Annotated in this window: 52 protein-coding genes (2 of these 52 running past the window's edge); 30 read left to right on the forward strand and 22 right to left on the reverse strand. The window is 53.0% G+C overall.

From position 1 onward, the window contains the following. Nucleotides 1–747: the 5' portion of a tyrosine--tRNA ligase gene (gene tyrS / locus ACJJIC_RS00605; protein ID WP_444887943.1), read on the reverse strand. Its footprint begins 558 nt before the window's first position; the window shows 747 of its 1,305 coding nt (coding positions 1–747); its start codon is at nt 745–747; its stop codon lies off the left edge, out of view. Nucleotides 748–1,022: 275 nt separating this feature from the next. On the opposite strand from tyrS, the gene ACJJIC_RS00610 reads away from it, so the two are divergent. Both ACJJIC_RS00610 and ACJJIC_RS00615 read left to right on the forward strand, forming a co-directional pair. Beyond that, the gene (locus ACJJIC_RS00610; protein WP_252084395.1) at nt 1,023–2,405 is read left to right on the forward strand and encodes a peptidoglycan DD-metalloendopeptidase family protein; all 1,383 of its coding nucleotides are present in this window, start codon (nt 1,023–1,025) and stop codon (nt 2,403–2,405) included. A 15-nt stretch (nt 2,406–2,420) separates the two neighbouring features. Beyond that, on the forward strand, nt 2,421–3,530 hold the full coding sequence (locus ACJJIC_RS00615; protein ID WP_445357803.1) for an anhydro-N-acetylmuramic acid kinase: 1,110 nt from the start codon (nt 2,421–2,423) through the stop codon (nt 3,528–3,530). Between the two features lie 20 nt (nt 3,531–3,550). On the opposite strand, the gene erpA is transcribed toward ACJJIC_RS00615, so the two are convergent. The 4 genes from erpA to argC form a co-directional block, all read right to left on the reverse strand. Beyond that, the gene (gene erpA / locus ACJJIC_RS00620; RefSeq protein ID WP_020411471.1) at nt 3,551–3,904 is read right to left on the reverse strand and encodes an iron-sulfur cluster insertion protein ErpA; all 354 of its coding nucleotides are present in this window, start codon (nt 3,902–3,904) and stop codon (nt 3,551–3,553) included. A 161-nt stretch (nt 3,905–4,065) separates the two neighbouring features. Continuing rightward, complete coding sequence (locus ACJJIC_RS00625) at nt 4,066–4,509, reverse strand: bactofilin family protein (RefSeq protein WP_252084393.1); 444 nt, start codon at nt 4,507–4,509, stop codon at nt 4,066–4,068. Between the two features lie 33 nt (nt 4,510–4,542). Further along, on the reverse strand, nt 4,543–5,274 hold the full coding sequence (locus ACJJIC_RS00630) for a DUF6776 family protein (protein WP_444908636.1): 732 nt from the start codon (nt 5,272–5,274) through the stop codon (nt 4,543–4,545). Between the two features lie 63 nt (nt 5,275–5,337). Next, nucleotides 5,338–6,390: an N-acetyl-gamma-glutamyl-phosphate reductase gene (argC, locus tag ACJJIC_RS00635; RefSeq protein ID WP_444908635.1), complete on the reverse strand. Its 1,053-nt coding sequence runs from the start codon at nt 6,388–6,390 to the stop codon at nt 5,338–5,340. A gap of 96 nt (nt 6,391–6,486) precedes the next feature. Here argC and ACJJIC_RS00640 point away from each other — a divergent pair, with 96 nt between their 5' ends. From ACJJIC_RS00640 to hemB, 7 genes are all read left to right on the forward strand, one after another. After that, nucleotides 6,487–8,307: a chloride channel protein gene (locus tag ACJJIC_RS00640; protein WP_444908634.1), complete on the forward strand. Its 1,821-nt coding sequence runs from the start codon at nt 6,487–6,489 to the stop codon at nt 8,305–8,307. A gap of 33 nt (nt 8,308–8,340) precedes the next feature. Beyond that, nucleotides 8,341–8,763, forward strand: a complete 423-nt coding sequence (gene hemJ / locus ACJJIC_RS00645; protein WP_252084389.1) for a protoporphyrinogen oxidase HemJ — start codon at nt 8,341–8,343, stop codon at nt 8,761–8,763. A gap of 82 nt (nt 8,764–8,845) precedes the next feature. Beyond that, complete coding sequence (gene thiD, locus ACJJIC_RS00650) at nt 8,846–9,631, forward strand: bifunctional hydroxymethylpyrimidine kinase/phosphomethylpyrimidine kinase (protein WP_252084388.1); 786 nt, start codon at nt 8,846–8,848, stop codon at nt 9,629–9,631. A gap of 172 nt (nt 9,632–9,803) precedes the next feature. Beyond that, complete coding sequence (gene hemL / locus ACJJIC_RS00655; protein ID WP_444908633.1) at nt 9,804–11,087, forward strand: glutamate-1-semialdehyde 2,1-aminomutase; 1,284 nt, start codon at nt 9,804–9,806, stop codon at nt 11,085–11,087. 164 nt (nt 11,088–11,251) lie between these two features. Beyond that, entirely contained in the window at nt 11,252–12,442 is a 1,191-nt protein-coding gene (locus tag ACJJIC_RS00660; RefSeq protein ID WP_444908632.1) for a benzoate/H(+) symporter BenE family transporter, read from the forward strand. Nucleotides 12,443–12,449: 7 nt separating this feature from the next. Beyond that, nucleotides 12,450–13,082: a GntR family transcriptional regulator gene (locus tag ACJJIC_RS00665; protein ID WP_444908631.1), complete on the forward strand. Its 633-nt coding sequence runs from the start codon at nt 12,450–12,452 to the stop codon at nt 13,080–13,082. Between the two features lie 102 nt (nt 13,083–13,184). Beyond that, on the forward strand, nt 13,185–14,195 hold the full coding sequence (hemB, locus tag ACJJIC_RS00670) for a porphobilinogen synthase (RefSeq protein ID WP_444908630.1): 1,011 nt from the start codon (nt 13,185–13,187) through the stop codon (nt 14,193–14,195). Nucleotides 14,196–14,235: 40 nt separating this feature from the next. Here hemB and mrcB read toward each other — a convergent pair whose 3' ends face one another. After that, the gene (gene mrcB, locus ACJJIC_RS00675) at nt 14,236–16,800 is read right to left on the reverse strand and encodes a penicillin-binding protein 1B (RefSeq protein ID WP_444903746.1); all 2,565 of its coding nucleotides are present in this window, start codon (nt 16,798–16,800) and stop codon (nt 14,236–14,238) included. A gap of 372 nt (nt 16,801–17,172) precedes the next feature. On the opposite strand from mrcB, the gene ACJJIC_RS00680 reads away from it, so the two are divergent. Then, nucleotides 17,173–18,171: an adenosine kinase gene (locus tag ACJJIC_RS00680; RefSeq protein ID WP_444908629.1), complete on the forward strand. Its 999-nt coding sequence runs from the start codon at nt 17,173–17,175 to the stop codon at nt 18,169–18,171. Between the two features lie 52 nt (nt 18,172–18,223). On the opposite strand, the gene ACJJIC_RS00685 is transcribed toward ACJJIC_RS00680, so the two are convergent. From ACJJIC_RS00685 to ACJJIC_RS00700, 4 genes are all read right to left on the reverse strand, one after another. After that, the gene (locus ACJJIC_RS00685) at nt 18,224–19,978 is read right to left on the reverse strand and encodes an EAL domain-containing protein (protein ID WP_444908628.1); all 1,755 of its coding nucleotides are present in this window, start codon (nt 19,976–19,978) and stop codon (nt 18,224–18,226) included. Nucleotides 19,979–20,156: 178 nt separating this feature from the next. After that, complete coding sequence (locus ACJJIC_RS00690) at nt 20,157–20,726, reverse strand: YajG family lipoprotein (protein ID WP_444903744.1); 570 nt, start codon at nt 20,724–20,726, stop codon at nt 20,157–20,159. Between the two features lie 30 nt (nt 20,727–20,756). Then, nucleotides 20,757–21,239: a copper chaperone PCu(A)C gene (locus ACJJIC_RS00695; protein WP_444908627.1), complete on the reverse strand. Its 483-nt coding sequence runs from the start codon at nt 21,237–21,239 to the stop codon at nt 20,757–20,759. Further along, entirely contained in the window at nt 21,236–21,961 is a 726-nt protein-coding gene (locus ACJJIC_RS00700) for an N-acetylglucosaminyltransferase (protein WP_444908626.1), read from the reverse strand. Before ACJJIC_RS00700 ends, ACJJIC_RS00695 begins: the two co-directional genes overlap by 4 nt. Before the next feature lie 120 nt (nt 21,962–22,081). Between ACJJIC_RS00700 and ACJJIC_RS00705 the strand changes: the two genes are divergently transcribed. The 11 genes from ACJJIC_RS00705 (at nt 22,082) to coq7 (ending at nt 34,280) form a co-directional block, all read left to right on the forward strand. After that, nucleotides 22,082–23,893 carry a protein-disulfide reductase DsbD family protein gene (locus tag ACJJIC_RS00705; RefSeq protein ID WP_445357804.1) on the forward strand — a complete coding sequence of 604 codons (1,812 nt, stop codon included), beginning with the start codon at nt 22,082–22,084 and terminating at the stop codon, nt 23,891–23,893. A gap of 259 nt (nt 23,894–24,152) precedes the next feature. Next, entirely contained in the window at nt 24,153–24,608 is a 456-nt protein-coding gene (aroQ, locus tag ACJJIC_RS00710) for a type II 3-dehydroquinate dehydratase (RefSeq protein WP_444908624.1), read from the forward strand. A 24-nt stretch (nt 24,609–24,632) separates the two neighbouring features. Then, entirely contained in the window at nt 24,633–25,103 is a 471-nt protein-coding gene (accB, locus tag ACJJIC_RS00715; RefSeq protein WP_444908623.1) for an acetyl-CoA carboxylase biotin carboxyl carrier protein, read from the forward strand. 15 nt (nt 25,104–25,118) lie between these two features. Further along, on the forward strand, nt 25,119–26,459 hold the full coding sequence (gene accC, locus ACJJIC_RS00720) for an acetyl-CoA carboxylase biotin carboxylase subunit (protein WP_444883654.1): 1,341 nt from the start codon (nt 25,119–25,121) through the stop codon (nt 26,457–26,459). Between the two features lie 135 nt (nt 26,460–26,594). Continuing rightward, on the forward strand, nt 26,595–27,476 hold the full coding sequence (prmA, locus tag ACJJIC_RS00725; RefSeq protein WP_444883653.1) for a 50S ribosomal protein L11 methyltransferase: 882 nt from the start codon (nt 26,595–26,597) through the stop codon (nt 27,474–27,476). Between the two features lie 75 nt (nt 27,477–27,551). Next, nucleotides 27,552–28,856: a DUF3426 domain-containing protein gene (locus ACJJIC_RS00730; RefSeq protein ID WP_444908622.1), complete on the forward strand. Its 1,305-nt coding sequence runs from the start codon at nt 27,552–27,554 to the stop codon at nt 28,854–28,856. 248 nt (nt 28,857–29,104) lie between these two features. Then, entirely contained in the window at nt 29,105–30,043 is a 939-nt protein-coding gene (gene dusB / locus ACJJIC_RS00735; protein ID WP_444905284.1) for a tRNA dihydrouridine synthase DusB, read from the forward strand. Beyond that, nucleotides 30,040–30,348 carry a DNA-binding transcriptional regulator Fis gene (gene fis / locus ACJJIC_RS00740; protein ID WP_152451046.1) on the forward strand — a complete coding sequence of 103 codons (309 nt, stop codon included), beginning with the start codon at nt 30,040–30,042 and terminating at the stop codon, nt 30,346–30,348. Before dusB ends, fis begins: the two co-directional genes overlap by 4 nt. A 148-nt stretch (nt 30,349–30,496) precedes the next feature. Continuing rightward, nucleotides 30,497–32,068: a bifunctional phosphoribosylaminoimidazolecarboxamide formyltransferase/IMP cyclohydrolase gene (purH, locus tag ACJJIC_RS00745; RefSeq protein ID WP_444908621.1), complete on the forward strand. Its 1,572-nt coding sequence runs from the start codon at nt 30,497–30,499 to the stop codon at nt 32,066–32,068. A gap of 213 nt (nt 32,069–32,281) precedes the next feature. Continuing rightward, nucleotides 32,282–33,580, forward strand: coding sequence for a phosphoribosylamine--glycine ligase (purD, locus tag ACJJIC_RS00750; protein WP_444908620.1), 1,299 nt, complete (start codon nt 32,282–32,284; stop codon nt 33,578–33,580). Nucleotides 33,581–33,635: 55 nt separating this feature from the next. Continuing rightward, complete coding sequence (coq7, locus tag ACJJIC_RS00755; protein ID WP_444883649.1) at nt 33,636–34,280, forward strand: 2-polyprenyl-3-methyl-6-methoxy-1,4-benzoquinone monooxygenase; 645 nt, start codon at nt 33,636–33,638, stop codon at nt 34,278–34,280. Between the two features lie 85 nt (nt 34,281–34,365). Here coq7 and ACJJIC_RS00760 read toward each other — a convergent pair whose 3' ends face one another. Beyond that, entirely contained in the window at nt 34,366–34,773 is a 408-nt protein-coding gene (locus ACJJIC_RS00760; RefSeq protein ID WP_252084368.1) for an OsmC family protein, read from the reverse strand. A gap of 301 nt (nt 34,774–35,074) precedes the next feature. Between ACJJIC_RS00760 and crp the strand changes: the two genes are divergently transcribed. Continuing rightward, nucleotides 35,075–35,725, forward strand: a complete 651-nt coding sequence (crp, locus tag ACJJIC_RS00765; RefSeq protein WP_051089460.1) for a cAMP-activated global transcriptional regulator CRP — start codon at nt 35,075–35,077, stop codon at nt 35,723–35,725. Nucleotides 35,726–35,836: 111 nt separating this feature from the next. Here crp and trpC read toward each other — a convergent pair whose 3' ends face one another. From trpC to ACJJIC_RS00805, 8 genes are all read right to left on the reverse strand, one after another. Continuing rightward, nucleotides 35,837–36,634, reverse strand: coding sequence for an indole-3-glycerol phosphate synthase TrpC (gene trpC, locus ACJJIC_RS00770; RefSeq protein ID WP_444910994.1), 798 nt, complete (start codon nt 36,632–36,634; stop codon nt 35,837–35,839). Continuing rightward, entirely contained in the window at nt 36,628–37,677 is a 1,050-nt protein-coding gene (gene trpD / locus ACJJIC_RS00775; RefSeq protein ID WP_444903736.1) for an anthranilate phosphoribosyltransferase, read from the reverse strand. Before trpD ends, trpC begins: the two co-directional genes overlap by 7 nt. 73 nt (nt 37,678–37,750) lie before the next feature. After that, nucleotides 37,751–38,329: an anthranilate synthase component II gene (locus ACJJIC_RS00780; RefSeq protein ID WP_444908618.1), complete on the reverse strand. Its 579-nt coding sequence runs from the start codon at nt 38,327–38,329 to the stop codon at nt 37,751–37,753. Continuing rightward, nucleotides 38,329–39,189 carry an ion transporter gene (locus ACJJIC_RS00785; RefSeq protein ID WP_444883646.1) on the reverse strand — a complete coding sequence of 287 codons (861 nt, stop codon included), beginning with the start codon at nt 39,187–39,189 and terminating at the stop codon, nt 38,329–38,331. The genes ACJJIC_RS00780 and ACJJIC_RS00785 overlap by 1 nt, the downstream gene beginning before the upstream one ends. Continuing rightward, nucleotides 39,176–40,693: an anthranilate synthase component I gene (gene trpE, locus ACJJIC_RS00790; RefSeq protein ID WP_444883645.1), complete on the reverse strand. Its 1,518-nt coding sequence runs from the start codon at nt 40,691–40,693 to the stop codon at nt 39,176–39,178. Before trpE ends, ACJJIC_RS00785 begins: the two co-directional genes overlap by 14 nt. Nucleotides 40,694–40,923: 230 nt before the next feature. Beyond that, nucleotides 40,924–41,586, reverse strand: coding sequence for a ribulose-phosphate 3-epimerase (rpe, locus tag ACJJIC_RS00795; RefSeq protein ID WP_252084363.1), 663 nt, complete (start codon nt 41,584–41,586; stop codon nt 40,924–40,926). Between the two features lie 19 nt (nt 41,587–41,605). Next, nucleotides 41,606–42,313 (reverse strand): nucleotidyltransferase family protein, encoded by a 708-nt coding sequence (locus tag ACJJIC_RS00800; protein ID WP_444883644.1) that lies wholly within the window; start codon nt 42,311–42,313, stop codon nt 41,606–41,608. Nucleotides 42,314–42,350: 37 nt separating this feature from the next. Continuing rightward, a complete protein-coding gene (locus ACJJIC_RS00805; RefSeq protein ID WP_444899169.1) occupies nt 42,351–43,412 on the reverse strand; it encodes an aminoglycoside phosphotransferase family protein in 1,062 nt (353 codons plus the stop codon). Nucleotides 43,413–43,653: 241 nt separating this feature from the next. Between ACJJIC_RS00805 and ACJJIC_RS00810 the strand changes: the two genes are divergently transcribed. The 5 genes from ACJJIC_RS00810 (at nt 43,654) to ACJJIC_RS00830 (ending at nt 50,347) form a co-directional block, all read left to right on the forward strand. Then, a complete protein-coding gene (locus ACJJIC_RS00810) occupies nt 43,654–46,251 on the forward strand; it encodes an LPS-assembly protein LptD (RefSeq protein ID WP_444908616.1) in 2,598 nt (865 codons plus the stop codon). Between the two features lie 20 nt (nt 46,252–46,271). After that, nucleotides 46,272–47,594: a peptidylprolyl isomerase gene (locus ACJJIC_RS00815; protein ID WP_444908615.1), complete on the forward strand. Its 1,323-nt coding sequence runs from the start codon at nt 46,272–46,274 to the stop codon at nt 47,592–47,594. A 72-nt stretch (nt 47,595–47,666) separates the two neighbouring features. Next, nucleotides 47,667–48,662: a 4-hydroxythreonine-4-phosphate dehydrogenase PdxA gene (pdxA, locus tag ACJJIC_RS00820; RefSeq protein ID WP_444908614.1), complete on the forward strand. Its 996-nt coding sequence runs from the start codon at nt 47,667–47,669 to the stop codon at nt 48,660–48,662. 44 nt (nt 48,663–48,706) lie between these two features. Beyond that, nucleotides 48,707–49,507: a 16S rRNA (adenine(1518)-N(6)/adenine(1519)-N(6))-dimethyltransferase RsmA gene (gene rsmA / locus ACJJIC_RS00825; protein WP_444883639.1), complete on the forward strand. Its 801-nt coding sequence runs from the start codon at nt 48,707–48,709 to the stop codon at nt 49,505–49,507. 27 nt (nt 49,508–49,534) lie between these two features. Beyond that, nucleotides 49,535–50,347, forward strand: coding sequence for a symmetrical bis(5'-nucleosyl)-tetraphosphatase (locus ACJJIC_RS00830; protein ID WP_444883638.1), 813 nt, complete (start codon nt 49,535–49,537; stop codon nt 50,345–50,347). A 91-nt stretch (nt 50,348–50,438) separates the two neighbouring features. Here the strand turns inward: ACJJIC_RS00830 and ACJJIC_RS00835 are convergent, their stop codons facing one another. The 3 genes from ACJJIC_RS00835 to galE all read right to left on the reverse strand — a co-directional run bounded on the left by ACJJIC_RS00835 (nt 50,439) and on the right by galE (nt 53,123). Then, nucleotides 50,439–51,371, reverse strand: coding sequence for a hypothetical protein (locus ACJJIC_RS00835; RefSeq protein ID WP_444908612.1), 933 nt, complete (start codon nt 51,369–51,371; stop codon nt 50,439–50,441). 77 nt (nt 51,372–51,448) lie between these two features. Next, nucleotides 51,449–51,946, reverse strand: coding sequence for an ABC transporter ATP-binding protein (locus tag ACJJIC_RS00840; protein WP_444908611.1), 498 nt, complete (start codon nt 51,944–51,946; stop codon nt 51,449–51,451). 151 nt (nt 51,947–52,097) lie between these two features. Beyond that, complete coding sequence (gene galE, locus ACJJIC_RS00845; RefSeq protein ID WP_444908610.1) at nt 52,098–53,123, reverse strand: UDP-glucose 4-epimerase GalE; 1,026 nt, start codon at nt 53,121–53,123, stop codon at nt 52,098–52,100. 355 nt (nt 53,124–53,478) lie between these two features. Here galE and ACJJIC_RS00850 point away from each other — a divergent pair, with 355 nt between their 5' ends. The 3 genes from ACJJIC_RS00850 to ACJJIC_RS00860 form a co-directional block, all read left to right on the forward strand. Then, on the forward strand, nt 53,479–55,401 hold the full coding sequence (locus tag ACJJIC_RS00850; protein WP_252084352.1) for a PrkA family serine protein kinase: 1,923 nt from the start codon (nt 53,479–53,481) through the stop codon (nt 55,399–55,401). 174 nt (nt 55,402–55,575) lie between these two features. Then, nucleotides 55,576–56,859 carry a YeaH/YhbH family protein gene (locus ACJJIC_RS00855; RefSeq protein ID WP_444883634.1) on the forward strand — a complete coding sequence of 428 codons (1,284 nt, stop codon included), beginning with the start codon at nt 55,576–55,578 and terminating at the stop codon, nt 56,857–56,859. After that, nucleotides 56,853–57,671, forward strand: the 5' portion of a protein-coding gene (locus ACJJIC_RS00860) for a SpoVR family protein (protein ID WP_444908609.1). 771 nt of this gene lie beyond the right edge of the window; the window shows 819 of its 1,590 coding nt (coding positions 1–819); it begins with the start codon at nt 56,853–56,855; its stop codon lies beyond the right edge, outside the window. Before ACJJIC_RS00855 ends, ACJJIC_RS00860 begins: the two co-directional genes overlap by 7 nt.

A 57,671-nucleotide genomic window follows, 5' to 3' on the forward strand; every position in this document is an offset into this window, starting at 1 on the left:
GGGGTCAAGCCAGATAGTACCGCTTTCCGTTTTACCAAACTTGGTACCATCCGCCTTTGTCACTAATGGCAAGGTCAAACCATAAACTTTACCGCGGTGCTGGCGACGGGTCAGATCAACACCGCCGGTAATATTACCCCACTGGTCGGAACCGCCGATCTGCAACGTGCAACTATTGCGTTTGTACAGCTCGGAAAAATCCATGGACTGCAGCAACATATAGGAAAATTCAGTAAAGGAGATACCTTCTCCCTCTCTCTGAATGCGCTGCTTAACCGATTCTTTATTCACCATATTGTTGACAGAGAAATGTTTTCCCACGTCACGGAGAAAGTCGAGCACGTTCAGCTCACGTGTCCAGTCCAGATTATTTGCTACCAGTGCGCTGTTTTCACCACAGTCAAAATCGATAAACTGGGAAACTTGGTTCTTCAACTTCTCAACCCAGCCGGCAACCACATCCGGGGTATTTAGACTGCGCTCTTGGGCTTTAAAAGACGGATCCCCGATTAAACCGGTAGCACCGCCCACCAAAGCAATCGGTTGGTGACCTGCCGCCTGAAACCTCTTCAAAGTCAACAATGGTACTAGACTGCCTATATGAAGGGAGTCTGCGGTGGGATCAAAGCCACAATAAAGGGTTCGGCTCTCAGACAAATGCTGCGTAAGTTCGCCGTCACCAGTCGCCTGATTGATTAATCCGCGACGGTCCAAGTCTTCAAGCAGTGTCATGTCGACCCCAGCCATGCTTTCCCCTCATATTTAGGCTTGAAAATAGCGCCACCGGGCGGCGGCAAAATGCGCTGCAACATTACCGAACTTTTTGGCAAATACAAGCGGGCCTTATAGCCCCATTGAAATGATGAAATAAGTGCTGAGGAACTAATTCATGGAGATATGGGTCAATTACCCAGTGAACCCAGGCGGCTTTTTTGCTATAAAGTCTCTTCAATGCCTGTTTTTTAAACACTCATTACTCCAAGCGCAGATAACAACCACAGCCGGCGCCGCCCGTTAATACCATGCAGAATCATCGCAAACCGACATCCCGTGTCCGTATAGGCGCCTTGCCCAAACATTTTCCCCGCGTACATGCGCTCACGGCTAGTGCCGCGGCCTGTGTGCTGGTGTTGGCAGTTTTTATTCCAACGCCGGAAGTGGAAGCCAAGCGAATGCCGCTTCCCGTCAATTTATCTTCAACTGAAGAGACCGTGACCGATCAGCAACCCGTGCATGTTGAGAAAGTTGCTCCCGAGCAAGGTATTGCATTAGCCACAGCAGCTGTGGCTAAAGTACAGTCATTAAGCTTGACCGTACGTAATGGTGACACTCTATCCGACCTGTTTAAGCGCGCCAAAGTGAGCGCCGGGGAGATGTATCAACTACTGGGTAGTGGCAAGGAAGCGAAAAAATTAGCGCGACTTAATCCTGGCGAAGAATTGACCTTTACAGTCAATGCGGATGGAAAATTGCAGGGTTTAGCGCTGCAAAAAGACCAACTCAGTCAGGTCAGATTTACCCGCGATGCAGAAAGCAGGTTCCAACACGATTTAGTCCAGCGTGAACCCGACAGCCATCCCGCTTATCGCCAGGGACAAATTGATAGCTCATTATTTGTTGCCGGTAGTGATGCCGGTTTGAGCGATAGCCTGATCATGGAAATGGCCGATGTCTTCAGTTCGGATATCGATTTCGCACTGGATATTCGCAAAGGTGACAGTTTCAGTGTGATGTTTGAAGAAAAATTCCTCGACGGAGAGAAAATCGGCAATGGTCCTATTCTCGCCGTCAGCTTTACCAATCAGGGAAATACTTACAGCGCAGTTCGCTATGTCGATAGTAGTGGCGATGCCAATTACTTCACACCTGAAGGTAAAAGCATGCGCAAGGCGTTTATTCGCACGCCATTGGATATAGTGCGTATCAGCTCACACTTTAATCCTCGCCGTCTACATCCAGTGTTCAAGTCGCGTCGTCCTCACAACGGTACCGATTATGCTGCTCCGCGCGGCACTCCAGTTTACTCAACGGGCGACGGCCGAGTCATTGCATCCGGCTACAGTAAGCCCAATGGCAACTATGTATTTATTCAGCATGGCGAACGCTACGTTACCCGCTATTTGCACCTAACAAAGCGTAAAGTGAAGAGAGGCCAACGAGTAAAACAGCGCCAGGTTATTGGCACTGTCGGCTCTACTGGCTATGCCACCGGCCCCCACTTGCACTATGAATTCCTGGTGGACGGCAGACACCGCAACCCGGCCACGATCGTGCGTAAACTGCCCAAGGCCAAGTCTGTGCCCTCAGCGGAAATGACGCGCTTTAAAAACCAAACCCAACCGCTGCTGGCTAAGCTGGAAAATTATCAGGGCCCCGCCCTGGCAAAACTCGAAGACGACAACTAAACAAGCACTATTTTTATGTCCGATCTTTTTATCGGCCTGATGTCCGGTACCAGCGTCGATGCTATCGACGCGGTACTGGTCGACTTTGGCGGCGAAGAGAAAATCAAGCCGCGCATCCTGGCAGCTCTAAGCCACCCTATCCACCCTTCATTGCGCAGTGCCATCCTCGCTCTATGCTCTCCAGGTCCCTCAGAATTAGACCGTGCGGGACAGCTGGATCGACAGCTCGGCCAAGTATTTGCCGAGGCTACGAATACCCTATTAGCTCGTGCCGGTATAGAACCGAGCGATGTCACCGCAGTCGGCAGCCACGGACAAACTGTCAGGCACCGGCCACCCGGCACCGTTAGCTCCCCCTTTACCCTACAGTTGGGCGACCCCAACACCATTGCGGCACTGACGGGTATTAGCACTGTCGCAGATTTTCGTCGACGCGATATGGCCCTGGGAGGCCAAGGGGCACCATTGATGCCCGCCTTCCACCGCGCCGCATTCAAAACCGAAGGCAACCGTGCCGTTGTCAATATTGGCGGCATGGCCAATATCACCGAGCTGAAAGCCGATGGCAGCATTTGTGGTTACGATACTGGCCCCGGCAATGCCCTACTGGATTACTGGGTAGGTCTGCACAAAAAACAACCTTTCGATCGGGACGGCGGCTGGGCAGCCAGCGGACGCGTAAGTCCCGAGTTGCTCAATCGTTTGATGTCAGCCCCCTACTTCTCCGCTGAGCCTCCCAAGAGCACTGGGCGTGAAACTTTCAATGCCAACTGGCTAGAACAGGCCCTGGCTGGGCTAGAGTTAGCTCCCGCAGACGTACAGGCAACTCTATCGGAAGTTACCGCTGCGAGTATTGCTGAAGCCGTGCATTCATTCGCTGATGGTGGAGAGTTGCTAATATGCGGTGGCGGGGCCAGGAATAAAGATTTGTTATCCAGGTTGCAGAGGCGATTGCCCACTTGGTCGATTACCGATACCGGCACCTATGGTATTGATGCCGATTGGCTTGAGGCAGTGGGCTTTGCTTGGTTGGCACGGCAGACATTACTCGGCCTGCCCGGTAATTGCCCCGGTGTGACCGGAGCAAAAAAAGAAGCCGTGCTAGGGGCTATCTATCCCCCTTAAGCGGCTAGCTGACGAGCGGCTCAGATTGAGAAAGATGAGCCGCAGCCACAGGTCGAAGAGGCATTGGGGTTTTGCACCACAAAGCGGGAACCGGCTAGTCCCTCCTCGTAGTCCACATTGGCACCCACTAAATAGGGGTAGCTCATCGCATCAACCAGTACCTGGATACCATCCTTTTCGATAATGGCATCGTCTTCGGCAACCAGTTCATCGAAGGTAAAACCGTACTGGAATCCAGAGCAGCCGCCACCGGTTACAAAGACCCTGAGCTTTAATTCCGGGTTGCCCTCCTCTTCCAACAGGCTCTTGACCTTAGCCACCGCTTTATCGGTGACCACTAGTGGTGCAGGAGAAAAGGATACAGCTTCTGACATAAGTCTCTCTCAACTCATCGGGACGTTCGCAGCTCGTATAAAAACCATACTGAGCACAGCCTCGGGGGCGTCATCTTGCTTAAACCCAGCAAATCAGTCAAGTATTTGGCACAACAGACCCCAGCATCAGTGAGAACTGGGGCAGTAATTTACGGTTTAGTTTAAGAGGCTTCTATCACCGTCTCGTCTTCGGAATACCCAATCATAGGGGGCTCACCCGCAGAACTGAGGTCGGCATTGGAAACCAAGGCGCCATTGACCTGGGCACCTTTCATCATCTCAATCAACTTGTAGTGTACATTGCCCTCTACCATCGCCTTGGACGCCAATTCCAAATGGCGGGCAGCGAATACATCTCCACTCACATTACCATTGATGACCACCTGGGGCACACGGATTTCTCCCTCTATAACGCCACCCTCGACAATCTGTAAGCGGGCATCGCTGTCGCTATGAGCGGAAACATTGCCCTTTACTTTGCCCTCGATTACCAGGTTACCTCGAAAGTGTATATCGCCAGTGACTTCCGTCTGGCGCGCGATCAGAGTGGTATGGTTACTACCGGTGCTGGCCATAGTTACGTGCTTCTCTTTTTTTCTTAACATAATCCCTAAAACCTCATGCCTTTGGCATCAATGCTAGCTTTTCTGTACCAACCAGCCGTAGCGCTGTTCAATATTGAAACCCGTGCGCCCACTGGATTTGAGCGACAGCTCCACACCCTCTGGAATAAATCCTTCCGGTAGGCTCAACTCACCCTCAATGTTCTGAAAATATTTAAAACGCAGCGGTATAGACTCTGTATCCACCTGCTCCGATAAGTCTTTGAGGGCGTAGCGCATTGGCTCACCATCTTGACGACCCACAACTGTAAAAGTGGCAGCCCCCTTGATTACATTGCGGCGCGCTGCCGACTGCTGCACTTGCAGCTTGTACTGATAGCTGCGCGCATCAGCAGTCTGGGAGAGAATAAAACGTCCAATTGAAACCCCTTCCCCTCCTTCTGCTGGCGCCATGACCCCTCGATAAAAAGAGATTTCCTGCTTCAGCTCGGCAATCTGACTCTCTTTCTGCACCAACTCAGTTCGCACCGCTTCACTGGCCTGCTCACCGATTACCAAAGACTGCTCGGCGGTAGCTGCACGCAGGCGCAACGCTTCATTCTCGCTATTAAGCGCCACGAGTTTCTCCAGCACCCGGGTGTACTCCAGAGTCTTTTCATCGAGGTTTTTACGTAGATGGTATTGGCCCGCAAAATAAGAGCCAGCAGCGGTGACCAAAACCAACAAGGTGACTCCACCTACGGCAATCACGCCGGAGAAGGGGCGATGAGGCACCACTTTCATACGGTACTGCTTGCTGCCTTTCACTTTGAGCTCCATAAAATTCGCTGGGGCCAAACCGGAGTTGCCGGTTGTCGTAATTTTTTGATTTTAAGGCAGCAGCGCAGGGCTCTCCAAGCCCAACGTCTCAGTTAAGCCAAACATAATGTTCATATTTTGGACCGCCTGAGCCGAGGCGCCCTTGGCAAGATTGTCGATCACCGACATTACCACCAGGGTATCCCGATCCTGAGGCTGCATCACGGAAATCCTGCACATATTTGTTCCGCGCACACTACGGGTTTGAGGGTGACTTCCAGCCGGCAGTACATCCACAAAGGGCTCATCTTTGTAACGCTGCTCAAATAGCATCTGCAATTCACTTGCCGACAGGCTCGCTGAGGAGCTGGTTTTAGCAAAAAGTGTGGCGTGGATGCCCCTGACCATAGGAAGTAGGTGCGGCACAAATGTCACCTTTATCGGGTTGGCACCGAGTGGTTGTATATTCCGCAACCCCTGCTCAATCTCTGGTAAATGGCGATGGCCCGCAGCGGAGTAAGCGCGGAAGTTATCGCTATTTTCCGCCAGAATTAGATCGGTCTTGGCCTGACGCCCGGCACCACTAGCACCACTGGCCGCACTGGCAATCAGTTCTGATGGTTCCACTACCCCCGCTTCCACTAGAGGGATCCAGCCCAACTGAATCGCAGTGGGATAGCAACCGGGACAAGCCACCAGCTGCGCAGCTGCAATATCGGCGCGGTTGACTTCGGGTAACCCGTAAACCGCCTCCTTGGCCAAGGCCGGAGCTGCGTGCTGCTGACCGTACCAGGCTTCCCAGGAGGGAATGTCCTTGAGACGAAAATCAGCGGAGAGGTCGACCACCCGCACGCCGCGTTCAATCAGCGCCGGCACCTGCGCTTGTGCAACTCCATGGGGAGTCGCAAAAAATACAAGATCACAGCTAGCCAGCTGCTCAACATTCGGTTCACAAAAAGCCAGGTCATAATGACCACGCAGACTGGGAAATAATTCTGCGACAGGTGTGCCCTTCAGGGATCGTGAGGTGATTGCGGTTACCTTTACCTGAGGATGTGTCGCCAAAATCCGCAGCAGTTCCACTCCCGTGTAGCCGGTGCCTCCGACAATTGCTACCTTAATCACCTTGCAAAACTCTCCCGATAAATTCGTCAATTGAGACGATAATCATAAAATCAGCCAAGCACTCTAACACAAGCCCCGGACCTTGAAGGATGTGCGGTGTCACAGCGCCCCAGGATTTCACTTAAAAGCACCCTGAGCCGTTACTTACCAAAGACAAACGGCCTGGAACAGATCCGCCTGCAACTCTCTGCCCGGGAAGCCCTGGCACCACTGCTTGGCATGGCTTTGATTACCGGAGCACTCGCCGGTGGAGTCACAGTGTTATTCCGTTTTGCTATGGAGTGGCCGACAACTTTTTTTCTTTCAGTCCCCCAAAATTATGAGTCGTTGCCGCCACAGTGGCGGTTTGCCCTACCGATAATCGGCTCTCTACTCATCGGGGTTATTTACCTGGTGCTCAGTCCCAAGCGCTACGACGTCGGTGTAGTGCATGTGCTCGACCGTCTCTATAACCACCAGGGCAATATGCCGATATCCAACGCAATACTGCAATTTTTCGCCGGTGCCATCGCCCTAATTAGCGGGCATTCGGTCGGGCGAGAAGGCCCAGCCGTACATCTGGGTGCCGCCAGCGGTAGCTGGTTAGCCCGTACACTGCGACTACCCAATAATTCTGCGCGCAACCTGCTCGGTTGTGGTGTTGCCGCCGCGATTGCCGCTTCTTTCAACACCCCCCTGGCCGGTGTGGTATTCGCTATGGAAGTGGTAATGCTGGAATATTCCGTGGCCGGTTTTTTACCGGTTATGTTGGCGGCGGTAACTGGGAGCGCAATCACCCAGCTCACTTTTGGACGCGAACCAGACTTTAATGTGCCGGCAATCCATCTCAACTCCCTGGCCGAATTGCCAATTTTATTTTTGTGTGCACTGGCTATCGGCTTTCTGGCTGCACTTTTCATACTGGCCCACCGCAAACTCACCAAGCAGAATAATCGATCCCCACTATTGCGTTTTTTAGTGGTCGGCCTGGTGACAGGCACCATCGGAATCTGGGTCCCAGAAATTCTCGGTGGGGGCTACGACACATTGCAAATGGCCATGCTGGGAGAGTTGGGCGTAAACACTTTGGTGGTTATTGTTGCGGCCAAGCTGGTTGCCACCGCTCTGGGGTCCGGGTTGGGTATTCCCGGAGGCGTCATTGGACCCAGCCTGATCCTCGGTGCCTGTCTCGGTGGCATCGCCGGCGGCCTTGCCAATATGTGGCTGGGTGAGCACACCGCGAGCCCTGGCTTTTACGCCATGGTGGGTATGGCAGCAATGATGGCTGCCATGCTCAACGCACCCCTCGCCGCTCTACTCGCTATTCTCGAATTGACCTACAACCCCAATGTGCTGTTCCCCGGCATGATGATGATCGTGGTGGCCACCTTGATCAGTCGACAATTTTTCGGCACCCAGGGAATTTACCTGGAGACACTGCGTGCATTAGACAAGGCCGGCACCCCAACCTGGCGTCAGCAGATGCTCAGTGGTGTGGGTGTTGCAAGTCAAATGGATCGGCGTTTTATTGTTGCTCAACAGGAAATTACTGTAGAGCAGGCACAGAGTTACATCGCACAACACCCCCAATGGATATTGATCGACCTATCTAATGAAAAACCGCCTGAACTCTTACGCGCCGCTGACTTGGCTACATTCCTCCAGGGCAGTGGAGAGGAGGGAAGTGAAGAGTCTCTTGTTGAGCACGAACAAAAAATCGGGGAAAAAGCAGCAACTATTGATTTGTTAAAAATTCCCGGTGAGCGCAAACAAATGGCGGAATTAAATTGGCGGGCCACTATGTTGGAGGCCCAGCAGGAACTGAAAAAAACCGGTGCCGACGCTCTCTACATCAGCCGCCATCAGAGCGGTTCTCTGGACAATCGCATCGCGGGCATTATTCTGCCGCTACAGATCGATAACTTTTACCGGAAATAATCGTTTCCGTTTTTATTTTTGAGGGGATATTCCATGTTGTGGATCAAGGCTTTTCACATTATTGCCATGGTATGTTGGTTTGCCGCGCTGTTTTATTTACCGCGTCTTTTCGTCTACCACGTAGATGCTACCGACGCCCTTAGCCGCGATCGTTTCTGCATCATGGAACGGCGACTGTATCGGGGGATCGCCATTCCGGCCATGCTCGCCACCGTCGGCCTGGGTATTTGGCTGTACAGCTTGAATCCCAGCTACTACACCTCAGCCGGCTGGATGCACGCGAAACTCACCTTCGTTGTATTGCTCCTGGCCTATCATCATATGTGTGGCGCCTACGTTCGTAAGTTCGCCCAGGGCACCAATACCCGCAGCGGGCGTTACTTCCGTATCTTTAATGAGGTTCCAACAGTGGCTCTATTCGCCATTGTAATTTTAGCCGTCGTGAAGCCATTTTAATTTGGCGCAAAATCATTCTTTATGTGGGGCTTACAGGAACTAAAATTAGGCGCACAGCAATTGGCAGTCATGTAGATCTTTTATGGATACACCGCAGCCCATTATTTTGACCGTCACCCACCACGACCCCAGTGGCAGCGCAGGAATAGGCGCAGATACAGAAACGGCCGTCAGTTTGGGCTGCCATGCAGCCTCCGTCGTCTCCGCCATCAGCGTTTGCAATACCGGGGAACTGCTCGGCGTAGCGCCAGTGGATGACAGCCTTTTAATTGAGCAGGCCCGCACGGTCCTTGAAGATATGCCGATAGCGGCTATCAAGGTTGGCTATCTCGGTTCGGTGGAAAATGTGCGGGCATTGCACAGCGTGCTGCGCGACTACCCGGACGTTCCAGTCATTATCGACCCAGATGCCACCCTGGCCGATAAAGAGAGTGTACTGGCCCCGCCTCTCTGGGAGGCCATGACCTCTCTGTTATTGCCATATGCCACCATGGTCTGCCCCAACCGCCGTGAGGCGCGCGCCATGGCAGTAGAGGCCGACACCCATGATGCTATGGCCCAGGAATTGTTGGAAAGCGGTTGTCGCTACCTGCTCCTCACCGGAGTACCGCATGAGCAACAACTGCAGAATCGCCTCTACGATGAACGCGGCCTGATCCGTGAATTCCACTGGGAGCGGTTGCCACCTGCAGCCTATGGGGTCTGCGGCACCCTCGCCACCGCCATCGCCTGTCATATCGCCCACGGCCTGACCATCACCGAGACAGTGAGCCGCAGCCAGCAATACGCCTGGAGCGCCATCCGCGACAGCCGTCGTCTGGGGATGGGACGGCCGATTCCCAACCGCTTATTCTGGTGTGAACGCTAGGGCACTTCCCTCCTCATTGCACAATAGGATCCGCACCGACACTAAGGTCGGTGCGACTTACCAGCCAGCCTCCCCTACTGCGCCCTGACTCTTCACGCATTGTCCTTAGAGCTTCACACCCTGATAATGGCCGCTGACTCTTGGCCTTTTTCGCAATTTCTGAATGAATTCTATGAGTAAATCCGAGCAGCTCTTTGCTGAAGCCCAGCAATTTATCCCCGGCGGCGTTAACTCACCGGTGCGCGCTTTCCGCGCTGTGGGCGGCACCCCTCTGTTTATCCGTCGCGCCGAAGGCGCCTACCTCTTCGATGCGGACGATAAGCGTTATATCGACTATGTACAGTCCTGGGGCCCGATGGTGCTGGGTCATGCACACCCGGAAGTGATTGAAGCGGTTGTGGAGCAGGCCCAGTCAGGCCTCAGCTTCGGTGCCCCCACCGAGCTGGAAACCGAGCTTGCCGAAGAGCTCTGCCGCTTGTGGCCCAATATGGACCTGGTGCGCTTCGTCAACTCCGGTACCGAAGCCACCATGAGCGCTATCCGCCTCGCTCGCGGCTTCACCGGGCGCGATAAAATTGTGAAATTTGAGGGCTGCTACCACGGTCATTCCGACTCACTACTGGTCAAAGCCGGCTCTGGAGCCCTAACCATGGGCGTGCCCTCCTCTCCCGGTGTTCCTTCCGCCCTGGCCGACCACACAATTACCCTGAGCTATAACGATGCTGACGGCGTGCGCGCCTGCTTCGATGAAATTGGCGACCAAATTGCCTGTATTATCGTGGAACCCGTTGCCGGCAATATGAACTGTATTCCTCCAGTCCCCGGTTTCCTCGAGACATTGCGCGAAGTCTGCGACCAGCACGGCGCCCTGCTGATTCTCGATGAAGTAATGACGGGCTTCCGTGTAAGCCTTACCGGAGCCCAGGGCCACTTCGGTATCGAGGCGGACCTGACCACCCTAGGTAAGGTTATCGGCGGAGGCATGCCGGTAGGCGCCTTCGGTGGAAAACGCGAAATTATGGAGCAAATCGCCCCCCTGGGACCGGTTTATCAGGCCGGCACTTTATCCGGCAATCCCGTGGCCATGGTTGCGGGCCTAGAAACTTTACGTTTAGTGGAGGAAGCCGGCTTCTATGAGCCTTTAGTAGCCAGAACAGATCGTCTGGTAGAAGGTATCTTGGCCGCAAGTAAAAAGGCCGGTATTCCTATCACCGCCAATAAAGCCGGCAGTATGTTCGGATTCTTCTTTACCGAAGAACCCCAAGTCACCAATTACCAGCAGGTAATGGCCTGTAATAACGAGCGCTTTAATCAATTCTTCCACGGAATGCTTGAGGAAGGCGTATACCTGGCACCCGCTTCCTATGAGGCCGGGTTTATGTCCGCCGCCCATAGCGACGAGGATATCGAAGAGACTATCGCTGCCGCAGAACGCGTCTTCGCCCGGCTCGACTAGCCCTTCTCTCTCAGGCATCCATCGCAGGGTGGGTGCCTGTACGCTCTCCCAGTATCACAACGGCCCCCAAGCACTGTAGATCAACGGCCCCCAAGCACTGTAGATCAACGCTTTGTCGCAGAAACGTTGTTCTTTTGTTATTAGTGATCAAAAATGTATACAAAATGAAAAAGGTATACATTTTGAGAAGCTTGCTTTCCGATACCAGCCTGTCCACGATCAGCGCTGGCTTTATCGCCGTGCTGGTCGCCGTAACCAGCTCCGCAGCCATTGTGTTTGAAGCAGCCCGTACAGCCGGCGCAGACGAGGCGATGATTGCTTCCTGGATCGGTGCTCTGGGATTGGGGATGGGGCTCTCCGGTATCTTCTTCTCCTGGTATTACCGCGCACCGATTGTTACTGCATGGTCGACTCCCGGCGCAGCATTACTAGCAACCAGCCTCAGCGGTATCCCAATTGCTGAGGCCATCGGTGCATTTTTTTTTAGCGCTATGCTGACCCTTGTAGTAGGCCTCTCCGGAGCCTTCGAACGAGTAGCCAGGCTAGTACCCGGCCCAATTGCCGGCGCCATGCTGGCGGGCATATTGCTCCAGTTCGGCCTCGCTACTTTCACCTCATTGCAATCCCAGCCTGTACTAGTGGGTGCGATGTTGTTGGCCTATTTCATCGGGCGGCGCTGGATACCCCGTTACGCCATTATTTTGGTACTCGCTTGTGGGGTGGCTGTCTGCTGGAAACTGCAATTGTTCGCACCTGACCAGATTCACTGGCAGGCTGCGAAGCCCATTTGGGTTACACCGGAATTCAAACTCTCAACCCTAATCAGCGTCGGCATCCCGTTGTTTATCGTCACAATGACTTCTCAATATCTCCCAGGGGCTGCAACCCTGGCCGCCAGTGGTTACCAACGAGTGCCAGTTTCTCCACTGATCAGCGGAACAGGATTAACCAACCTGCTTCTCACTCCTTTCGGCGGCTTCACCCTGACCCTGGCGTCGATTACCGGGGCAATTTGTACCGGACCCGAAGCACACCCCAACCCAGACAAACGCTATACGGCCGGGATTGCCGCGGGCTTCTTCTATCTTCTGGTAGGATTATCCGGCGCCACCGTAGTGGCATTATTCAGTAATTTCCCCAAGGCACTCATAGCCGGCCTGGCTGGCCTGGCGCTGCTTGGGACACTAGGCAACTGCCTAGCGAGTGCTACCGCAGATACAGAAAACCGTGAGGCGGCGCTAATCACCTTTCTTGTCAGCGCTTCAGGCATCAGCTTCTTGGGCATAGGCGCTGCTTTTTGGGGCCTGGTCGGCGGACTGGGCTGTTATTGGTTTTTCAAACAGGATAATAAATAAAGGGCCAATGAACCTTTACGAGAAAATCAAAGCCGATTTACAGCGGGGACGTTTTCCCGCAGGCCAAGCATTGAAGCAGGCTGAATTGGCCGAGTTCTACGAGGTCAGTCGTATTCCCATAAGGGACGCCTTGCAGCGGTTGAAAAATGAAGGCTGGCTATCGCCCCACGGCAAGCGGGGTGTCGCTGTACCCGAGTTCGATCCGTTGGAAGTAGAAGATCTGTACCTGATACGTATGCGTCTGGAACCTCTAATACAGACCTTTGCACAAAAAAAACTCACCGGGGAAATTATCGGTCGGGCACGAGACATTCTCGATACCATGGAGGGGAACCCCAACCTCTCAGCCGAGCAGATCGGCAGTCTTAACTGGCAATTTCACGCCACTATCTACCTCGCCGCAGAGCGCCCCACCCTTTTCGCTACTGTGGAGCATCTGCACAGACAATGTGAGCGCTATATTGGTTACCAATCTCGCAGCCTGGACTACCAAAACACCAGCCAGAAAGAGCATTACGCAATTCTCGAGGCCCTACAACAAAAGAAGGAACAGGAAGCGGCAGCCCTGCTAGCCACGCATATCGAAACCGCCGGCAAGCAATTGGTGTCCTTTCTTCACACCACGCCAAACAGCCTCTAAAGCAAGTTGAGGGAAATCACCGGTGGCGGCAATTTGATATGATGGCCGCCAATTGCGGTCGCGGGATTGCTGCGGCCTTATCGATAGCCGGAGTAATTCCCTATGAGTCAAAATCTCGGCCGCGGAGCCTACCCCAACACCCGCTTGCGCCGCCTGCGCGCGCAGGATTTTTCCCGTCGACTGGTGAGGGAGAATCAGCTCAGCTGCGACGACCTGATCCTGCCCCTGTTTGTCATCGAGGGGCGCAGCGAAACTCAGAGGGTGGCTTCGATGCCCGGCGTCGAGCGCCTCAGTGTGGACCTGTTGGCCAATAAGGCCAAGTCCCTGCAACAGCTCGGTATTCCCGCCGTCGCGCTGTTTCCTGTAGTGGACCCCTCGGTGAAATCCGACTGCGCCAGCGCTGCCCACGATGCCAATGGCCTGGCCCAACGTGCCGTGCGGGAATTGAAGAATGCCGTGCCGGAGTTAGGGGTTATTACCGATGTGGCCCTGGACCCGTTCACCAGCCACGGTCAGGATGGCTTGATGGATCACAGCGGCTATATCATCAATGATGAGACGGTTGAGGTACTGGTACAGCAGGCCCTCTCCCATGCCGCAGCCGGCGCAGATATGGTGGCGCCGTCAGACATGATGGACGGCCGTATCGGCGCTATTCGTACAGCACTTGAAGGCGCCGGGCACAGCAATACCCTGATCATGTCCTATGCTGCCAAATACGCCTCCGCCTACTACGGCCCCTTCCGCGATGCTGTCGGCTCCGCCAGTAACCTCAAGGGGGGCAGCAAAGCCAGTTACCAGATGGACCCCGCCAATTCCGATGAAGCCTTACACGAGTGCGCCCTAGACCTGCAAGAGGGTGCGGATATGGTGATGGTGAAGCCCGGTATGCCCTATTTGGATATCGTGCGCCGGGTGAAAGAAGAGCTGCGAGTACCCACTTTTGCCTACCAGGTAAGCGGCGAGTACGCCATGCATTGCGCCGCGTTTGAAAATGGCTGGCTGCAGCGCGAGGCGGTAATTCTCGAATCCCTATTGGCGTTTAAGCGCGCGGGCGCGGACGGAATCCTCACCTATTTTGCCGAGGAGGCCGCACAGCTACTGCAGGGCTGAACCCTTGTAAATTTTGCGCGGCCTGCGCCGCGCCACCGGTTCAGGGCCATTGGTCTTCCAGCGCGGGGCCCACCGGCTGGGCCTCCTCAACGGGGACACCTCGGTAGTCCACCTCTGTGGACTGTCCGCGAGGGAGCTCCAAAGGCTCCAGACTGGAATCCCCACCCAATGTCTCCGCATCATCACGGCGCAACTGCTCTCGCATTTGATGGCGGCGCTCACTTTCATATTGGCGCCGCTCTGTATCATTGCCCCAACCCGGTGTCATCTGTTCCCTTGGAGCCGCCTCGGACCGCTCATTGCCAAACAGGTTGCGGAACCAGCGCCAGCGGTCGCGCCCGCGACATTCAGGCGCAGGTTGCAAGTGGGTTTCGTAGGAGAAGGGAATCTCATAGCCGCCCCGACAGTAATCCGGGTCCATAAACTGCCCGCGCGCATTCACCTCTTTGAACTCAACACCCCGCGGTGCCTCGACAGGACCATGCTGATGGGGCAACTTGCGCATGATTTCAGTCCAGATCGGCAGAGCTCCGGTAGAACCGGTTAGACGGGTGCGTACGTTGTCATCGCGCCCAAGCCACACCACGGCGGTAACCTCAGGGGAAAACCCTGCAAACCAGCTGTCGCGGTTATTGTTGGTAGTACCCGTCTTACCGGCAAAGGGCACACTACTGGGCAGACGCTTGGCCGACCTGCGCCCAGTGCCTTCGCGCATCGCCTGCTCCAGCCCCCAGCGCAACAAGTAGGCGGGCACCGGATCGACACCACGATTAGTGCGCGGGCGGAAGTGCTGTACCCGCCCTCCCTGTGCATCGGATACAGCCATCAAGGTGCGCGGTTGCACCGTCTCGCCATTATTGGCGATGGTCTGATACATGCCAGCTACCTCAAATGGCGTCATCTCCACTGCGCCTAACAACATTGCAGGCACATGCGGCAGACTAGTATCTACACCCAGGCGTCGAATTGTCTGACGCACATTCTGCAGTCCCAGATCGAGCCCCAGATGGGCAGTAGCCAGATTGTAAGACTTGGCCAAGGCGACATAGAGAGGCACCTGACCGTGGGCGAGCTTATCGAAGTTCTGCGGCATCCATACATCGCCATCGGCTTCCTCAATTCGCACTGGCGCATCGTCGATCAAGGTAGCTAGGTTGTACTCTTCGGGACGCTCCAAGGCAGTTAAGAAGACCGCCGGTTTGATCAGAGAACCCACCTGGCGGCGCGCCTCCAGGGCTCGATTGAAGCCGGGATAATCCGGATCGCGGTCTCCCACCATGGCCAACACATTACCCGTGTTGTTATCTAGCAATACCGTAGCAGCCTGAAGAGTATTCGCCTTAATTTTGCGATCTTTCTCCAACTTCTGTACGCCTTGACTGATGGACTCTTCCGCGAGTTTCTGTACCGAAGGCGCAAGGGTTGTATAAACCCGCAAACCGGTGGTGCGCAGCTCCTCGTAGGAGTAATAAGGACGCAGCTCTGAGAGCAGGCGCTCAGTAAAGGCCGGGTAGGGATTCTGTGCGGTTACACCGCCTTTCACCACACCCAGTGGTTTGGCGGAGTAGTTCTCAAACTCTGCCTGGGTAATCAGGCCCTGCTCGCGCATCAGTTCCAGAACGGTGTTGCGACGCTTCAATGCGCGCTGGGGATGGCGCCAAGGGTTGTAGTAAGAGGCACCCTTGGCCAGCCCCACTAGCAGGGCGACCTGATGGGGCTCCAGAGTATCCAGCGGCTGTTGGAAATAGAACTCCGAGGCCAGGCCAAAGCCATAAATACCTCTGGCTCCCTGCTGGCCCAACCACACCTCATTGATGTACTCCTGCAGGATATAACCCTTGTCGTAGTGTATCTCCATCAATACCGCCATCAAGGCTTCATTGATCTTGCGCTGCAGGCTCGGCTTATGGTCGAAAAAGATATTCTTAACCAGCTGCTGAGTAATGGTTGAGCCGCCCTGCACCAGGCGCCCTGCCTTGATATTCGCCACCATAGCGCGGGCAATACCTCGCGGAGAGATGCCGAAGTGGTTGAGGAAGTCTTGGTCTTCCACCGCTATCAGGGTATTCGCCACCAACGGCGGGATATCCTTGAAACGCACCGGATTGCGATCGTCTCCGCCCCCCAGCAATGAACCGATATTAGCGGCATCCAGGCGGAACTCGGCGATACGCTGCCCATCTTCATTGCGCAGGTTGTCAATTTCATCGTTACGCAGGCGGAAAGTAACCATAGCCGCCGGCTCACGGCCATCGGCATGAATAAAGTCCCGGCGCCAGACCCGGTAATTCATCCCCTCGTGTGTCCAGGCGCCAGGTTCCGTCAGAGTCTTTTGTTTGCGGTAGTTGAGGGCGGCAAACTCGCTTTCCAGCTCATCAGGGTGCATTGCCATGCCTTCGCGCAGTACCAGAGGGCGCGCAAAAACCCGCGCCGGCAACTGGTACTGGCGGCTATCGAGACGCTCCCGCAGCTGTACGTCGAGGTATGCCATATAGCCGGCAAGGGCCATTGCCCCCACCAGGGCCAGCAGGAATAAGAACTTTAACCAGCGGTAGCGTCTTTTCGGTTTTGACGCTTTACTGCGCCGGCGTTTCGTCGAGGCCATATAAGAGTTTTCCAGCTGCCATCTCGGTACATCTCTAGACAGTGGGGATCTTCAGGAGCCTCATCACTATCACAGGCAGGACACCAGCAGGTGGCAGCTCCGCTGGTATCTTGCCGTAGACGCCTGAACCGGCGCCTTGGGGAACATCCGTGAACCGCCAGAATCCGGGCTGAGTATCCCGGTAGTCATACCACAAGCACACAAAGTACCTGTTCGAGGATTGACCGCAATTGCCTCCTATAAGTTCATATTGAGGCATATGACGCCTTTATAAACGCTGACCGCTTTAAGTCAAACCAACCACCTTGCACTTGCCATAATCACAGCCATAATGCGGCGGAAATCTATACAAATCGCCCGAAAAGGATGGATATGCAGCAATATGATCTCTACGGCATCGGCGCCGCCCTCTTGGACACGGAAATTGAGGTATCCGACAAGGATCTTGCGGAGCTCGGTGTTGAAAAGGGGATTATGACCCTAGTGGACGATGCCCGGCAGAAACAGCTGGTAGACGACCTTCGGGACCACATGATCACCGCCAAACGCGCCTGTGGTGGCTCTGGTGCCAATACAGTTATCGCCGCCAGCTATTTTGGCCTGAACACTTTCTATTCCTGCAAAGTTGCCGCCGACGATAACGGAGATTTCTATCGCAGCAACCTCAGCGCCGCTGGCGTTGACTATCCAACCACTTTGCAGCAAGCAGATGGCGGCACTACCGGTAAGTGCCTGGTAATGATTACCCCCGATGCCGAGCGCAGTATGAATACCTACCTGGGTATCAGCGAGCAACTCTCGGTAGCCGAACTGGATAGCGAAGCCCTGAAAGCCTCCAAGTGGGCCTATATCGAAGGTTATCTGGTCTCCTCCGAAACTGGGCGCCGCGCAGCTATCACTCTGCGTGAACAGGCCCAGCAGGCAGGTGTGAAAACCGCGCTGAGCCTTTCAGACCCGGCTATGGTGCAATTCTTTGGCGAGGGCTTGCGAGAAATGATTGGCGGCGGCGTAGATATGCTGTTCTGCAATCGCGATGAGGCACTGGGCTTCACCGGCACCGACTCACTGGATGCCGCGGCAGAAGCAATGAGCGATTACTGCCGCAGCTTTGCCATCACTCTGGGCGCCGATGGTGCGCTACTGTGGGATGGCAGCAAGCAGTACCGAGTTGCCAGTCCGCAGGTGCGCGCAATAGACACCAACGGTGCCGGCGATATGTTCGCAGGCGCATTTCTGTATGCGGTCAACCGGGAGATGGGCTTTGCCGAGGCCGGCGAACTCGCCTGCCGCGCCGCCGCACAGGTAGTCAGCCAATACGGTCCACGACTACAAGCAGAACAACATCCAGAACTATTGGCAGCGGTTATCTGAAGTCAGCGGTAGAGATTGAGAGCGGCCTTTACCGGCCGCTCAGCTTTAAACCTTAGGGCTCACCAATATCGGGCAATTCCGAAGCGGCAGCAATACCGAAGCCCTGGGCGTAATCCACCCCCATACGACAGAGTTTATCCATCAGTTCGGGGCTCTCGACATACTCGGCGATAGTGCTGATCCCCATACGCTTTGCCAGGTGATCAATGGTACTGACCATCGCGCTGTCGATCTCATCCTCAAGCATATTGCGCACAAAGCTCCCGTCGATTTTGAGGAAGTCCACCGGTAACTGACGCAGGTAAGCCAGCGAAGAAACTCCGCGGCCAAAGTCGTCCAGGGCAAAACTACAGCCCGCAGCGCGCAGCTTGTGGATAAAAATCAGAGCCCTTTCAAGGTTGTTGATGGCACTGGTCTCGGTAATCTCAAACTGTACCCTTGAAGGCGTTACCCCCTCCTCACTCATTGATGCAAGTACAAAGTCTGCAAACGTATCATCGCCCAGGCTGATACCGGAAATATTGATGGCATAGCTGGCCGTAGCAATACCGATCAGTTGCTCCTGGGCCATATAACGGAACACGCGCTGAATAACCCAACGATCTACCTCCTCAATTAGGCCATAGCGCTCCGCTGCGGGTAGGAACAAGCCCGGCGAGATCACCCCTCCATCCCGCCCGCGCATGCGTACCAGAATTTCATAGTGATGAATCTGGCGCTCCCCTTTTAGGGAGACCACAGGCTGCCGATAGAGGATCAAGCGATCCTCTCGCAGGGCAGCGTGAATTTCTGCAACCCAAGTGGACTCACGACGCTTTTCCAACGCCTTGCGCGAATCTCCAAACAACTTTATCCGGTTGCGCCCCTGATCCCTGGCTGAGCAGCAGGCATCATTGGCGGTTGCCAGCAGCTGGCTGGCACTGGGGGTGAATCGGTCCACACCCACCACCCCAATTGATATCGCTACACGGCTATCATTACCCTGCCAGTGGAAGCTGAATTCCTGAACAGATTCGCGCAGACGCGCAACCACGCGCCCGCCCTCTTCAAGGGTGCAATCCCGCAGCAAAATGGCGAACTCATCACTGCCCACACGTGCAAACAAATCAGCCCCAGATAAGCCCTTCTGTAGCAGTGCAACCAGTTGCACCAGCAACTGGTCACCGGCGACAAAACCCAGCGTGTCGTTGATTACTTTGAATTGATAGACATCCAAGTATAGGAGTACATGATGCTGACGCTTATCGACGCACTGTGACAGGAGCTTTTGCAATTCGCTCTCGAAATACTGTCGATTGGGTAAGCGGGTTAACGCATCGTGGCTGGTCTGCCAGCTCAGGCGAGTAGACACTCGTCGGGCAGCAGAAGTATCCCGCAAGACCAACACATAATTTTTTAATGTGCCGGCATCCCACAAAGCCATCACCTGCACAGAGACTTCCAGCGGTGGACGGTTTTCCCCGAGTCTCCAAATAAAGGCGCGAACCTCCCGCACGCTGGGTACTTCGTGAGAAGGGGAGTCTGGTATCAGCGCAGGCAACAGGGTGCCCTGACTATCGCGAAGCCGCAGGCCCTCGTTCACAGGCTGACCAGGCAGGAGTCCAACCAGGTCACCACTCATCTCACTGACCAACGGATTGGCATATTGCACAATACCGCGGGGATCGGTGACGATCACTCCATCGGCAATCTCCCCCAGCGCCGCCTCAGCGGCCTGTAGGCTGATCTGCTCACAGGGTTTGAGTTGAGCCTCCAGCTCCCCCAACAAACCGAGGTATTCGGCGGATTGAGTGTCAAATAAGGCCACAGCCACACTCCCAGTGGAAACCGAAATATCCCTGGAAAAGGGTGGCTGGCGCAGCCCTTGTAGGCATCTCACCGCAAGAAATGGCTAAAAATAGCCTTATCATCGCCCAAAATCGCCGATTGTATTCAATTATCCAGCCTCCAGCCGGCTCACTTCAGTAGATCCCTAAATTGCACATTCAAAGATTTGCGCGCAAGAATTTTTTCAGTTTCTCATCTTCGAATACCCGCTGCATAGTCGCACTCAGCAGGCCATTTACCCGGCTTTCCACCTCTTCGCGGCTGGGCTTAATCAGATTGCGGTCTTTGCCAGAGGAACTGTAAGTTCCAAAATAGGTGGCATGGCCCACTTTAACCTCCAAGTGAATCTCAGCAGAGGTATCCACCTGGGTGGTGTAAACCTGACTGGGGCTGTTATACGTTAGCTTCACCAACTTCGCCGTCACCTGCACCTCAGGTGCCGAGTCGGTGATACGGAATGACCAATTGGCAAAACCCTGGCTCAACCCTGCGGCGATAGCACTACCTGCATCGTTGGCAATACTCACCTGAGATGTGTCTGCATAGACTCCGCCGAGAGAACCGAGCCCCCCACCGGATAGTTCATTAACACCGCGAACATTGAGGCTATAGCCCGAACCAATGGATTCGGGAGCCACCTGAACCTGTGGATACAATTGGATTTGCAGTGGGCTGTGAGCACACCCAGCCACGACCAGAGACCCCACCCATAACAATAACTTCTTCATTTTTCTTACCTTTACTTCAACAGGATTTTTTTATCCAGCACCGCCATGATGATGGTGGTGATCTTTATCAAGTCCATCACGCCCCATGATCGGAACCACGACCTCCAAACTACTTCCGTCGTCAAAAAGCAGGCGTAGGGGCAGTGTATCTCCAGCCTGAAGGCGCACCCCATGAATCATCAAGTGGATACCACCTGGCATCATCTGTAGTTTCTCTCCAGCGGCAATCGACAGTTTCTCCAGTGGACGCATACGGTTGACGCCCCGCTCACGCTCAGTGGTATGCAAATCGACAGCCCCGCCCCCCCCTCCGGGCAACTCCACCGCCGTCAACTGCAGCGGTTGTTTGCCGGTGTTGTGCAGGGAGAGGTACGCCGCGCTCATAGGTGCTCCCGGCGGAGTCTCTCTGGCATAGCCCTCAATCATAAGGGACTGGGTGAGGGCCAAAGCCCCCAAGGTGTACAAAAGGCTGCTGGAAAGCAGAATCCACACAAATACATTTGGCTTTTTCACTGGACCCCTCCACTGGGTTTAATAAGAAGTAAACGTGCGGGGCTGCCAATCTTTATATCCCCCCGCACCCGATAACCGGGCACCGCTTCACGCAGCTGCTGGTAAACCCAGCGACCTTCCGCGTCATTGCCGGTGACAATTATGACGCGTAGTTGTTCTCTGCGAATACGCTGGGCCACTTGGCGCAGCTTTGTGACCAAATTTTCCGATCTCGCCCGCAGCCCAGCCGCAGGCAGGCCAATAGCCTCTCCCTGTGGTAGATCCAGCTGTGCGCGGCCGCGCTCATGGACTAGCTGTGTACGCACCTCAGCCACCAAAGGATTCCCCGGAGCCAGTATTTCTGCGCGCTGTAGTAGGCCGCCCACTTCGGTAAAAGCACGCCTGCGCAGCGCTTCTCGGGCACGCTCAACGTAGGTGACCACAATTGTTTGAATTCCGGTCTGAGCCTTACGATTTCCAGGGTCCAACTTCTGCACGTTTAAGTAGTAGTCATAGGCACTGGCGCCGGCAGGCTTGGTAAGATGGCCTTTGCGTAGCGCCTGTTCAGCACGCTTTAAGAAGTAAGCCACATTGTTACGCCGCACCTCATTAACGGATGGTTTGGCTTTCTGCGGAGGAGGACTGGGCGCCGGGGGAGGCGGTTGTTGCGAAGCACAGGCACCAAGTAACGCCGCCATCAAGAGGCAGATAGCAAAGCTGTGAAGGCGTTCAAGTGACGGCAAAGCAATTCTCCGCTGTTGTTTTTTTGTACCACTAGCATCGCTATACTGCTGACGCGACTGAACCCCCGTCCGGCGCAGCAGTCAGAACCATGCGCCCGACTATAATGAATTTTTTCATCTATGGCTGTGATGACCAAAAGTTTCAGAAATAATTTCCTCGCACTGCTGGCAATATTGCTATGCCTATCCACAACCAACGCTCTTGCGCAGGCGGAAAGTAACCCTTTTGCGTCTTCTATCGGCCAGCAGCAAAATACCTTCCTGCCAGTGGACGAAGCCTACCGGCAGGACCTGCTGCTGAGTGGCAACCAGCTCAGTGCGCTGTTTGAAATAGCTCCAGAATACTATCTCTATCGCGACAAACTTGCCCTTTACCTTGTAGAAAACGGACAAAAGACCGCAGTTCCACTGAATCTCCCCAGCGGTGAAGTTATCTGGGATGAGTATTTCGAGAAGGAAACCGAGGTCTATCGCGGCCAGCTGGAATTCCCCATTCCCCTCAACGACAACGACAGCGCCAATAACTTACAATTAGAACTGCACTATCAGGGCTGCGCCGATGCGGGGCTCTGCTACCCACCAGAGGTACGCCACTATCGCGTGGATATTGGCTCGGGAAGCATCCAGCCTATTGAGGGAGGCCCGCAAAATTCTTCTCCCCAAAGTACAGGTGGCAGCTCCTCACCTCAGGGGAGTAACGCTAGCGCCATCACGCTCCCCTTTGCACTGCTTTTCGCCTTTGCCGGCGGCCTGCTACTCAATCTAATGCCCTGTGTTTTTCCAGTGCTTTCAATCAAGCTGCTGGCAGTTAGCCAGACAGCACAGAATGCTAATCAACGTCACCATCACGGCTGGGCCTACTCCACCGGCGTTGTACTCAGCTTTGTCGCCATTGCCGCCACCATGCTGGCATTGCGCGCCGGCGGTGAGGCGATAGGTTGGGGGTTCCAGCTACAGTCTCCCTGGTTGGTAGCCGCATTGGCCTATCTGTTCTTTATCATGGGACTCAGCTTGTCCGGTGTCACAGAGATCGGCAGCAGCCTGATGGGCGTTGGTAACAATTTAAGTAACAGTCAGGGGTTGCGCGGCTCCTTTACCTCCGGCGCCCTGGCCACACTCGTGGCCAGCCCGTGCACCGCGCCCCTGATGGGCTCGGCGCTGGGCTTTGCAGTCACACAATCTCCAGCCGTGGCGCTCAGTGTTTTTGCCGCCCTTGGCGCCGGTATGGCCGCCCCCTTCCTGCTGCTCACCTATATTCCCGCTCTAGTGGACAAGCTGCCACGCCCCGGCCCCTGGATGGATCGCTTAAAGCAACTACTGGCCTTCCCCATGTACTTGACCGCAGTGTGGCTGCTGTGGGTATTGGGACGTCAGACTGGTGGCGATGGTATCGCTCTGGTTCTCAGCGGCGCTGTGGCAATCGCCTTTGCGCTATGGCTTTGGCCCAGCCCTCAGTGGCACTGGCTGCGGGGCTCGCTGGCGGTTGTGGCCCTGAGCTTTGCGCTAATGCTACTGCCACGCCTCAGTACTGCCCCCCAAGCACTTCAACAGACCAGTGACTACTGGCAGCCCTACTCCGCCGAACGGCTCGAGACAGCGCGGAGGAAGGGGCGTCCAGTGCTAACCAATATGACCGCGGCCTGGTGTATTACTTGCTTGGCCAATGAGAAAGTGGTGCTGTCGAGTGATGCTGTGAGCGACGCCATTGAGAGACTAGGGGTAGTAGCTCTTAAAGGGGACTGGACCAATCAGGACCCACATATCAGCGAGCTCCTGGCGAAATACGGCCGTACCAGCGTGCCGCTTTACTTGCTTTACCCCGCCAGTGGTGGCGAGGCCAAAATCCTGCCGCAAATCCTCTCCCGCGAGGAGCTATTGATGGAGCTGGAAGCCGCTGCCGGGAGCGAACTCAGTAGATCCTCTGCCCCTTAAAGGAAACTGCCGCCTTTGTAGCCAATCCCAAGGGTAAAAAGGCCACATTGCGGATATTTTGCGCTAATTTTTAGGCAAATATCGCCGAACTGCCGCTAACTTCGATAAACTGCCCAGCAGGCATGGACAGGGAGTCACTTTTGCGGCACACTCGCCTAAAGCACTCGGGCAAATAGGCCAAAAATTCGAGTTTGCCCGCAAGATAGCCAACTTTAGACCATTTTTTTGGGTTTTTCGGCAACTTTCCCCAGGGCATACTATGGCTAAAATTCTTCTCCTGCACGGCCCCAACCTCAACCTGCTCGGCAGTCGCGAGCCGCATATCTACGGCGCCGCCACCCTTGCGGAAATCAATCAGGCCGCCGAGCGCCAATGTGATGCTGCAGGCCACCAGCTGGAAACCCTCCAGAGCAATAGCGAGTCTGCCTTGGTGGAACGCATCCACTTAGCCGCCAATACCAGCGTGGATTTCATCGTAATCAATCCCGCCGCCTACACCCACACCAGCGTGGCTTTACGAGATGCTTTAGCGGGCGTTGCCATACCGTTTGTCGAGTTACACCTTTCCAATCCTCATGCCCGCGAGGCATTTAGGCACCATTCCTATCTATCCGATTTAGCCCGTGGTGTGGTGTGTGGCTTCGGGCCACACAGCTACACCCTGGCACTTCAGGCGGCCATACACCAACTGGGTATGGCGTCTCAAAATCAATGAATCAAACCTGCGAGTGAAAGAACTATGGATATCCGCAAAATTAAAAAACTAATTGAGCTGCTCGAAGAATCGGATATCGGCGAGCTGGAAATTAAAGAGGGCGAGGAATCGGTGCGTATCAGCCGCGGGGTCAGCGGTGCAAATCAACCGATTGCTCCAATTTACACGGCTCCAATGGCACCGGCACCGGCTCCTGTTGCACCTGCCCAAGCTGCACCAGCCCCGGCGGCGGTAGAAAAAGAATCCAAACCAACGATCAGCGGCCATGCGGTGAAATCCCCGATGGTGGGCACTTTTTACGCAGCTCCCAGCCCCGGCGCCGAGCCCTTTGTCAAAGTTGGCCAGCAGGTTAAGGTCGGCGACGTAGTGTGCATCGTTGAAGCCATGAAAATGATGAACCAGATCGAAGCCGACAAGGCCGGTACCATCGATTCCGTTCTGCTCGAAGATGGCCAGCCGGTAGAGTTCGATCAGCCGCTCGTGACCATCGTCTGAGTGGGGTAAGTCACTATGTTCGACAAAATCCTGATCGCCAACCGCGGTGAAATCGCCCTGCGGATTTTGCGCGCCTGCAAAGAAATGGGCATCGCCACAGTTGCGGTTCACTCTTTGGTGGACCGCAATCTCAAGCATGTACGCCTGGCCGATGAATCTGTCTGTATTGGTCCCAACCCCTCGCCGCAGAGCTACCTGAATATTCCTGCCCTGATTTCCGCTATGGAGATCACCGATGCAGTAGCCGTGCACCCAGGCTACGGCTTCCTCGCAGAAAACGCGGACTTCGCCGAGCAAGTACAAAAAAGCGGCTTCACTTTTATCGGCCCAGACCCGGATGTCATTCGCCTGATGGGTGACAAGGTATCCGCCATCGCCGCCATGAAAAAGGCAGGCGTCCCCACCGTACCCGGCTCCGATGGTCCCCTACCCGAAAATAGCGAGCGCTGCCTAGAAATAGGCGAAAAAGTCGGCTATCCAGTCATTATCAAGGCCGCCGCCGGTGGCGGTGGTCGCGGTATGCGTGTCGTGGAGCGCGCCGAAGACCTGATCAACGCTATCGCTGTTACCAAGTCTGAGGCTCAAGCTGCCTTCGGTGATGGCACCGTATACCTCGAGAAATTTCTGCAGAACCCACGCCACGTCGAAGTCCAGGTAATGTCCGACGGACAGGGTAATGCCATTCACCTAGGGGATCGCGACTGCTCCCTGCAGCGCCGTCACCAAAAAGTACTAGAAGAAGCTCCAGCTCCCGGAATCCCCGACGCCGTGCGTGAACAGGTACACGAATCCTGCGTGCAAGCTTGTATCGATATCGGCTACCGCGGCGCCGGCACTTTCGAGTTCCTCTATGAGAATGAACGCTTCTACTTTATCGAGATGAACACACGTATTCAGGTTGAGCACCCTGTTACTGAAATGGTGACTGGCGTAGACCTGATCAAGGAACAGATTCGTGTCTGTGCTGGAGAGAAGCTCTCTCTCAAGCAGGAGGATATTGTCGTTCGCGGGCACGCCTTCGAGTGCCGTATCAATGCGGAAGATCCCCAGACTTTCTTCCCCAGTCCCGGCAAGGTCAACAACTTTCATATGCCAGGCGGCCTGGGTGTGCGGGTCGATTCGCACCTCTACTCGGGTTATACGGTTCCCCCCAACTACGACTCGATGATCGCCAAGTTGATCACCTACGCCGAGGACCGCGAAACCGCACTGGCACGCATGCGCGTAGCCCTATCTGAGCTGGTTATTGATGGCATCAAGACCAATATCCCCCTGCAGGAGGATCTGGTACGCGATGAGGCCTTTGCCAAGGGTGGCGTCAATATTCACTACCTGGAGAAGAAGTTGGGACTCTAACCCTCGCCAGCCAGGGCAAAGTTGGAGAGAATTGCGGCCACAATACGATGATGCCGAACGCCAGGGATGGCGGCGGACATCGCAAAAGTAGGGTGGCCACTCCACCCAATAGCAGTTACTCACCACGGAATCCCTATGCCCTGGCTACAACTCCGCGTCGACACCGATCGTGCCCAAGCGGACAAAATTGAAAATGCACTGCTTTTTGCCGGTGCCGTATCCGTTACCCTGCAAGACAACGCAGACCAACCCATTCTCGAACCCGGACTCGGCGAAGTACCCCTGTGGGATCAAACACGGGTTACCGGTCTGTTCGATGCCGAGGTCGACACTGCTGTCACTGAGGCCAAAGCAGCTTCCTTCCTTTGCGAACTCCTACCCAATGCCCGCTGGGACCAACTTGAGGATAAAGACTGGGAACGCGAGTGGATGTCTCACTATAAACCCATTCAGTGCGGCGACAACTTGTGGATCTGCCCCAGCTGGTGCGAGCCACCTCAACCGGAGGCGGTCAACCTGCTACTGGACCCTGGACTCGCCTTCGGCACCGGCACCCACCCCACGACCTACCTGTGCTTGCGTTGGCTGGCACAAGAGCCCTTGCAGGATAAGAGCGCCATCGACTTTGGCTGTGGTTCCGGCATCCTTGGCATCGGCGCCTTGCTACTCGGAGCCAAATGCGCCATGGGGACCGATATCGATCCACAAGCTCTGATTGCCAGTCGCGACAACGCGGTGCGCAACGGCATAGACCCGCAGCGCTTCCCAGTCTATTTGCCAGAACAGATGCCTCAGGAAGCCGCCGATCTCATGCTAGCCAATATCCTTGCTGGCCCATTGGTAGAGCTCTCCAAGCAGCTGATTGCGCTGACCAAAATCGGCGGGCGTATCTGCCTGTCCGGTATCCTCGCCTCCCAGGCCGAACAAGTAAAAACTGCCTACTCAGACCAGATCGATTTCGATGAGGATGCGGAGCACGAGGGTTGGGTACGCCTGAGTGGTACCCGTATTCGCTAAATACGCTAGCCAGTACTACGCGGGGACCGGGCAGACTGATAAACTTGAGCGCAAAATAAACTGCGCCATAGTCGAATGTCTCAACTGGTAACCCGCTGCCCCCATTGCAGCACCTCATTTCACGTTAATGACCAGCAGCTGCGCGCTGCCCGTGGCGCTGTGCGCTGTGGTTCCTGCCTGCAAGTTTTCCGTGCAGATGAGAACATTGTCTTTAATGACAATGGCCCCGACACACGCAGTGATCTGGAAACTCTTCTGGAAGACGATGACTTCCTGATTCATGACGATATCGAGCTGGAAGACGACGATCCGGCGGATGCGGATAAGGCAGCCCCCAACAGCGCCAATGCAAAGCAGCCTCCCATCGATTTTGAAGCCGGGGAACCCGCAGAAGACACCCAGCCCGAAGCACCACCAGCGAATTCCGAGAGCCTCATTGGTGACGCATTTGGCGATAACGAGTGGCAGGAGCTACAAGAAGAAAACCACCACGAGGAAGCCCAGGAGGAAGACCTAGAGTCGGTACTCAAACCGGATTGGGACGATGTACCCGACTTCGATAACAGTACTACAGGCAATAGGGTTGACACCGATTATGACAATCGGGACACCACCCATAAAAACGATAGCCTCAATGACCTGGATCCCTGGGAACAGCCCCTGGAGGCGCAAACAACTGCCACAGAGCCCAGCGATCTAAAATCAACATCCGAGACGCCCCATAGCTCCGAAGAGATATTCCCTACATCCCAGCCTGAGGCAAGTGGTCAACGCAGGGAGCCTTACTTTGCCACAGAAGCTGAGGACACTCCTGAGCCGCAGGCCGAGCCCGCTCGTGAACAGCTGATCTCCGCCATTCAACCTGCCCCGCTGGAAATGAGCTGGGGTGCGACACCATCGAAGAAAGCGGTGAGTCCCTGGCTGTGGCGACTTCTCCTGCCAGCTTTGGTCATTTTACTGCTGCTTCAAGTAGGCTACTTTCAGTTCGACCGTCTCAGCAAGCAGCAACCATGGCGCAAAATTTACGCTGTGGCCTGCCCACTATTCGGCTGTACTCTCCCCCCATTACGCGATGCCAGAGCGATCCAGGCCTCCAACCTGATGGTGCGCAGCCATCCCCAGTTGGAGGGCGCTCTGATTGTGGATGCTGTGCTGCTAAATACAGCGCCCTACCCCCAGGCGTTTCCCAATTTGCTGTTAAATTTCAGCGACCTGAAAAATAAAGCGGTAGCGAGTCGCCGCTTTAGTCCCCAAGAGTATTTACAAGGGGAGTTGGCTGGGCGCAAGCTAATGCCCCAGGGCAGCCCTATTCACATTGCCATTGAGGTGGTCGATCCAGGGGCCGAGGCGGTGAACTACGAGATGAAAATCGCTCCTTGAGGAAGGTTTGAGCGTCAAGACATTGGCCACCCTGGCGTACAAAGCCACTAAAATTGACCACTCTGCAAGCTAAACGCACAGGGATCGATCAATTTGCCCGCTTTTTCGCTTTGCCAACGCCGGGGCAGTCGTTATCATAGGCGGCCTTTTTGCCTGGGCCCAGAACGCCCTTCCAAAGCCCAAACGGAGCTACCGTGTCTATTGCTATAGGCCCCTACATTATCGACAACCCGGTAATCTTGGCGCCAATGGCCGGAGTTACTGATCGCCCCTTCCGTCAACTGTGTCGCCAACTCGGCGCCGGGCTGGTGGTATCGGAGATGGTGACCTCAGACACGCGTCTGTGGAATAGCCGCAAGTCACGACTGCGTCTGGACCACGGTGGTGAGGCAGCTCCCATATCGGTACAAATTGCCGGTGGTGATCCCGAGATGATGGCTCAGGCCGCTCGGGAGAACGTGCGTCGCGGCGCGCAAATCATTGATATAAATATGGGCTGCCCGGCAAAAAAAGTGTGTAAGAAAGCGGCGGGCTCCGCCCTGCTGCGGGATGAAAAGCTGGTTGCGGATATATTGCAGGCCGTGGTCCAGTCTGTCTCCGTCCCGGTGACGCTTAAGATCCGCACCGGCTGGTGTACGGATTCCCGTAATGGCGTCACCGTTGCTCAAATGGCCGAGGATGCTGGTATCGCTGCTTTGGCGGTTCACGGTCGCACTCGTGCCTGCGGCTACCACGGACAGGCTGAATTCGATACCATTGCCGATATTGTATCCAGGGTAAGAATCCCAGTTTTTGCCAACGGCGACATAACCAGTGCCGAGAGAGCCCGCGAGGTGCTCAATTACACTGGTGCTGCGGCGGTCATGATTGGCCGTGCCGCACAGGGACGACCTTGGATTTTTCGGGAGATAGCCCACTACCTCGCCACCGGCGAGCGGCTGCCCGAACCAACATTGGACGAAGTAAAAAAAATACTGCTCACCCACTTGGGTGAACTGCACCGATTCTACGGTGAGGTGATGGGGGTCCGTATCGCCCGCAAACACGTGGGCTGGTACTTGAAGACACTCGCGGACAGCGAGTCCTTCCGCAAGACCTTTTTCCAAATAGAGAGCGCAGAAGTACAACATGCCAGCGTTCACGAGTGGTTTGAACGCCGAATAACGAGAGGGGCACAAGCGGCATGAATAATGAAGTATTGATTCCGGATACTGGCAGCGAAGAAGTATCCTCCAGGGGGCAGACGCAGCTGGCACAGCCGCAACAACAGTCCCTGCGCGATGCCGTTGAGCACGCGATGGAGAACTATTTCCGCCACCTGGATGGCCAGATGGTTACCGATGTCTATGACATGGTGCTGTCGGAGATCGAAGCGCCCATGCTCGAAGTGGTGATGAAATATACTCGCCACAACCAGACCCGCGCCGCGCAATTACTGGGTCTCAACCGTGGCACTCTGCGCAAGAAGCTGAAGCGCTACGGCCTGCTGTAAGCTTCCCACCGAGAGAAATTCTGAAGGGGGATGAGGTAACTCATCCCCCTTCGCTATTTTCCCGGCAGCAATTTTATTCGTTGCCGCAGAGGACAACCCGTATAAACCCTTTAAACATCTTTTCCGAAAACCAGTTGGATCTAGTGCAATGACAGACAAGGTTTCCATCCGCCGCGCTTTAATTAGTGTCTCTGACAAGAGTGGCATCGTAGAGTTCGCCCAACAGCTCTCCTCAATGGGCGTAGAGATCCTCTCCACCGGTGGCACCCACCGCCAGCTCAAAGAAGCCGGAATTCCAGTCGTAGAAGTTTCCGACTATACCGGTTTCCCTGAAATGATGGACGGTCGCGTCAAGACCCTACACCCGAAAGTACACGGCGGCATTTTGGGGCGCCGAGGCACCGATGACGCCATCATGGGCGAGCACGGTATCACCCCCATCGATATGGTTGTGGTCAACCTCTACCCTTTCGCTCAAACCGTAGCTAAGCCTGACTGTTCCCTTGAGGACGCTATCGAGAACATCGATATCGGCGGCCCCACCATGGTTCGCGCTGCCGCCAAGAACCACAAAGATGTCACTATCGTGGTCAATGCCAGCGATTACGGCAGCATCATCGAGGAAATGAAAGCTAACGACGGTGCACTGAGCCACGCCAGCCGCTTTGACCTGGCGGTAAAAGCCTTCGAGCACACGGCGGGCTATGACGGCGCTATCGCCAACTACCTGGGTGCCATTAAAGGCGAGGAAAAGCAGCTGTTCCCGAGCACCTACAACAGCCAATTTATCAAGAAACTGGATCTGCGCTACGGTGAGAACCCACACCAAAAATCCGCTTTCTACACCGAAGCCAACCCGGCTGAGGCCAGCATTTCCACTGCCACCCAGCTGCAGGGCAAAGAGCTGTCCTACAACAATATCGCCGATACCGATGCCGCGCTGGAGTGCGTGAAGTCCTTCGAGCAACCCGCTTGCGTGATCGTAAAACACGCCAATCCCTGCGGTGTGGCGATTGCTGAAGATATTCACACGGCCTACGACCTGGCCTTCGCTACCGATAGCGAATCTGCCTTTGGCGGTATCATCGCCTTCAACCGGGAACTGGATGGCACCACTGCCCGTGCTATCGTCGAGCGACAGTTTGTTGAAGTCATCATCGCACCGTCAGTCTCCGAAGAGGCCAAACAGGCCGTTGCCGAGAAGAAGAACCTGCGCCTGCTGGTATGCGGCCAGTGGAGCAGCGAGCGCACCCCGGCACTGGACTACAAGCGCGTTAATGGCGGCCTGCTGGTTCAGGACCGTGACGACGGCCTGATCACCGCTGCCGACCTGAAAGTAGTCTCCAAGCGCCAGCCCACGGAAGAAGAAATCCGCGATCTGCTGTTTACCTGGAAAGTGGCCAAGTTCGTAAAATCCAATGCAATCGTATACGGCAAAGACGGCCGCACTGTGGGCGTAGGCGCAGGCCAGATGAGCCGCGTAAACTCCGCGCGTATCGCCGCGATCAAGGCCGAGCATGCCGGCCTCGCCGTTGCAGGGTCCGTGATGGCCTCCGACGCTTTCTTCCCCTTCCGCGATGGTATTGATAACGCCGCCGCTGTCGGCATCCAGGCGGTTATCCAGCCCGGTGGCTCCATGCGCGATGAGGAAGTGATCGCCGCAGCGGATGAGCACAATATGGCCATGGTCTTTACCGGCATGCGCCACTTCCGCCACTAAACCGGCACTCTCCACGAAGCACTCTCTCGCTTCAAGGGGATTCGTGACAGTGACGCATCCTCTGCGTCACTGTTATCGAGTAGTTCCCAGCGCCCACTATCAAAGAGGCGCCTATTGCAGGCGTGTAACACCACCTGCAACGATTCCGCGCTAAACTAGCGCACCTGATACCTGTCCAATGGACCCAAGTGGTCGACTTAGGGGGATTTAAGAATGAATGTATTAATCATCGGCTCAGGTGGCCGCGAGCACGCCTTAGCGTGGAAAGCCGCACAAAACCCCAAAGTGGGTACTGTGTTTGTAGCACCAGGCAATGCCGGTACCGCCCGCGAAGGCAAAGTGCAGAATCTGGCTATCGGTGTCGACAACTTCCCCGCACTGGCGGACTTCGCCGAGGAAAACGGCGTGGAACTCACTATCGTCGGCCCCGAAGCGCCACTAGTTGACGGCATCGTAGATTTCTTTAACGGGCGCGGCCTCGCCATCTTTGGCCCCAGCAAAGGCGCTGCACAACTGGAAGGCTCCAAAGCCTTCACCAAGGATTTCCTTGAGCGCCACAAAATCCCCACCGCCGCTTATCGCAATTTCACCGAAGTTGAACCAGCCATCGAATATATTCGTGAGCGCGGAGCACCCATCGTAGTCAAAGCCGATGGCCTCGCCGCTGGTAAAGGCGTCATCGTCGCCGAGACCGAGCAGCAGGCCGAGCTGGCTGTGCGCGATATGCTCTCCGGTAATGCCTTTGGCGACGCTGGCTGCCGAGTAGTGATCGAGGAATTCCTGCAGGGTGAGGAGGCGAGCTTTATCGTTATGGTAGATGGGGAGAATATCCTGCCCATGGCCACCAGCCAGGACCACAAACGCGTCGGTGACGGCGATACTGGCCCCAATACCGGCGGCATGGGTGCCTACTCCCCAGCACCGGTAGTGACCGACAGTGTTTATCAGCGCATTATGCAAGAAGTGATTGAACCCACAGTAACAGGCCTCGCCGCTGAGGGTACGCCATATACCGGGTTTCTCTACGCTGGCCTGATGATCGATCCGCAGGGTGCTCCCAGAGTGATCGAGTACAACTGCCGCTTCGGCGACCCCGAAACCCAGCCTATTATGATGCGTCTGAAATCCGACCTGGTAGATCTTTGCCTGGCCGCACTGGACAAAAAGCTCGATAGCGTGACGGCTGAATGGGACCCGCGCCCATCACTTGGGGTGGTACTGGCCGCACACGGCTATCCCGGCAGTTACCGCAAGGGCGATGCTATTAGTGGGCTTGAGAAAGCTGACGGCGATAATGCCAAAGTCTTCCACGCTGGTACTGCCCTGGACGGCGAACGTGTGGTCACCAATGGCGGCCGCGTACTCTGCGCCACCGCATTGGGCGACACTGTCGCCGAAGCTCAGACCAATGCCTATGAAGCTGCCCGCGCCATTTATTGGGAAGGTGTCTTTTACCGGAAAGATATCGGCTATCGCGCGGTCGAAAGAGAACAGACTAGTAGCGATAAGTAGTTTTACCCAGCATGGCGGTAGGGCTGACTACCGCCATACAGAGGAAGTCATAAACATGAGTGAACGCAATTTAAGTGGCCTCGATCACCTGCTGATTCAGGCTGACCGCGCCCTGCGCACTCTGAGTCCCGGCGAGCCCTGTCACGGGCGCCCATCTCCGGCCAAAGGCGAAGCGGAGGCCGAGCTCAGCGATACCGAGCGCAAGCACGCCGCCGGTCTGATGCGGGTCAACCACAGCGGCGAAGTCTGTGCTCAGGCCCTCTACCAAGGCCAGGCACTCACAGCAAAACTGCCCGAGGTACGCGGTGAAATGGAGCGCGCTGCGGATGAGGAGATCGACCACCTGGCTTGGTGTGAGCAGCGCCTCAAAGAACTGGACAGCCGCCCAAGCCTGCTCAATCCACTCTGGTATGGATTGTCATTTGGACTGGGCGCCGCCGCCGGCAAAATCAGCGATCGCATCAGCCTGGGATTTGTCGCAGCGACAGAAGAAAGGGTCTGCGAACACCTGGAGAGTCACCTGCAGAAGCTTCCAGCCCAGGACAAACGCAGTCGCGCCGTAGTGGAGCAAATGCTGGTCGATGAGAGCGAACACGCTCATGCCGCGCTAGCCGCCGGAGGCAAACGTTTCCCAGCACCGGTGAAAGGCGCTATGTCTCTGGTAGCCAAGGTGATGACCTCAGCCAGTTACAAAATTTAAAATATTAATAACCGGTTCGTAAAAATTGACTGGCCCGCTAAAAGCAACCGCTTTTGAGCAGGCCTTTTCTTTATCTGAGTATTGCTTAGACTTCTTCTACTCGATAGCGATGCACAATCTCCACTCCCGCATTGCGCAACATAATTGAAGCAGAGCAATATTTCTCTGCAGATAGCTCCACAGCGCGGGCTACATGGGATTCTTTTATTCCCCGGCCTCGCACAACAAATTCCATTTCAATTCGCTCAAAAGGTGATGGGGTGGTATCCGGGCGAACGCCATTCAATTCGCAATGACAGGAAATAATATCCTGGCGCGCCTTCTGTAAAATGGAAACCACATCATAGGCTGCACAGCCACCAACCCCGAGGAGGATCATCTCCATCGGGCGCACACCGTTATTAGTGCGCCCCCCTTCCATCACTACCGAATTACCACTGCCGGCTTCGCCGACGAAGGTCAAATCATTAACCCAGGTTACCTTGCCCTGCATTGCCATGCTCCCGCTGAAATTCAAGCCGCGAAGCTTAGCACAGAGTACAAGATTATCCTGACAGGCAGAGTATTTCCGGTATAGTGTCCACAACACCTCCGCGCGAAATGTTCGCTACTGAAGTTTCCCCCTTCGCCAGTGAACGCAATAGCCCGCTTGCAGTCCAATCGCACCCGCGCCAGAGTGTCACAGGTCACACTGCGGAACTTTGCCGCGACCAACCTCTGTTGGGGACTGTTTTTTCGCGCGATAATTCAATAGTGCTCAGCTGCTAAAGCCGGGATAGAGCACGAGACAAAAAATGAGGAATAAATCCGTGACGGTTGCTATCGAAGACCCCATGACTATCGGCAATATTGAAGACTTTCTGGCCCACTGCCACCGGCGACGCTATCCGGCCAAGAGCACGATTATCTATGCCGGCGACCGCTGTGAGTCCCTCTATTTCATTATGCGCGGTTCAGTCACCGTCTTAATCGAAGATGACGAGGGCCGCGAAATGATCGTAGCCTATCTAAACGACGGGGACTTTTTCGGTGAAATGGGGCTATTTGATCAGGACACCCGCAGCGCCTGGGTGCGCACCAAAACCGAGTGTGAGGTTGCGGAAATCTCCTACACCAAATTCCAGGAACTGACTCGTCAGCACCCAGAATTCCTGTTCGCTCTAGCCACACAAATGGCCGGGCGCCTGCGCAATACCACTCGAAAAGTTGGCGATCTAGCCTTTCTTGATGTTACCGGTCGCGTGGCGCGAACCCTTTTAGACCTGTGTAATGAGCCCGATGCGATGACCCATCCAGAAGGCATGCAAATCAAGATCACTCGCCAGGAAATTGGCCGTATTGTTGGATGTTCCCGTGAGATGGTTGGGCGCGTGCTGAAAACCCTGGAAGAGCAGGGCTTGGTATCGGTCAAAGGTAAAACCATGGTGGTTTACGGCACCCGTTAAATACCTGTCCCAGAGTCAAATACCACAGACACAAAAAAGGGCGATGTAATCAATCGCCCTTTTTTGTGTCTGTGATTTTATCTAGCTAACTTTCTAAAACCCCACTAGCACTCAGTTAAACATCTCCATCAATTTTCGTCCCGGTTCTTCCTCGCGCATAAAAGCCTCGCCAACCAAAAATGCATCAACGCTGTGTCCGCGCATGGCCGCGACATCATCCGTGGTGTGGATACCGCTTTCTGTTACAACAATGCGGTCCTTGGGAATCAGATTGAGCAGTTTAAAAGTGTTCTCCAGCTGTACCTCAAAGGTGTGCAGATTACGATTGTTAATTCCAATTAGACGGTTGGGGAGAGCCAACGCCCTCTCCAGCTCTGCGCGATTGTGCACTTCCACCAGCACATCCAATCCCAGTTCCAGGGCCAAACCATTGAGTTCCTGCATTTGCTGATCTTCCAGGCAGGCGGCAATGAGCAGGATGCAGTCAGCTCCAATAGCGCGCGCCTCATACACCTGGTAAGGGTCCACGGTAAAGTCCTTACGCAAAACCGGTAGACGAACCGCGTTGCGCGCCTGCTGCAAATAACTGTCATCGCCCTGGAAAAAATCCCTATCGGTGAGTACCGACAAGCATGCCGCGCCACCCCTCTCATAACTGGTCGCAATTTCTGCGGGAAGAAAGTCCTCGCGAATCACCCCCTTGCTGGGGGAAGCCTTTTTGATTTCCGCAATCACTGCGGCCTCCCCCTCGGCGATTTTGTATTCCAATGCCGCGACAAATCCCCGTGCCAGTGGTTGGTCATGCGCGCTCAGACGTATTTCTTCCAGGCTGCATTGAGATTTGCGCTCCGCCACTTCCTGCCACTTGCGCTCGATAATAGTTTTTAAAATGGTCGGTGTGCTCACGATTTCACTTCCTCGGGGCGAAAGGCGCTGGTAAAGGCAGCCAGGTCATTGATTTTTTCTGCGGCCAAACCGCTATCGATGGCGTCCTGCGCCATGGCGACACCCTGCTCTGCCGTGCTCGCAGTGCCGCTGACATAAATGGCCAGGCCGGCATTCAGGGCGATAATATCTGCAGCTTTTTTCCCTGCTGCAGTTTCACGCTTACCCAATGCGTCGCGAATCAAGGATAGAGACTCTGCGGCACTCGCAACGATCAAGCCATCCAGGCTCTGGCGGGGCAGACCAAAGGCTTCGGGGCAGAGAGTAAACTCACTAATAACACCATCTTTCAATTCCACCGCAAAAGTATCCGCGGCGATACTGGCTTCGTCGAGGCCGTCATCGCTGTGCAGGACCAGCACGTGCTCAGAACCAAGTCGTTGCAGGACTTCAGCCAACAAACGACAGTAGCGTTTTTCGTAAACACCGATGACCTTGCGCTTAACTCCGGCGGGGTTGGTCATGGGGCCGAGCAGATTAAAAATAGTGCGCAGCCCCAATGCTTTGCGCGCTGGGCCTACATGACGTACGGCGCTATGGAAACTGGGTGCAAACATAAAACCGATACCGAGCGTTTCCACACAGCGCGCCATTTGCTCCGCACTTAAATCCAAGTAAACCCCAGCACGTTCGAGCAAATCGGCGGAGCCACTACTAGAAGACACCGAGCGGTTGCCGTGTTTGGCCACCCTAGCCCCAGCTGCAGCTGCAACAAAGCTACTGGCACTGGATACATTAAATAGATTTGCGCCATCTCCGCCGGTGCCGACGATGTCTACGGTATTCTCAAGGTCGAGTTCAACCTTAGTGGCCAGTGCGCGCATGGTTTCCACCGCACCGACGATCTCGTCGACAGTTTCACCGCGAATGCGCAACGCGATCAGCAAGGCCCCTATCTGCGCTTCCAGGGCTTCACCGCGCATGATTTGGCCTACAGTCTCACGCATCTCCTCACGGCTCAAATGCTCTCCATCCACCAGCTTGGCGATAGCATTTTGTATATTCATTGTGCCTCCCTTGTCCCGCTCAGTATTGATTGGTGCGAAGCGTAATTAACTGCCCCGCGTTTTGCCCTTCGCATCAGGACTCGAGAAAATTCTTCAACATATCGTGGCCATGCATGGTGAGAATGGACTCTGGATGAAACTGCACGCCCTCTATCGGTAATTCCCGGTGGCGCAGCCCCATAATTTCATCAATCTCGCCGTCAGGCGTCTCCGTCCAGGCGGTAATTTCCAGGCATTCAGGCAAGCTGCCCTTTTCCACCACCAGGGAGTGATAACGGGTGGCCTCGAAAGGGTTGGATAGGCCGTGAAACACTCCCAGGTTGTTGTGCACTATAGGCGATGTTTTACCGTGCATAACCTGGCCGGCACGTACCACGCGACCACCAAAAACCTGGCCGATACTCTGGTGACCAAGGCAAATACCCAAAATGGGGATACGCCCGGCGAAATGACGAATCGCCTCCAGGGAAATGCCTGCCTCATTGGGTGTGCAGGGCCCTGGTGAAATCACAATTTTCGCCGGGGCCAACTGCTCTATGTCCTTAAGGGTAATTTCGTCATTACGCTTGACCACAACCTCAGCGCCCAGCTCCTCAAGGTACTGCACCACATTCCACGTAAAGGAATCGTAGTTATCGATCATCAAAATCATTACTTGGCCCCCATAGCCTGTGCAGTATCGGTAGTTGCTTCCATGCGCTTTTGCAGTCGTGCGAGCGCCGCCTGGGTTGAGCGCAATTCGCGCAGAATTTCGGTTTGACTGGGCGGCAGACACATTTCATCCATTCGACGCAACTTGGCTTCCTCCAGGTTATTGAGCACCACGCCAATAAACAGGTTAATCATGACAAAGGCGCCCATAACCACGAAACTGACAAAGTAGAGCCAGGCCCAGGGCATTGCATCCATAGCGGTATACATAATGTCGGTCCAATCCTCGAAGGTCACTATACGGAACAGACTCAACAGAGCTATCGGCAGGTTGCGCCAATGGGTTGGGTCTATCTCATGAAAGAGAAAGTAGCCCGCCACACCATAGATATAAAAGATAATTCCCATCAAGATTGCGATGTGCATCATGCTCGGCAAGCTGCGCAACAGTGTATCCACCAGAGTACGCAGTTCAGGGAAAGCAGAAACCAGGCGCAACACCCGCAGGATCCGTACCAGGCGCGCGAGTGTTGCCAGGGGCCCTGTGGCGGGAATCAAACTTAAGGCGATGATGGTAAAATCGAAGCAGTTCCAGCCGCTGGCAAAATAACGCCAAGGACGCGATCCGTGCGAAGTTATTTTTATCGCTGCCTCTAAAATAAAAGCAGTCAGCACCAATTGGTTAACAACGCCCAATGCAGTACCAAAACGCTCCATCACCCATATTGAAGTCTCCAGCCCTACCGCCAGTGCATTAACCAGGATCATGCCAATGATCACCTGATTAAACATGGGAGCTTCGACTATCTGTTGACAACGGGCGGCAAGAGATACTTTTTGAGAAATACTAGCTTCGCTCATTTTGTTCGATCTTTACTTCTACTTCTTTACAACTACTCGCCAGAGCCATGCCCGCTGCACGGAACAACGCCCTAGCCTTATTCATGGTCTCATCCCACTCGGATTGGGGATCTGAATCGGCCACCAGGCCGGCACCGGCCTGGATAAATAACTGTCCGTCCTTAATAACTGCGGTGCGAATTGCGATGGCTGTATCCATATTGCCATTCCAGGCCAAGTAACCCACCGCACCACCATAGATACCACGCTTCTCAGGTTCCAATTCATCGATAATTTCCATAGCGCGGATCTTTGGTGCCCCGGATAAAGTGCCGGCCGGCAGCGCCGCGCGCAGGGCATCCATACCGGTGAGTCCCTCCCGCAACTGACCGGTGACATTGGAGGTGATATGCATCACATGGGAGTAGCGTTCCACCACCATCTGCTCAGTGACCCGCACGCTGCCAGTCGCCGCTACACGGCCCACATCATTGCGCCCCAGATCGATCAACATCAGGTGCTCGGCACACTCTTTGGGGTCTGCCAATAGCTCCTGCTCCAGGGCTTTATCTTCCTCCTCGGAAGTACCGCGACGGCGGGTGCCTGCTAGCGGACGCACAGTCATCTCACCCTCTTCCAGGCGTACCAGAATCTCTGGACTGGAGCCCACAACCTGGTGATCCCCTAGGTCGAGGAAATACATATAGGGCGAGGGGTTCAGACTGCGCAGGGCGCGATAAAAATTCAGTGGCGGGGCATCGAAAGGAGCCGACAAGCGCTGAGATGGCACCACCTGCATAACATCACCGGCGAGAACATATTCCTTTACCCTATCAACGGCCTTCTTGAAATTTTTCTCACCAAAGTGGGAGTGAAAAGCACCCTCTTCGATTCCCTTGCCATCCAGGTCCAGAGGCACTGTATCCGGTAAAGGCCGAGCCAACCTTTCCACCAGTTGATCCAGACGCTGCTGGGCCCGCTCATAGGCATCGGCCTGGGAAGGGTCCGCATGCACAATAAAGATAACTGCACCGGCGAGGTTGTCGAACACCACCAGCTCATCACTGACCATCAGCAGGATATCCGGATTACCCAGGCTATCCTGCGGCATACTGTGCGCTAAACGCGGTTCAATATAACGCACACAGTCATAGCCAAAATACCCAACCAAGCCACCATTGAAACGCGGCAAATTGGCAAGTTCCGGTACCCGATAGCGCTGCTGGAACTGCTCAACAAATGCCAGCGGATCGCGCTCGGTATAGCTTTCTATCACCGCCCCGTCACACTCCACCGTAACCTCGTTGCCACGCACCCGAAGCAGAGTTCTGGCGGGCAATCCAATAATGGAGTAGCGCCCCCATTTCTCCCCGCCCTGTACCGACTCCAGTAGGTAACTGTAGCGGCCTTCGGCAAGCTTCAGATAAGTGGACAGGGGGGTTTCAATATCCGCCAGCACACGGCGCACTAGCGGTATACGGTTATAGCCCTCAGACACAAGTTGGGCGTATTCACTAGGGGTCATAGAGACTCCGATCTATTGGGTATTTTTCTTGTTGGCGCCAAAGTATAGGCGGCGCCCACGGGAGAGGTGGCCGAACGGTATTGTTGACCAGTTGGCCTCAGCGGATCAGTGGCGCCATCGCCAACTGCTGGATGTGGGGATAGTGTGATTCACGGAAATTCCCTCTGTGCAGGCGCACAAGTTTACAAATCCCGTATGCGGCGGGCAAGAGGCTGCCCGCCAAGTTTTTCTCAGGACAGGCTTTCGCGCATAGCACCGATCACTTCAGCGTAGTCAGGGGCATTGAAGATTGCAGAGCCTGCAACAAAAGTATCCGCGCCGGCTGCGGCAATCTCCGCAATATTGTCACGGTTGACCCCGCCATCGATCTCAAGGCGAATATCGTAACCAGAAGCGTCGATCAACTGGCGCGCCTCGCGCAGTTTTTCCAGAGTGCCCGGAATAAACTTTTGCCCACCAAAGCCAGGGTTGACTGACATCAACAAAATCATATCCAGCTTGTCCATCACATACTTGGCCGCATCCAGTCCTGTGGCTGGGTTAAAGACCAAACCGGCCTTACAGCCAAGACTGCGGATCAACTGTAGGGAGCGGTCCGGGTGTCGCGAAGCCTCGGGGTGGAAAGTAATATAACTTGCGCCCGCATCGGCAAACATGCGAATCATATCGTCTACCGGCTCCACCATCAGGTGCACATCAATGGGCGCCTCGACACCATGCTTGCGCAACGCCTGGCACACCATTGGGCCGATGGTGAGGTTGGGCACATAGTGGTTGTCCATCACATCGAAGTGCACCCAGTCAGCACCAGCGGCTAACACATTGTCCACCTCTTCACCAAGGCGGGCAAAGTCGGCGGAAAGAATCGAGGGGGCAATCTTGTAATCTGACATCATTATTTCCTTCAGTAACTCAATTTTCCGCGCTCAGGCGGCAATGCAGGTTTTCCAGGCGCTCGGGGGTGCCCACATCACACCAGTCCCCAGGGTATAAGTCCGCCTGTAGTTTGTCCTCATTGAAAGTAAAGACCTCGCCAAGGCCGAAGCATTCACGCACTTTGGGGTAGCGGGTTAACACCTCGGGGCGCAGCCAACTGATACCGGCAAAGGTATAGCGGGGCTTGGCAGTTCCAGACAGTAGGCCATTATCAATTCCGAAGTCTCCCTCGGGGTTATGTGGAGGATTTGGCACCATCAAAAGTCGGCCGGGGCAGCCCTCAGGTAAGGGGCGATTCACCCACTGCGAAAGGTCAAAGTCACACCAAACATCCCCATTAACCACAAAGAATGGGCCCTCTCCCAGCAGCGGCATCGCGTTGAGAATACCCCCAGCGGTCTCAAGGGGTCGGTCTTCTTGCTCCACAGAATACTGGATATCGAGTCCCCAGCGATCACCACTCCCCAGGTAATCACGAATCTTATGGCCCAAATGGCCCAGGTTGATCACTACCCGTTGAACTCCCACAGCCTGTAGTCGCTCAAGCACATGCTCAATGAGCGGCTTGCCCGCCACAGACAACAAAGGCTTGGGGGTTTGGTCAGTAAGGGGGCGCATTCTACGCCCAAAGCCCGCAGCCAAGACCATAGCGGTTGTTGGGGCTATCTCAGTGAGCTGAGTCATTCAATTCATCTATCAGTTTTTATACAGCTTATTAGTGCTATTCACCGGCATAGCGATAATCACTGTACCAAGGCTGCTGCTCTATAAGCGGAAGTAGCTGTTGCTCAAACCACTGCGCAAACGGCTGAAGCTCCTCATAGCGCCCAGCAGTTTCCAGTACATAGCGTATCACCAGCGGCAAATCCCCCAGGTAGTTCTGCTTGCCATCGCGCAATGATAGACGTGGAAAAAGGCCCAGCACTTTAATATGACGCTGGAGCCCCATCCAGTCGAACCAAGTTAAGAACTCTTTAGGCTCGACAGGTTCCAGCACCCCAGCAGCTTCTGCAGTAGCGGCATAGGCTAAAGCCCAGCGCTCGACCCGCTGGCGTGGCCAGCGGATATAGCAGTCTCGCAACAGAGAGACCAAATCGTAGGTAATCGGTCCCCACACGGCATCCTGGAAGTCCACGATTCCAGGGCGCTCACCTCCACGGATCATTAAATTACGGCTGTGGTAGTCTCTGTGCACTAGAGCTTGCGGTTGGCCTGCAGCACTCTCCAGCAACCGCTGAAAGGTCTCTTGCAGCAGGCGGTTTTCCACTTCACTCAGAGAGTAGCCGAGTAACTTGCCTACCAGCCACTCGGGCATAATACGCATCTCTGTCAGCAATAGTTCCCGGTTGTAATCTGGAAACAAATCCTCTGTACGGGGTATCTGCTGGAGACTCAGCAGCTCACTCATTACCTCCGCATAGAGTCCCTCGACACTGTCATTACTCAGCACATCGAATAATTGGGTATCACCCAAGTCTTCCAATAGCAGGTACCCATTGGCTGTATCAGCTGCTATTACCATGGGTGTGTGCACACCATTGCGCCGCAGATAATCGGCAACTGCTACAAATCGGGCCGGGTTAGTACACTCAGGTGGAGAATCAACAGCGATTAACCTCGGCTCGGTAGAAGTGCGGAAATAGCGCCGAAAGCCCGCATCCCCGGCAAGGTTGGCCAAGTCTGCTGGAAATTCAATTTCCAAAGCCTTACCCACCCAAAGAGCCAAAGCCTCTTGTCGCAGGTCATCACTCACAGTACACCCTTCATTTATTGTTCGGCCCATCAATGATTCTTTCTATCGCGGCAGTTTCCCATTAAGCAGCTCGTATTGAAACCCTGCCCCAGGGAGCTTGAAGCGACTATAACACTCTCGCCTCTTACATCCGTACCATCTGTGCGGCTATTAACCACTTCTACATTCAAGTAGAATCGGGCGATAATTTTTTGCGCGCCCCGGCTGGATAGCTGTCGCACGCATCTGCCGATACAAGAAACACCAAAGAATAGCCGGAACCTATCGATTGATGCTTGAAGTCTCCCGGTGGCGTCGCCTCGCTCTAGCAATAGCTCAGAATCCACGAGCCCACTCTCTAGCCCTCGGTTTGTTGGCCGCGCACCCTATATGGACTCATGCGGACCAAACCGCCGTAGATCCTGAATACAACCCCTACCTGTACTTAGACTGGTTACCACGTTCTGAATTGACCCCTGAGGAAAGCGCCAGAGTACCGGCGATTTGCTCCGGAGCCTTTATCGAACCGCCTAGGGATTACCCCGATGCCAACTTGCCCCCTGAAGACGCGCCACTACGTGCCACAGCCGAGCAGTCTCGCATCCTCGATGACGGATCTGCTGAACTAATTGGCAACGTCCATATCACCCAAGGCTATCGCCAATTATTTGCCGATGAAGTGACCCTCAACCGCCAGACCAACACCGCTTTCCTAAGTGGCGCTATCGAACTGCGCGAACCCAATTTACTCGTTCGAGGGGACTCGGCAGAGGTTCACACCGATACCGAAGCGGCCTCCATTGAGGACGCAACATACGTTGTACACGACGAATTTATTCATGGTGACGCCGCCCAAGTCGCACGTCAGACCAGTGGTGAATTGACCCTTACCGATGGCACCTATACACGCTGTGAGCCGGGCCGGGCTTTCTGGCGCCTGAGTGGCGGAGAAATCAATATCGATCAAGTGGAGAGTCAGGGAACCGCAAGGGATGTACGCCTGGAGATACTGGATGTTCCCGTACTCTATTTCCCGTATTTTCGCTTCCCGGTGGGCGATGCGCGCATGTCGGGCTTCCTTTTTCCTTCTCTAAGCAACAGCGATAAGAATGGCTGGGACCTATCTGTTCCGTATTACTGGAACATCGCCCCGGAGATGGATGCGACCATCACTCCACGCTATATCCAGTATCGCGGCACTGGTCTGGAAGTAGAATTCCGCCACCTAAGCCCTGTGTTCAACACCGAAATACGCCTAGCCGACCTTCCCAATGATAAGGGCGGCAATAGTGGTCTCGCCCAGGAATTGATTGACCGGGGCTTCCCTGAGGATCTGGTTCTACCTTACAAAGGGGACGATCGCTGGTTGGTCAACCTGGAACAGCAGGGCGGTTATAGCGGCAGTATCTGGCGTACCGACATCGACTACACCAAGGTGAGCGATCCAGACTATTTTCGCGATTTGAGTACCGCCAACCTTGATATCAACGCGGAAACCCAGGTTAGTCAAAAAGCCCAGGGTAGACTCACTTTTGAAAACTGGGCGATTAGCCTTCGTGCCCAGGATTACCAAGTATTGGAAAATGATCGTTTCGATACTTTCGCCCAGCTGCCTCGGCTAGATGTGGATGGCAATTACCGCTGGGGTGACTGGCAACTAGCCTTACAAAATGAAGCCACTGTATGGCGGCACCAGGACACTCAGACGATTAGGTTTATTAGAGATATTGATGACCCCGACAGTGTCACTGAACGAACAAGAGACTTTATCACCGCAGACCGCTTGCGACTGGACTATGAGCTTTTTTGGGATAAGGAGTGGCTTTGGGGTTACTTTAAGCCGGGGTTGGCAGGCCGCTATCTGGGTTACCAAGTCAGTGATACCTTCCTACCAGAGGGCACCAACGACACCCCCAGCGCCTCTGCTGCGCAGCTCACTCTGGACACCGGCCTCTACTTCGAGCGAGATAGTTTCGCCTTTAATCATGAGTATATCCAGACTCTAGAGCCCCGCTTGTACGGGTTGCTTAGTAGCAATGCCAAACAAGAGGATTTTTTTAATATCACTGGTGCTGATATCAATAACCTAGGCCCCATTGATCCTCAAAGTAACAATCTACTCTACGATACCTCACTGTTCACCTTCAGCTACGACCAGCTATTTCGCCACAGCCGTTTTACCGGCAATGATCGTATTGACGATGCAAGTAGGGTTGCTCTGGGGCTAACCACCCGCTTTATTGAGCCTATTAGTGGCCGTGACTTGCTGTCTGCAAGTGTCGGCCAGGTTTTCTACTCCAGCGATACCCAGATTGGTCTGCGCGAGCTTATCGAAGAAACCCCTCGCTCTGAGCTTGCCGCCAGACTGGAAAGCCGCCCAATTCAATCCCTACGTATTGGCAGTGAGCTGGTCTACGATGACACAGAGCACAATGTCAACCGCGGCAACTTCAGCTTGCGCTACTTTGATGATGAAGCGCGTATTTTTAACCTCAGTTACTACTATAAGCGTGACAATGTCACATTTATCAATAAGGACGGTGTTGAGCAGGTCGGCCCTACGCGCCAGCTGAACAGCTCCACTGTACTGCCTATCAACACGCACACTTCTATAATGGCTGGCGCAGCTTACGATTTGTCATTGAACCGGGAACTGGAATACCTGGCAGGTATCGAATATGACGACTGCTGCTATCGTGCACGCCTTTTATGGCGCCGAACCCTAGACAATGACCTAGCCGGTGTTGTTAGAGCTGAAGACCTCCAATACGATGAAGGTATCTACCTCGAAATACAACTGAAGGGTCTAGCAGGATTTGGCGCAACGGTCACCCAGATGCTTAGCCAAGGAATTGCCAATTTTGACCAGAGAGAAAAGCTGAAACCGTGATGAAAATAATGCAGAAATTTATGCCGAGATTAGGCTTGTCATCCGTTCTGGCTGCTTGCGCCCTGATCGCCGGCACGGTCACAGCGCAAGTACAAACCCTGGACCGGGTAGTCGCCGTTGTTGATGAAGATGTAGTCATGGCCAGTGAACTAGCCCAGCGCATGAACACTATTGCCAGCCAGATTCAAGCACAGCAAGTCCAAGCACCGCCTGTAGATGTTTTGCGCCGCCAGGTACTGGAACAACTGATTATCGAGCGATTACAGCTACAGATGGCCTCCCGTGCGGGCATTACAGTATCTGAGTCCGAGCTCGATCAAGCCATTGCTCGCGTTCAACAAAATGCGAGTGTCAGCCCTGAAGAATTTCGTCAGCGCCTGCGTGCCGATGGCATGACTATGAAGAGCTTTCGCCAGCAGATCCGTCAGGAACTGATGATCCGCCGGGTAGAACAAGGCAGCGTCAACCGCCGAATCCAGATCACCGACCAAGACATCGACAATTTCCTTCGCTCTAAAGAGGGCGAGTTCTGGAAGTCCCCTCAGTATGAGCTGGGACATATCTTGATCCCCATCAGCTCCAGTGCACCTGCCAGCGAAGTTACCCAAGCTCGTGAGAAAGCCGAGGAGCTGGTTCAGCAGGTTCGCGATGGCACAGATTTTCGTCGCCTGGCAATCGCCAATTCAGCTGGACAGAATGCCCTCGCCGGCGGCGACCTGGGTTGGCGCAAAACAGTGGAACTCCCCACCCTATTTGCTGATGCTCTAAGCGGCCTCAAGGTAGGTGATATCTCTGAGCCCTTCCGCAGTGATGCCGGCTTCCACCTGCTCAAGATTCATGCACAAAAAGGTGCCAGCGAGCAACTAGTGGAGCAGACTAAAGTTCGTCATATCCTGCTCAAACCCTCAGCCATCCTCACAGATGATGAAGCCTACAACAAGCTGGTAGCCATGCGAGAAGAGGCGATGGCTAGCGATAACTTTACCGAGCTCGCTCGCGAGAATTCCGAAGATATTGGTTCCATGCTGTCCGGCGGTGATCTCGGCTGGTCTATGCCAGGACAATTTGTGCCTGAATTTACCCAGGCCATGAACACCACCGGCATCGGCGAAATCAGCCTGCCATTTCGCAGCCAATTCGGCTGGCATATCCTGATGGTCGAGGGGCGGCGCAAACAAGATATGACCGATCAATATATTCGCAACCAGGCTGCCAACCTCTTACGCAACCGCCGCTATGAAGAAGAACTGCAAAATTGGCGCAGGGAAATCCGCGACCAGGCTTATGTAGAAATTAAATTAAAAGATGAAAAGCAAGAAGGTCCTGAACAGGAAGCGCAATAAAAGCGCTTTTTAAGACCTCGAAGACCGGGCCAAAGCGCCCGGTTTTTTATTCGTATAAAGTGTGACTCCTCTATGATACCCAGAATCGCGCTGACCCCCGGAGAACCCGCCGGTATTGGCCCAGAGATATGTGTAAAATTGTCTCAGCATGGCAGCCCTGCACAACTGATTACCATTGCAGACCCAAGCCTGCTGGAACGGGCTGCTAAAAAGCTAAAACTTCCCCTTCAGCTTATATCTTTCTCTGAAGAAACCCCGCTGTCGGAAACAGCACCAGGTAGTCTCTATATTTTAGAAAGCCCTTTAAAGCAGCCATCCCTACCTGGAAAGCTAAACACCGCCAACGCCTTCTATGTATTGAGGACATTGGAGATAGCCGCAGATGGGTGCCAAAATGGTCAATTTGATGCGCTAGTGACGGGCCCTGTACATAAAGGGGTAATCAATGAAGCTGGATTTCCCTTCAGTGGCCATACCGAGTTTTTTGCGGAGCGAGCAGGCGTAGCACAAGTCGTCATGATGCTGGCTGCGCAGGAGCTTCGAGTAGCCCTTGTCACCACACATCTTCCACTTAAAGATGTGAGCACAGCAATAACTGGCAAACGTCTGGAGCTCATCACCGAGATTCTACACGGCGGTCTGCGTGATCAGTTCCGTATCCATTCACCTCACATTGGGGTTTGTGGATTGAACCCCCATGCTGGAGAGGGGGGCCACTTGGGCCGGGAAGAAATCGAAGTGATTCAGCCAGCACTGGAAAGGCTGCGTCAACGTGGCCTTCATCTGACCGGGCCACTACCGGCAGACACACTGTTTACCCCACCCCAGTTAGAGCATTTCGATGCAGTACTTGCTATGTATCACGATCAGGGCCTGCCAGTGTTAAAATTTCATGGCTTCGGCAAGGCGGTTAATATCACCCTGGGTTTACCTTATATTCGCACCTCGGTCGATCATGGCACCGCCCTGGACTTGGCGGGCACTGGCAAAGCCAGTTGTGGCAGTCTCGAAGCTGCCCTCACTCAGGCAATAGAACTGGCACAACTTCGGAAACAGCAGGTGATATAACATCCTGTTTGCCTAATACCACTATTTGAATTGCAGATTAATTAATGGACAATTTTTTCCAACATAAGGCACGCAAGCGTTTTGGCCAGAACTTTTTGGTCGACGGGAATATCATCGAGCGTATAGTTCGTTCAATAGCCCCTAAAGAAACCGATAAATTGGTCGAAATAGGCCCTGGCCAAGGGGCTATTACCGAATTGCTAATACAACGTTGTCCCTCACTCACAGCCGTGGAACTGGACCGGGACCTGATTCCTCTGTTGGAATTTAAATTCAGGGACTACCCTGATTTCAAGATTATTGAGCGAGACGCATTGAAATTCGATTTTGGAGAATTTGCCGGTGAGAACCCTCTGCGTATTGTTGGCAATCTCCCCTACAATATTTCCACGCCTCTTTTATTTCATTTGCTCAGCTTCAAAAGCAAAGTGCAGGACATGCACTTTATGCTGCAAAAGGAGGTAGTCGATCGCCTCGGAGCCAGCCCTGGCACCAAGTCCTATGGCCGTCTCACAGTAATGGTACAGTATTACTGCCGTGTTCAAGGGCTATTTCCAGTACCACCTCAGTCCTTCAGGCCAGCCCCTAAAGTGGAGTCTGCTATTGTCCGTCTAATACCCCATAGCAAGATCCCCTACATTGCCGAAGATGAAAAACTATTGGAAAGAATCGTCAATGTCGCTTTTCAGCAACGCCGTAAAACACTGCGCAATGCACTAAAGCCCCTGTTCCCAGATCTCGATCCAGATCAACTGCCAGTGGATGCCAGCCGTCGCCCAGAAACTCTGAGTGTGCAAGAGTTTGTACAGCTATCAAATTACTGCACAAAACTTGGACAACACTGAGCAAGTTAAGCCTCGGGAGATAAGAGTTTGGCTACCTATGCTATTGGCGACATTCAGGGTTGTTTCGAATCTTTAAAGCGCCTATTAAAGAAAATCCATTTTAGTTTTGACAGTGACAAACTATGGATCGCCGGAGATTTAGTGCACCGTGGCGAAGACAGTCTGGGTACTTTACGCTTTCTTTATGAACACCGTTATCAAGTTACCGCTGTTCTCGGCAATCACGATCTGCATCTCTTGGCCTTGGCACATGGGGCCAAGCATCTTGCAGAGAAAGAGCAAGATCTCGCAAAGATTCTAAGGGCAAAAGATTCAGATCGTCTGTTAAGCTGGCTACAGACCCTTCCCTTAATGGTACATAAAAAGGGATACACTATGGTCCACGCCGGTATCCCCCCTATCTGGAGTATTACCAAAGCCCAAAAGCTATCTCGTGAGGTAGAGCATGCTCTCTCGAATGAAGCCATGGCAAAGGCTTTTTTTTACGGCATGTATGGTAATGAACCCCACTGCTGGGATGATCACCTAATCGGAATTGAGCGGCTTCGTTCAATTACCAATTATTTCACGCGCATGCGCCTCTGCAAGGAGGATGGCACCCTCGACCTTGTTACCAAGCGTGGGCCTCAGGCATCCCATGGTGATTACAAGCCCTGGTTTAGTTTTTCTAATAGAAAGACCAAAAATGACAAAATAATTTTTGGCCACTGGGCCGCCCTTGAAGGAAGAGCCGATACCGAAAATATCTATGCTTTGGATACCGGCTGTGTATGGGGGGGATATCTAACAGCTATGCGCCTGGGAGACGAAGAGTTTTTTTGTACAGACTGCAGCCTCTGAGCCTCCACAAAACTATAAAAAATCTCAGAGGTCAATGGAGGCTACTAGAAATTTAGTTTTGTCCTTAGAGCTGTATACCTGACTTGAGGGTTTATACGCTCAACAATATCACCCCGGAGACAGCTACTAAAGGAGCTAAAATAACTCGCCCCCACTTATAAAGTGAAAGTAAAGAGAACCCCGTTATAACAAGCATATAAATCAAAAAATGTGCCGCTGACTCCAGCCCATTTATAAAGACAACTGCCATAATCCCAGGCATGGATATTAGGATACCTTTGAAGTATTCCTGAATAACAATTTCACCCTTTCCACAAGATTTCATCATCATCCAAAAATTGACTTCAGCCTCATCCTCCAAGATGGAATTTATTGCGTAGGTAAAAATTATTGAAGAGCCAACTACCAATAAAATACGCAAGGCAATCAAAATCTCATTAGCCGCAAACATATAACAGTAAATAGTAATTGCAAACGCGATTAGCAATCTGATGACTATACGCGATTTTTTTAATAAAACTGCCCTTGATTGTGAAAATAGGATTTGTCTATATTTGAGCCCTATTAAAGACAAAAAAGAAAGCAATTGGATGCTACAGAATAAGAAAAACCAAGTCAGGTACCCTAAGATACTAAATGGCTCCCCCAAGTACACCAACACTAAGAGCGGAAGCAACCATAACGCCCAAAAAAGTGGATTGTATTTAAGCTGAACTATACATAGAGATTTAATCAGATCTAGAGGGTGAAAGCAGCTCAAATACCATTTTAACTCCGCAGGTTCAGGAGACAACAGAATTCCACAAACCGCAAAAACAATATGCGCCACTAGAAGAATAGAAAGAGAAGTCCTTATATCTCCATCTTCTCCTGTCAAGAGCAAGCTTACAGGAAGATGAATCATCATCAATACAGGGGTTATTATTGAGGCCAGCCCAATTAAAATCCATTGATTTACCTCAACCCAAACTCTCAGCCTAAAGGCAACCCCTGCAAACAACAAGTTATTCAAAGGCAGGCTCACAACATTACCTCCGTTTCTTTTTCTGAAAAAGAAACGGAATTATGACTCGCGTAAATAAGCATTCCAGAATAACTTGATCAGTACTCGATCAAAGCTCTGCTAGAGTTCTCATCCAACGCATTGAAAGGCTCATCCAATAAAAGAACTCCATTTTCTTTAAATAAGGCACAAACTATAGCCACTTTTCTTCGCTGCCCTTCCGATAAGTCGGAAACTTTTGCACAAGAATGAATATCGCACAAAAACTCTTCTTTAAATTCTTTTAAATGGTCAGTTTTTTGTATATGGCAAACAGATAGGACCTCCCCAACAGATAAATAACCTGGAAGGGTGATCGCATCAGAAAACACTCCACACCTTCCTCTTCGGTTTGACCTTTTTATTTCCCCAAGTAAATTAATAGTACCTGAGGATATAGGAATTAGACCTGATATCCCAAGCAAAAGACTTGTCTTTCCCGAGCCATTCTTTCCCAATATTTTTATTATTCTGGCAGAGGCAGAGAAGGACAGATTTTCAATAACACGGTTTATTCCTCGATGAACATATAGAGCATCAACAACCAATTGATTCAAAACTTCTTCACTCCATAAAGAATAAGCTATCCTAAATAACAAAGAGTAGTGGCTCCTTGTGGAGTTAATAGTTCCAAAGTTCTTAGAGAATTGGCAGTAAGTAGTGGACTCCCTCCCACTACACAGCATTACAATCAGAGAAGATAGTTACTTAAGCTTCGTAACCATTTGGGTTTTGAGACTGCCAACGCCAGGTATCCTCTACCATCCGTTCCAGGCCATGCTCAGCCTTCCAGCCAAGCTCACTCTCCGCCAGAGTTGGATCTGCATAACATTCAGCAATATCTCCCGCTCGACGGGGTACAATTTTATAGGGTATAGACTTGCCACTAGCCGCCTCAAAAGCCCTTACTACCTCTAATACTGAGTTTCCCTTGCCTGTACCAAGATTATGGGTATAGCAACCTACGGGGGTTGAGGGTTTACTCAACATATTTAAAGCTGCAAGATGACCTCGAGCCAAGTCCACCACGTGGATATAATCTCTGACACCAGTACCATCTACCGTAGCGTAGCCATCCCCAAAAACCTGTAGGAATGGGCGCCGACCAACAGCAACCTGGGCAACATAAGGCAGTAAATTATTAGGTATACCACGAGGATCTTCACCAATTAAACCACTCTTATGTGCACCAATTGGATTAAAATACCTTAAAAGACTTACCTTCCAACCGTTACCTGGCGCTGAGCAAATATCCCTCATTATATTCTCTACCATCAGCTTACTAGCACCATATGGGTTTGTAGCGCCAGTGGGAAAGCTTTCATGTATAGGTACCGTTTCTGGATCTCCATAGACCGTAGCTGAGGAACTGAAGATAATTTGTTTAGTATCAAACTCCTCCATCACCTCCATAAGTGCCAAGGTACCAGCCACATTATTTTGGTAATAGCGCAAAGGTTGAGCCACGGATTCACCCACTGCTTTAAGGCCTGCAAAATGAATTACTGCCTTTATCTTGTGATCAGTAAATACTTGGCGAAGCCTAGGCTTATCAGCAATATCCAGATCAAAAAAAGGTATATCCTCACCTGTGATCAGATTTACCCTGTTTAAGGCCTCACGACTGCTATTGGAGAGGTTATCCACCACTACTGGCTGTAATCCAGCCAAAAGCATCTCAACACAGGTGTGACTACCAATATAACCGGCGCCGCCAGTCACTAAAATCGCCATTTCAGTTCCTTATTAACCCACTTACTTCTTCTGGGTCGTAAGTAAAGACCAAAACTGCCATTAAATTCAACCTCTCTGAATAACAATCCAGTGCCGTAGTGAACCAAAAAGCTATGCTGGAAAAGCCGGAACCGTTTCATCGAATCCGGGGAAGGACAAGGTTAGCAACGGCGATAATGAATAGCGCTTTATGCCGGGCAACACTCAAACAAGGTAATGACTGGATAACCGCCAATCAAACACTTTGCGGGAGCCACAGTAAATACAGTCTTCGAAACAACTAGTCAGTGCTCTGATTCAAAATGATAAGCAGGACGCTGGACTCTGCCCACCAGGCTACAGGGAGGTAAATTCCATGACAATTTTTAATCACTACCTGGAACGATACGAGTCAATCCAGGATGAAGAGCTCAGTATTCAAGAATACCTGGAACTCTGTAAGACAGACCGCAGTGCCTATGCGTCACCCGCTGAGAGAATGCTGATGGCCATTGGAGAGGCAGAGCTGATAGATACCTCTCGCGATCCTCGCTTATCACGTATTTTCTGCAATAAGGTTATCAAGCGCTATAAGGCTTTCGGCGAATTCTATGGTATGGAGGAGGCAATTGAGCAAATCGTCTCCTTCTTCCGACATGCCGCTCAAGGGCTGGAAGAGAAAAAACAAATACTCTATTTATTAGGGCCTGTAGGAGGCGGTAAATCCTCACTGGCAGAACGTCTTAAAGCACTCATGGAGCAAGTGCCCATTTACGCAATAAAAGGGTCTCCGGTTTTTGAATCCCCTTTGAGTTTGTTCTCTCCCAATGAAGATGGGCGCATCCTTGAAGAAGACTACGGTATTGCTAGACGCTATGTAAATACTATCATGTCCCCCTGGGCTGTTAAGCGCCTTCATGAATTCAAAGGTGATATCAGTAAGTTTCGGGTAGTTAAGATCCGCCCATCGATTCTTGATCAGGTTGCCATCTCCAAAACTGAACCTGGCGACGAAAACAATCAGGACATCTCCTCCCTGGTTGGCAAAATTGATATCAGAAAACTAGAGGATTTTCCTCAGAATGATCCAGATGCCTACAGCTTTTCAGGCAGTCTCTGTCGTGCCAACCAAGGGCTGATGGAATTTGTTGAGATGTTTAAGGCTCCGATCAAGGTGCTTCACCCTCTCCTTACCGCAACCCAAGAGGGCAACTACAATAGCACCGAAGGACTCGGGTCTATACCATTTAATGGGACTATTCTGGCACATTCAAATGAGTCTGAGTGGCAATCCTTCCGGAATAATCGCAACAACGAGGCCTTCCTTGACAGAATTTATATTGTCAAAGTGCCCTATTGTGTTCGGGTTCAGGAAGAGATTCGAATCTATCAGAAGCTACTGGAAAATAGCTCCCTTTCAAAAGCTCCATGTGCGCCTGACACCTTACGTATGTTGGCTCAATTTTCGGTGCTCTCACGGATTAAAAACCCGGAAAATTCAAGCCTCTACTCGAAAATGCGCATTTATGATGGAGAAAATCTGAAAGACACAGACCCCAAAGCCAAAACTATACAAGAGTATCGAGATAATGCCGGCGTCGATGAAGGAATGAATGGGCTGTCCACTCGCTTTGCCTTCAAAATACTCTCCAAAGTTTTTAATTTTGATGCTACAGAAGTAGCAGCCAATCCTGTGCATTTACTCTATGTCCTGGAACAACAAATAGAACAAGAACAGTTCCCTCCAGAAATACAAGAAAACTATCTTGGATTCATCAAGGAATATCTCGCTCCAAGATATGTAGAATTTATTGGCAAGGAAATTCAAACCGCATATCTCGAGTCGTATGCCGAGTATGGACAAAATTTATTTGATAGATACGTCACTTATGCGGACTTCTGGATTCAGGATCAGGAATATCGAGATCCAGAGACTGGGGAAATCCTAGACCGTGGCGCACTAAATGAAGAATTAGAGAAAACAGAAAAACCTGCTGGTATCTCTAATCCAAAAGACTTCCGCAATGAAATTGTCAACTTTGTTTTACGTGCTCGCGCCAACAATCAGGGGAAAAATCCAGATTGGCGATCCTATGAGAAATTGCGCGCTGTTATTGAGAAAAAGATGTTCTCAAACACCGAGGATCTCCTGCCAGTTATTTCCTTTAATACCAAAGCTTCTGCGGATGACAAGCGCAAGCATGCAGACTTTGTTGCCCGCATGGTAGAACGCGGCTATACAGAAAAACAGGTTCGTCTGTTATCAGAATGGTATCTCCGAGTACGTAAATCTCAGTAGCTGGATTAATTGCAATGACGGATAGAAACTTTCAAGTATCTATTCCTATTTTCCTAGAGCTGAAAAATTTCGTCTATTAGGCCCCCCATAGGGCCTAATAGACGACAAAAGCATTTCTGAATAGATTGTATGGTGGCCTTGCCAGATGGTTTTATTCAGACTAAAGGCAGAACTATGAGCTATATCATCGACCGCCGCCTAAATGGAAAAAAGAAAAGTACTGTAAATCGGCAACGCTTTTTAAGGCGCTATAAAGCCCATATAAAGAAAGCCGTGGGTGACGCTATGAACAGCCGATCCATAATGGACATGGACAAGGGCGAACGTATCAGCATTCCTACCCGAGATATCAGTGAACCCCTTTTTTCACATGGCTCAGGGGGGCATGTCGAGCGTGTTTTACCCGGCAACAAAGAATTTACCACAGGGGATCGTATTCCACGCCAGCAACCTAAAGGTGGTGATGGAAATGGCGGAGGAGCCAGTGATAGTGGCGAGGGAGTGGATGACTTTGTCTTTCAAATTTCACAGGAAGAATTTCTCGACTTTATGTTTGAAGGGCTACAGCTACCCAACATGGTTAAACAGCGGCTCGCTGGTAATGAGTCCTTTCAAGTTGTCCGCGCTGGAATCAGTAACGAAGGCACCCCTGGTCGGCTAAATGTCATTCGCTCCTTAAGAGCAGCTCACGCTCGTCGTATCGCACTCACTAGTAGTAAAAGACGAAATATCCGTGAACTGGAGAAATCCCTAGAGTTAGAGGAACAAAAAGATACTGCTCTGCGCGATCAGCGCAAGATAGAGGCTCTGAAAGGCGAAATTGCTGAGTTGCGCCGCCGTGTTGGGCGGGTGCCATTTTTGGATGATTTTGATCTGAAATACAATCTATTAATCAAACAACCAAAACCTCGTTCGCGTGCGGTTATGTTCTGCCTTATGGACGTATCCGGCTCTATGAATCAAGCCACTAAAGATATGGCTAAGCGCTTTTTCCTCCTGCTTTATCTTTTCCTGCAACGCAGTTATGAATACACAGAAGTCGTTTTTATCCGCCACCACACTAGCGCCAAGGAAGTGGATGAAGAGGAATTCTTCTACTCTCGTGAGACAGGGGGAACCATCGTATCCAGCGCTTTGAAGTTAATGAGACGGATTATGCGCGATCGATACCCGGAGAGTGAATGGAATATTTACGGCGCCCAAGCTTCAGATGGTGACAACTGGAATGATGACTCCAGCACCTGCCATCGTATCCTAATTGACGACATCATGCCCCATGTACAGTACTACTCCTACGTGGAAATAACTCCCAGAGACCACCAAGCCTTGTGGGAAGAATACGAAAGTGTGCGTACCCTATTCCCAAATCACTTCGCCATGGAGCAAATTGTGGATGTGCAGGATATTTATCCTGTGTTCCGTCAACTGTTCAGCCAGAAGGTGACCGCTCGATGCTAGATACATTTGCCAGCGGCAGCGATTCGCAAAAACCAGAATCAGCAAACCCTATCTCTACCACCTCAGAGTGGACATTTGAGCTGATCCAGGAATATGACCTCGCCATTGGCGCGTTGGCAGACGAATTTGGCCTGGATACCTACCCCAATCAAATTGAGGTTATCAGTTCAGAACAAATGATGGATGCCTACTCTTCGGTGGGTATGCCAGTGGGCTACAACCATTGGTCGTTTGGCAAGCAATTTATAAGTGTTGAGAATAATTATCAGCGCGGTTTAATGGGGCTCGCCTACGAAATTGTTATCAACTCCAACCCCTGCATCGCTTACCTCATGGAAGAAAACACCATGACAATGCAGGCCTTGGTGATCGCTCATGCCTCCTACGGGCACAATTCTTTTTTCAAGGGCAATTACCTTTTCCGCTCCTGGACGGATGCCAGTAGTATTATCGACTACCTAATCTTTGCCAAAAATTATATTTCCCGCTGTGAAGAACGCCACGGGCTTGATGAAGTCGAGGCCATTCTCGACTCCTGCCATGCCTTAATGAACTACGGCGTGGATCGCTATAAACGCCCTTACCCCATCTCCGCTATTGAAGAAGAGCGCCAGCAACAGGAGCGTGAAGAATATCGGCAACGTCAACTCAACGACCTATGGCGAACGATCCCAAAACTTGGAGAAGGCACCGAGGAAACCAATGAGAAACGTTTTCCGGAGGAACCCCAGGAGAACCTCCTTTACTTTATCGAAAAAAATGCCCCCTTACTTGAAGGTTGGCAAAGAGAATTAGTACGTATCGTGCGCAAG

It is taken from the genome of Microbulbifer mixtoriginis (SeqCode) (assembly GCF_052468275.1).

Bases quoted from the DNA above. Each gene is read 5' to 3' on its own strand.
- ACJJIC_RS00610 (WP_252084395.1), top strand. From the start codon at position 1,023: ATGCAGAATCATCGCAAACCGACATCCCGTGTCCGTATAGGCGCCTTG.
- ACJJIC_RS00615 (WP_445357803.1), top strand. From the start codon at position 2,421: ATGTCCGATCTTTTTATCGGCCTGATGTCCGGTACCAGCGTCGATGCT.
- erpA (WP_020411471.1), bottom strand. From the start codon at position 3,904: ATGTCAGAAGCTGTATCCTTTTCTCCTGCACCACTAGTGGTCACCGAT.
- ACJJIC_RS00625 (WP_252084393.1), bottom strand. From the start codon at position 4,509: ATGTTAAGAAAAAAAGAGAAGCACGTAACTATGGCCAGCACCGGTAGT.
- hemJ (WP_252084389.1), top strand. From the start codon at position 8,341: ATGTTGTGGATCAAGGCTTTTCACATTATTGCCATGGTATGTTGGTTT.
- thiD (WP_252084388.1), top strand. From the start codon at position 8,846: ATGGATACACCGCAGCCCATTATTTTGACCGTCACCCACCACGACCCC.
- hemL (WP_444908633.1), top strand. From the start codon at position 9,804: ATGAGTAAATCCGAGCAGCTCTTTGCTGAAGCCCAGCAATTTATCCCC.
- ACJJIC_RS00660 (WP_444908632.1), top strand. From the start codon at position 11,252: ATGAAAAAGGTATACATTTTGAGAAGCTTGCTTTCCGATACCAGCCTG.
- ACJJIC_RS00665 (WP_444908631.1), top strand. From the start codon at position 12,450: ATGAACCTTTACGAGAAAATCAAAGCCGATTTACAGCGGGGACGTTTT.
- hemB (WP_444908630.1), top strand. From the start codon at position 13,185: ATGAGTCAAAATCTCGGCCGCGGAGCCTACCCCAACACCCGCTTGCGC.
- mrcB (WP_444903746.1), bottom strand. From the start codon at position 16,800: ATGGCCTCGACGAAACGCCGGCGCAGTAAAGCGTCAAAACCGAAAAGA.
- ACJJIC_RS00680 (WP_444908629.1), top strand. From the start codon at position 17,173: ATGCAGCAATATGATCTCTACGGCATCGGCGCCGCCCTCTTGGACACG.
- ACJJIC_RS00690 (WP_444903744.1), bottom strand. From the start codon at position 20,726: ATGAAGAAGTTATTGTTATGGGTGGGGTCTCTGGTCGTGGCTGGGTGT.
- ACJJIC_RS00705 (WP_445357804.1), top strand. From the start codon at position 22,082: ATGGCTGTGATGACCAAAAGTTTCAGAAATAATTTCCTCGCACTGCTG.
- aroQ (WP_444908624.1), top strand. From the start codon at position 24,153: ATGGCTAAAATTCTTCTCCTGCACGGCCCCAACCTCAACCTGCTCGGC.
- accB (WP_444908623.1), top strand. From the start codon at position 24,633: ATGGATATCCGCAAAATTAAAAAACTAATTGAGCTGCTCGAAGAATCG.
- accC (WP_444883654.1), top strand. From the start codon at position 25,119: ATGTTCGACAAAATCCTGATCGCCAACCGCGGTGAAATCGCCCTGCGG.
- prmA (WP_444883653.1), top strand. From the start codon at position 26,595: ATGCCCTGGCTACAACTCCGCGTCGACACCGATCGTGCCCAAGCGGAC.
- ACJJIC_RS00730 (WP_444908622.1), top strand. From the start codon at position 27,552: ATGTCTCAACTGGTAACCCGCTGCCCCCATTGCAGCACCTCATTTCAC.
- dusB (WP_444905284.1), top strand. From the start codon at position 29,105: ATGGCCGGAGTTACTGATCGCCCCTTCCGTCAACTGTGTCGCCAACTC.
- fis (WP_152451046.1), top strand. From the start codon at position 30,040: ATGAATAATGAAGTATTGATTCCGGATACTGGCAGCGAAGAAGTATCC.
- purH (WP_444908621.1), top strand. From the start codon at position 30,497: ATGACAGACAAGGTTTCCATCCGCCGCGCTTTAATTAGTGTCTCTGAC.
- purD (WP_444908620.1), top strand. From the start codon at position 32,282: ATGAATGTATTAATCATCGGCTCAGGTGGCCGCGAGCACGCCTTAGCG.
- coq7 (WP_444883649.1), top strand. From the start codon at position 33,636: ATGAGTGAACGCAATTTAAGTGGCCTCGATCACCTGCTGATTCAGGCT.
- ACJJIC_RS00760 (WP_252084368.1), bottom strand. From the start codon at position 34,773: ATGCAGGGCAAGGTAACCTGGGTTAATGATTTGACCTTCGTCGGCGAA.
- crp (WP_051089460.1), top strand. From the start codon at position 35,075: ATGAGGAATAAATCCGTGACGGTTGCTATCGAAGACCCCATGACTATC.
- trpD (WP_444903736.1), bottom strand. From the start codon at position 37,677: ATGAATATACAAAATGCTATCGCCAAGCTGGTGGATGGAGAGCATTTG.
- ACJJIC_RS00780 (WP_444908618.1), bottom strand. From the start codon at position 38,329: ATGATTTTGATGATCGATAACTACGATTCCTTTACGTGGAATGTGGTG.
- ACJJIC_RS00785 (WP_444883646.1), bottom strand. From the start codon at position 39,189: ATGAGCGAAGCTAGTATTTCTCAAAAAGTATCTCTTGCCGCCCGTTGT.
- trpE (WP_444883645.1), bottom strand. From the start codon at position 40,693: ATGACCCCTAGTGAATACGCCCAACTTGTGTCTGAGGGCTATAACCGT.
- rpe (WP_252084363.1), bottom strand. From the start codon at position 41,586: ATGTCAGATTACAAGATTGCCCCCTCGATTCTTTCCGCCGACTTTGCC.
- ACJJIC_RS00800 (WP_444883644.1), bottom strand. From the start codon at position 42,313: ATGACTCAGCTCACTGAGATAGCCCCAACAACCGCTATGGTCTTGGCT.
- ACJJIC_RS00805 (WP_444899169.1), bottom strand. From the start codon at position 43,412: ATGGGCCGAACAATAAATGAAGGGTGTACTGTGAGTGATGACCTGCGA.
- ACJJIC_RS00810 (WP_444908616.1), top strand. From the start codon at position 43,654: ATGCTTGAAGTCTCCCGGTGGCGTCGCCTCGCTCTAGCAATAGCTCAG.
- ACJJIC_RS00815 (WP_444908615.1), top strand. From the start codon at position 46,272: ATGCCGAGATTAGGCTTGTCATCCGTTCTGGCTGCTTGCGCCCTGATC.
- pdxA (WP_444908614.1), top strand. From the start codon at position 47,667: ATGATACCCAGAATCGCGCTGACCCCCGGAGAACCCGCCGGTATTGGC.
- rsmA (WP_444883639.1), top strand. From the start codon at position 48,707: ATGGACAATTTTTTCCAACATAAGGCACGCAAGCGTTTTGGCCAGAAC.
- galE (WP_444908610.1), bottom strand. From the start codon at position 53,123: ATGGCGATTTTAGTGACTGGCGGCGCCGGTTATATTGGTAGTCACACC.
- ACJJIC_RS00850 (WP_252084352.1), top strand. From the start codon at position 53,479: ATGACAATTTTTAATCACTACCTGGAACGATACGAGTCAATCCAGGAT.
- ACJJIC_RS00855 (WP_444883634.1), top strand. From the start codon at position 55,576: ATGAGCTATATCATCGACCGCCGCCTAAATGGAAAAAAGAAAAGTACT.